At 67.7% G+C, this 54,590-nt stretch carries 58 protein-coding genes, 1 pseudogene and 1 riboswitch (1 of these 60 running past the window's edge); of the genes and pseudogenes, 35 read left to right on the top strand and 24 right to left on the bottom strand.

Going from position 1 to position 54,590, the window contains the following annotated elements:
- The 4 genes from LC066_RS16010 to LC066_RS15995 form a co-directional block, all read left to right on the top strand.
- Positions 1 to 234 carry the 3' portion of an AI-2E family transporter gene (locus LC066_RS16010; protein ID WP_224901055.1) on the top strand. Its footprint begins 864 nt before the window's first position, so only the last 234 of its 1,098 coding nucleotides appear in the window; its start codon lies off the left edge, out of view; it ends in the stop codon at positions 232 to 234.
- Between the two features lie 3 nt (positions 235 to 237).
- Entirely contained in the window at positions 238 to 936 is a 699-nt protein-coding gene (locus LC066_RS16005) for a DnaA ATPase domain-containing protein (RefSeq protein ID WP_224901053.1), read from the top strand.
- Positions 937 to 1,007: 71 nt separating this feature from the next.
- Positions 1,008 to 3,188: an RNA degradosome polyphosphate kinase gene (locus LC066_RS16000; RefSeq protein WP_224901051.1), complete on the top strand. Its 2,181-nt coding sequence runs from the start codon at positions 1,008 to 1,010 to the stop codon at positions 3,186 to 3,188.
- Between the two features lie 56 nt (positions 3,189 to 3,244).
- Entirely contained in the window at positions 3,245 to 4,798 is a 1,554-nt protein-coding gene (locus LC066_RS15995) for a Ppx/GppA family phosphatase (RefSeq protein ID WP_224901049.1), read from the top strand.
- Positions 4,799 to 4,870: 72 nt separating this feature from the next.
- Here LC066_RS15995 and LC066_RS15990 read toward each other — a convergent pair whose 3' ends face one another.
- The 3 genes from LC066_RS15990 to LC066_RS15980 form a co-directional block, all read right to left on the bottom strand.
- Positions 4,871 to 5,293, bottom strand: coding sequence for a hypothetical protein (locus tag LC066_RS15990; RefSeq protein ID WP_224901047.1), 423 nt, complete (start codon positions 5,291 to 5,293; stop codon positions 4,871 to 4,873).
- A 55-nt stretch (positions 5,294 to 5,348) separates the two neighbouring features.
- Positions 5,349 to 6,035 (bottom strand): molecular chaperone DjiA, encoded by a 687-nt coding sequence (locus LC066_RS15985; protein ID WP_085889394.1) that lies wholly within the window; start codon positions 6,033 to 6,035, stop codon positions 5,349 to 5,351.
- Positions 6,036 to 6,155: 120 nt separating this feature from the next.
- Positions 6,156 to 6,650, bottom strand: a complete 495-nt coding sequence (locus tag LC066_RS15980; protein ID WP_224901044.1) for a GNAT family N-acetyltransferase — start codon at positions 6,648 to 6,650, stop codon at positions 6,156 to 6,158.
- A gap of 208 nt (positions 6,651 to 6,858) precedes the next feature.
- Here LC066_RS15980 and LC066_RS15975 point away from each other — a divergent pair, with 208 nt between their 5' ends.
- Positions 6,859 to 7,308, top strand: coding sequence for a cupin domain-containing protein (locus tag LC066_RS15975; protein ID WP_224901042.1), 450 nt, complete (start codon positions 6,859 to 6,861; stop codon positions 7,306 to 7,308).
- Positions 7,309 to 7,323: 15 nt separating this feature from the next.
- Here the strand turns inward: LC066_RS15975 and LC066_RS15970 are convergent, their stop codons facing one another.
- From LC066_RS15970 to LC066_RS15930, 9 genes are all read right to left on the bottom strand, one after another.
- Entirely contained in the window at positions 7,324 to 7,863 is a 540-nt protein-coding gene (locus LC066_RS15970; protein ID WP_222479942.1) for an NADPH-dependent FMN reductase, read from the bottom strand.
- Positions 7,864 to 7,966: 103 nt separating this feature from the next.
- Positions 7,967 to 10,096 (bottom strand): methylmalonyl-CoA mutase, encoded by a 2,130-nt coding sequence (scpA, locus tag LC066_RS15965; protein ID WP_224901039.1) that lies wholly within the window; start codon positions 10,094 to 10,096, stop codon positions 7,967 to 7,969.
- Positions 10,059 to 11,084 (bottom strand): hypothetical protein, encoded by a 1,026-nt coding sequence (locus tag LC066_RS15960; protein ID WP_224901036.1) that lies wholly within the window; start codon positions 11,082 to 11,084, stop codon positions 10,059 to 10,061. The genes scpA and LC066_RS15960 overlap by 38 nt, the downstream gene beginning before the upstream one ends.
- Before the next feature lie 173 nt (positions 11,085 to 11,257).
- The gene (locus LC066_RS15955) at positions 11,258 to 13,303 is read right to left on the bottom strand and encodes an acetyl/propionyl/methylcrotonyl-CoA carboxylase subunit alpha (protein WP_224901033.1); all 2,046 of its coding nucleotides are present in this window, start codon (positions 13,301 to 13,303) and stop codon (positions 11,258 to 11,260) included.
- A gap of 164 nt (positions 13,304 to 13,467) precedes the next feature.
- Positions 13,468 to 13,674: a hypothetical protein gene (locus LC066_RS15950; RefSeq protein ID WP_222479934.1), complete on the bottom strand. Its 207-nt coding sequence runs from the start codon at positions 13,672 to 13,674 to the stop codon at positions 13,468 to 13,470.
- 388 nt (positions 13,675 to 14,062) lie between these two features.
- Entirely contained in the window at positions 14,063 to 14,422 is a 360-nt protein-coding gene (locus LC066_RS15945) for a hypothetical protein (RefSeq protein ID WP_222479932.1), read from the bottom strand.
- Between the two features lie 126 nt (positions 14,423 to 14,548).
- Entirely contained in the window at positions 14,549 to 14,692 is a 144-nt protein-coding gene (locus tag LC066_RS15940; protein ID WP_222479930.1) for a hypothetical protein, read from the bottom strand.
- A 309-nt stretch (positions 14,693 to 15,001) separates the two neighbouring features.
- Complete coding sequence (locus tag LC066_RS15935) at positions 15,002 to 15,358, bottom strand: hypothetical protein (RefSeq protein WP_224901030.1); 357 nt, start codon at positions 15,356 to 15,358, stop codon at positions 15,002 to 15,004.
- A 31-nt stretch (positions 15,359 to 15,389) separates the two neighbouring features.
- Positions 15,390 to 16,922, bottom strand: a complete 1,533-nt coding sequence (locus LC066_RS15930) for an acyl-CoA carboxylase subunit beta (protein ID WP_224901027.1) — start codon at positions 16,920 to 16,922, stop codon at positions 15,390 to 15,392.
- 262 nt (positions 16,923 to 17,184) lie between these two features.
- On the opposite strand from LC066_RS15930, the gene LC066_RS15925 reads away from it, so the two are divergent.
- Together LC066_RS15925 and LC066_RS15920 are read left to right on the top strand one after the other, a co-directional pair.
- Positions 17,185 to 18,402: a multidrug effflux MFS transporter gene (locus LC066_RS15925; RefSeq protein WP_224901025.1), complete on the top strand. Its 1,218-nt coding sequence runs from the start codon at positions 17,185 to 17,187 to the stop codon at positions 18,400 to 18,402.
- A 120-nt stretch (positions 18,403 to 18,522) separates the two neighbouring features.
- On the top strand, positions 18,523 to 19,923 hold the full coding sequence (locus LC066_RS15920; protein ID WP_222479923.1) for a helix-turn-helix domain-containing protein: 1,401 nt from the start codon (positions 18,523 to 18,525) through the stop codon (positions 19,921 to 19,923).
- 64 nt (positions 19,924 to 19,987) lie between these two features.
- On the opposite strand, the gene LC066_RS15915 is transcribed toward LC066_RS15920, so the two are convergent.
- The 3 genes from LC066_RS15915 to LC066_RS15905 form a co-directional block, all read right to left on the bottom strand.
- A complete protein-coding gene (locus LC066_RS15915; RefSeq protein ID WP_085889381.1) occupies positions 19,988 to 20,239 on the bottom strand; it encodes a YdcH family protein in 252 nt (83 codons plus the stop codon).
- Between the two features lie 138 nt (positions 20,240 to 20,377).
- Entirely contained in the window at positions 20,378 to 21,283 is a 906-nt protein-coding gene (locus LC066_RS15910) for a DMT family transporter (protein ID WP_224901022.1), read from the bottom strand.
- An 80-nt stretch (positions 21,284 to 21,363) separates the two neighbouring features.
- Positions 21,364 to 21,963, bottom strand: coding sequence for a LysE/ArgO family amino acid transporter (locus LC066_RS15905; protein WP_224901019.1), 600 nt, complete (start codon positions 21,961 to 21,963; stop codon positions 21,364 to 21,366).
- Between the two features lie 93 nt (positions 21,964 to 22,056).
- Here LC066_RS15905 and LC066_RS15900 point away from each other — a divergent pair, with 93 nt between their 5' ends.
- Positions 22,057 to 22,947 carry a LysR family transcriptional regulator ArgP gene (locus LC066_RS15900; RefSeq protein WP_224901016.1) on the top strand — a complete coding sequence of 297 codons (891 nt, stop codon included), beginning with the start codon at positions 22,057 to 22,059 and terminating at the stop codon, positions 22,945 to 22,947.
- A gap of 141 nt (positions 22,948 to 23,088) precedes the next feature.
- Here LC066_RS15900 and LC066_RS15895 read toward each other — a convergent pair whose 3' ends face one another.
- Entirely contained in the window at positions 23,089 to 23,952 is an 864-nt protein-coding gene (locus LC066_RS15895; protein WP_224901012.1) for a glycosyltransferase family 2 protein, read from the bottom strand.
- A gap of 128 nt (positions 23,953 to 24,080) precedes the next feature.
- On the opposite strand from LC066_RS15895, the gene miaB reads away from it, so the two are divergent.
- From miaB to trmB, 10 genes are all read left to right on the top strand, one after another.
- The gene (gene miaB, locus LC066_RS15890) at positions 24,081 to 25,406 is read left to right on the top strand and encodes a tRNA (N6-isopentenyl adenosine(37)-C2)-methylthiotransferase MiaB (RefSeq protein WP_224901009.1); all 1,326 of its coding nucleotides are present in this window, start codon (positions 24,081 to 24,083) and stop codon (positions 25,404 to 25,406) included.
- A gap of 345 nt (positions 25,407 to 25,751) precedes the next feature.
- Positions 25,752 to 26,246, top strand: coding sequence for an OmpA family protein (locus LC066_RS15885; protein ID WP_224901510.1), 495 nt, complete (start codon positions 25,752 to 25,754; stop codon positions 26,244 to 26,246).
- 14 nt (positions 26,247 to 26,260) lie between these two features.
- Positions 26,261 to 26,584 (top strand): hypothetical protein, encoded by a 324-nt coding sequence (locus LC066_RS15880; RefSeq protein ID WP_222479909.1) that lies wholly within the window; start codon positions 26,261 to 26,263, stop codon positions 26,582 to 26,584.
- A gap of 190 nt (positions 26,585 to 26,774) precedes the next feature.
- The gene (locus LC066_RS15875) at positions 26,775 to 27,809 is read left to right on the top strand and encodes a PhoH family protein (RefSeq protein WP_412103249.1); all 1,035 of its coding nucleotides are present in this window, start codon (positions 26,775 to 26,777) and stop codon (positions 27,807 to 27,809) included.
- A 62-nt stretch (positions 27,810 to 27,871) separates the two neighbouring features.
- Positions 27,872 to 28,414 (top strand): rRNA maturation RNase YbeY, encoded by a 543-nt coding sequence (gene ybeY, locus LC066_RS15870; protein WP_224901006.1) that lies wholly within the window; start codon positions 27,872 to 27,874, stop codon positions 28,412 to 28,414.
- Positions 28,415 to 28,681: 267 nt separating this feature from the next.
- The gene (locus tag LC066_RS15865; RefSeq protein ID WP_224900994.1) at positions 28,682 to 29,695 is read left to right on the top strand and encodes a hemolysin family protein; all 1,014 of its coding nucleotides are present in this window, start codon (positions 28,682 to 28,684) and stop codon (positions 29,693 to 29,695) included.
- Positions 29,696 to 29,791: 96 nt separating this feature from the next.
- The gene (gene lnt / locus LC066_RS15860; RefSeq protein ID WP_224900991.1) at positions 29,792 to 31,339 is read left to right on the top strand and encodes an apolipoprotein N-acyltransferase; all 1,548 of its coding nucleotides are present in this window, start codon (positions 29,792 to 29,794) and stop codon (positions 31,337 to 31,339) included.
- 36 nt (positions 31,340 to 31,375) lie between these two features.
- Positions 31,376 to 31,427: riboswitch (SAM-SAH riboswitch) on the top strand.
- Between the two features lie 7 nt (positions 31,428 to 31,434).
- Positions 31,435 to 32,616 (top strand): methionine adenosyltransferase, encoded by a 1,182-nt coding sequence (gene metK / locus LC066_RS15855; protein ID WP_222479900.1) that lies wholly within the window; start codon positions 31,435 to 31,437, stop codon positions 32,614 to 32,616.
- A gap of 148 nt (positions 32,617 to 32,764) precedes the next feature.
- Positions 32,765 to 33,223, top strand: a complete 459-nt coding sequence (queF, locus tag LC066_RS15850; RefSeq protein ID WP_224900988.1) for a preQ(1) synthase — start codon at positions 32,765 to 32,767, stop codon at positions 33,221 to 33,223.
- A gap of 85 nt (positions 33,224 to 33,308) precedes the next feature.
- Positions 33,309 to 34,031: a tRNA (guanine(46)-N(7))-methyltransferase TrmB gene (gene trmB, locus LC066_RS15845; RefSeq protein ID WP_224900986.1), complete on the top strand. Its 723-nt coding sequence runs from the start codon at positions 33,309 to 33,311 to the stop codon at positions 34,029 to 34,031.
- A gap of 252 nt (positions 34,032 to 34,283) precedes the next feature.
- Here the strand turns inward: trmB and LC066_RS15840 are convergent, their stop codons facing one another.
- From LC066_RS15840 to fabA, 3 genes are read right to left on the bottom strand one after another with little or no spacing between them, the layout of a single operon-like run.
- Positions 34,284 to 35,072, bottom strand: a complete 789-nt coding sequence (locus LC066_RS15840; protein WP_224900984.1) for an enoyl-ACP reductase — start codon at positions 35,070 to 35,072, stop codon at positions 34,284 to 34,286.
- Between the two features lie 7 nt (positions 35,073 to 35,079).
- Positions 35,080 to 36,309, bottom strand: coding sequence for a beta-ketoacyl-ACP synthase I (gene fabB, locus LC066_RS15835; protein WP_222479891.1), 1,230 nt, complete (start codon positions 36,307 to 36,309; stop codon positions 35,080 to 35,082).
- A 37-nt stretch (positions 36,310 to 36,346) separates the two neighbouring features.
- Complete coding sequence (fabA, locus tag LC066_RS15830; protein ID WP_085889367.1) at positions 36,347 to 36,856, bottom strand: bifunctional 3-hydroxydecanoyl-ACP dehydratase/trans-2-decenoyl-ACP isomerase; 510 nt, start codon at positions 36,854 to 36,856, stop codon at positions 36,347 to 36,349.
- A gap of 174 nt (positions 36,857 to 37,030) precedes the next feature.
- Between fabA and irrA the strand changes: the two genes are divergently transcribed.
- Positions 37,031 to 37,450: an iron response transcriptional regulator IrrA gene (gene irrA, locus LC066_RS15825; RefSeq protein ID WP_085889366.1), complete on the top strand. Its 420-nt coding sequence runs from the start codon at positions 37,031 to 37,033 to the stop codon at positions 37,448 to 37,450.
- Between the two features lie 91 nt (positions 37,451 to 37,541).
- Here the strand turns inward: irrA and LC066_RS15820 are convergent, their stop codons facing one another.
- Entirely contained in the window at positions 37,542 to 38,177 is a 636-nt protein-coding gene (locus LC066_RS15820) for a hypothetical protein (RefSeq protein ID WP_224900981.1), read from the bottom strand.
- A gap of 213 nt (positions 38,178 to 38,390) precedes the next feature.
- Complete coding sequence (locus LC066_RS15815) at positions 38,391 to 38,828, bottom strand: FKBP-type peptidyl-prolyl cis-trans isomerase (protein ID WP_222479885.1); 438 nt, start codon at positions 38,826 to 38,828, stop codon at positions 38,391 to 38,393.
- Between the two features lie 178 nt (positions 38,829 to 39,006).
- Between LC066_RS15815 and LC066_RS15810 the strand changes: the two genes are divergently transcribed.
- The 12 genes from LC066_RS15810 (at position 39,007) to LC066_RS15755 (ending at position 49,981) form a co-directional block, all read left to right on the top strand.
- Positions 39,007 to 39,690 (top strand): haloacid dehalogenase type II, encoded by a 684-nt coding sequence (locus LC066_RS15810; RefSeq protein WP_224900979.1) that lies wholly within the window; start codon positions 39,007 to 39,009, stop codon positions 39,688 to 39,690.
- Positions 39,690 to 40,511 carry an alpha/beta fold hydrolase gene (locus LC066_RS15805; RefSeq protein WP_224900977.1) on the top strand — a complete coding sequence of 274 codons (822 nt, stop codon included), beginning with the start codon at positions 39,690 to 39,692 and terminating at the stop codon, positions 40,509 to 40,511. Before LC066_RS15810 ends, LC066_RS15805 begins: the two co-directional genes overlap by 1 nt.
- 22 nt (positions 40,512 to 40,533) lie before the next feature.
- Positions 40,534 to 41,502: a threonine/serine dehydratase gene (locus tag LC066_RS15800; protein WP_224900975.1), complete on the top strand. Its 969-nt coding sequence runs from the start codon at positions 40,534 to 40,536 to the stop codon at positions 41,500 to 41,502.
- A gap of 247 nt (positions 41,503 to 41,749) precedes the next feature.
- The gene (gene pobA / locus LC066_RS15795; RefSeq protein WP_224900974.1) at positions 41,750 to 42,919 is read left to right on the top strand and encodes a 4-hydroxybenzoate 3-monooxygenase; all 1,170 of its coding nucleotides are present in this window, start codon (positions 41,750 to 41,752) and stop codon (positions 42,917 to 42,919) included.
- On the top strand, positions 42,919 to 43,710 hold the full coding sequence (gene pcaD / locus LC066_RS15790; RefSeq protein WP_085889359.1) for a 3-oxoadipate enol-lactonase: 792 nt from the start codon (positions 42,919 to 42,921) through the stop codon (positions 43,708 to 43,710). The genes pobA and pcaD overlap by 1 nt, the downstream gene beginning before the upstream one ends.
- Complete coding sequence (gene pcaC / locus LC066_RS15785) at positions 43,700 to 44,086, top strand: 4-carboxymuconolactone decarboxylase (RefSeq protein WP_224900972.1); 387 nt, start codon at positions 43,700 to 43,702, stop codon at positions 44,084 to 44,086. Before pcaD ends, pcaC begins: the two co-directional genes overlap by 11 nt.
- The gene (pcaH, locus tag LC066_RS15780) at positions 44,083 to 44,811 is read left to right on the top strand and encodes a protocatechuate 3,4-dioxygenase subunit beta (RefSeq protein ID WP_085889357.1); all 729 of its coding nucleotides are present in this window, start codon (positions 44,083 to 44,085) and stop codon (positions 44,809 to 44,811) included. The genes pcaC and pcaH overlap by 4 nt, the downstream gene beginning before the upstream one ends.
- Before the next feature lie 3 nt (positions 44,812 to 44,814).
- Positions 44,815 to 45,414 (top strand): protocatechuate 3,4-dioxygenase subunit alpha, encoded by a 600-nt coding sequence (gene pcaG / locus LC066_RS15775; protein ID WP_085889356.1) that lies wholly within the window; start codon positions 44,815 to 44,817, stop codon positions 45,412 to 45,414.
- 13 nt (positions 45,415 to 45,427) lie between these two features.
- Positions 45,428 to 46,135: an alpha/beta fold hydrolase gene (locus LC066_RS15770; protein ID WP_224900970.1), complete on the top strand. Its 708-nt coding sequence runs from the start codon at positions 45,428 to 45,430 to the stop codon at positions 46,133 to 46,135.
- Positions 46,135 to 47,463, top strand: coding sequence for a lyase family protein (locus LC066_RS15765; protein WP_224900967.1), 1,329 nt, complete (start codon positions 46,135 to 46,137; stop codon positions 47,461 to 47,463). Before LC066_RS15770 ends, LC066_RS15765 begins: the two co-directional genes overlap by 1 nt.
- A gap of 167 nt (positions 47,464 to 47,630) precedes the next feature.
- Positions 47,631 to 48,716 carry a Zn-dependent alcohol dehydrogenase gene (locus tag LC066_RS15760; protein WP_224900964.1) on the top strand — a complete coding sequence of 362 codons (1,086 nt, stop codon included), beginning with the start codon at positions 47,631 to 47,633 and terminating at the stop codon, positions 48,714 to 48,716.
- Positions 48,717 to 48,751: 35 nt separating this feature from the next.
- A complete protein-coding gene (locus tag LC066_RS15755; protein WP_224900961.1) occupies positions 48,752 to 49,981 on the top strand; it encodes a mandelate racemase/muconate lactonizing enzyme family protein in 1,230 nt (409 codons plus the stop codon).
- Here LC066_RS15755 and LC066_RS15750 read toward each other — a convergent pair.
- The gene (locus LC066_RS15750) at positions 49,978 to 50,961 is read right to left on the bottom strand and encodes an FUSC family protein (protein ID WP_224900958.1); all 984 of its coding nucleotides are present in this window, start codon (positions 50,959 to 50,961) and stop codon (positions 49,978 to 49,980) included. The two genes, LC066_RS15755 and LC066_RS15750, sit on opposite strands and share 4 nt — an antisense overlap.
- Before the next feature lie 192 nt (positions 50,962 to 51,153).
- Positions 51,154 to 51,360 carry a cold-shock protein gene (locus LC066_RS15745; protein WP_085889350.1) on the bottom strand — a complete coding sequence of 69 codons (207 nt, stop codon included), beginning with the start codon at positions 51,358 to 51,360 and terminating at the stop codon, positions 51,154 to 51,156.
- Between the two features lie 402 nt (positions 51,361 to 51,762).
- Between LC066_RS15745 and LC066_RS15740 the strand changes: the two genes are divergently transcribed.
- From LC066_RS15740 to LC066_RS15725, 4 genes are all read left to right on the top strand, one after another.
- A complete protein-coding gene (locus LC066_RS15740; RefSeq protein WP_224900956.1) occupies positions 51,763 to 52,236 on the top strand; it encodes a hypothetical protein in 474 nt (157 codons plus the stop codon).
- A 9-nt stretch (positions 52,237 to 52,245) separates the two neighbouring features.
- Positions 52,246 to 52,608 (top strand): hypothetical protein, encoded by a 363-nt coding sequence (locus LC066_RS15735; protein WP_224900953.1) that lies wholly within the window; start codon positions 52,246 to 52,248, stop codon positions 52,606 to 52,608.
- 174 nt (positions 52,609 to 52,782) lie between these two features.
- Positions 52,783 to 53,196, top strand: a complete 414-nt coding sequence (locus LC066_RS15730; RefSeq protein ID WP_224900950.1) for a DUF4168 domain-containing protein — start codon at positions 52,783 to 52,785, stop codon at positions 53,194 to 53,196.
- Between the two features lie 125 nt (positions 53,197 to 53,321).
- Positions 53,322 to 54,116: a helix-turn-helix transcriptional regulator gene (locus tag LC066_RS15725; RefSeq protein ID WP_224900947.1), complete on the top strand. Its 795-nt coding sequence runs from the start codon at positions 53,322 to 53,324 to the stop codon at positions 54,114 to 54,116.
- A gap of 368 nt (positions 54,117 to 54,484) precedes the next feature.
- On the opposite strand, the pseudogene LC066_RS15720 reads toward LC066_RS15725, so the two are convergent.
- A pseudogene (locus LC066_RS15720) lies at positions 54,485 to 54,590 on the bottom strand (IS5/IS1182 family transposase); the annotation flags it as partial.

Here is a 54,590-nt window from a genome sequence, read left to right as displayed (position 1 = left end):
CCGAAACTGGTGGGGTCTTCCGTCGGGCTGCACCCCGTATGGCTGATCTTCGCGCTGTCCGTCTTCGGCTCTCTCTTCGGTTTCGTCGGCATGCTGGCCGCCGTGCCTCTGGCCGCGGCCATCGGCGTCATCGCCCGTTTCGTCGTCGGCCAATACAAGCAGAGCAAGCTGTACAGAGGCGTCAACGAAGACCCCTGGGACACGGCGCCGGTCCGCGACACCACGCAGGACTGAGCGATGACCGATCACCAGAAGCCGCTGGACCTGCGAATCCCGCCAGGCCGGATGAGCCGCGAGGATTTCATCCTGGGCAGCCCCAACCAGATGGCCTTTGCCATGCTGGAAAGCTGGCCCGAGGGCTGGAGCGCGCGGAAGATGGCCCTGATCGGGCCGCGCGGATCAGGCAAGACCCATCTGACCCATATCTGGGCGACCCGGGCCGAGGCCACGCTGCTGAATGCTGCTGACCTGCCCCGGGCGGACGTGCCCGCCCTGGCCCGCGGGTCCGTCGCCGTGGAGGACGTGCCGAAGATCGCCGGGGACCGGGCGGCGGAGGAGGCGCTCTTTCACCTGCACAACCTCGTTCTGGCCGAGGGCAACACCCTGCTGGTGACCGCCGACACGGCCCCCGCCCGCTGGCCGCTGGTCATCCCCGACCTGGCCAGCCGCATGCAGGCCTGCCCGGCGGTGACCCTGGCCGCCCCCGATGATGCGCTTCTGGGCGCCTTGCTGGGCAAGTTCTTTGCCGACCGTCAGGTGATCCCCCACCCCGACGTCATCCCCTACCTGCTGCGCCGCATCGAACGCTCCTTCACCGCCGCGCAACGCATCGCCGCCGCGCTGGATGCGCAATCCCTGGCCGAGCAGCGCCCGGTCACGCGCGCCATGGCCGCCCGCGTACTGGAGCGTCTGGCGGAGGCGACCGATCGCGCCTAGACTGTGGCAGGAGACCCGATTTTTCCCGCGACCCGCGAAAAATCGTTACATTTGTACCCGATGCAGGTGCCATGATCGACGCAGACTTTTTGAACCAGCCCACCCCCGTCCCCGTTGCCATGCCAGAGCTCGACCCGACCGGCCCCGGCCGGTTCTACAACCGTGAGCTCAGCTGGCTGGGGTTCAACTGGCGGGTGCTGGAAGAGGCGGAAAACCCTTCGGTGCCGCTGCTGGAACGGCTGCGGTTCCTGTCGATCAGCGCCAACAACCTGGATGAATTCTACACCGTCCGCGTGGCCGGTCTGCGCGAACTGGCCAAGGCCGGCAACACCAACCCCGCCGCCGACGGGATGACCCCCGCCGAACAGCTGGTGAAGATCAACGAGGACGCCCGCAACCTGCTGGAACACCAGCAGACGGTGCTGCCGGATCTGCGCCGCCTGATGGCCGTGGAAGAGATGCACATCCTCAGCCGCGACGACCTGACCGATGCCGACCGGGACTACCTGGGCGACATCTTCCTGACCCGGATCTTTCCGGTGCTCTCGCCGCTGGCCATCGACCCGGCGCATCCCTTCCCCTTCATCCCCAACCTCGGCTTCTCCCTGGCCCTGCAGCTGGAGCGCAAGCGCGACCGCCGGCCCCTGCAGGCGCTGCTGCCGATTCCCCATCAGATCGACCGTTTCCTGCGCCTGCCCGCCCCTGAGGGCGCGCTGCGCTTCGTGCCGCTGGAAGAGGTGCTGCTGGTCTTCCTCGACCGGCTGTTCCCGGGTTACCGCGACACCGGCCACTGCACCTTCCGTGTGCTGCGCGACAGCGACCTGGAGATCGAGGAAGAGGCCGAGGATCTGGTGCGCGAGTTCGAGACGGCCCTGAAGCGCCGCCGCCGCGGCGAGGTGGTGCGGCTGAAGATGTCCGCCGGGGCGCCGGAGCAGCTGAAACGGGTCATCAAGCGCGAGCTGCGGGTGATCGAGGACGAGGTGATCGAGGTCGACGGGCTGATCGGCATCGCCTCCCTGTCCGAGCTGGTGATCGACGACCGGCCCGAACTGCTGTGGCCGAAGTTCACCCCGCGCGTGCCCGAACGGGTGCAGGACCACGACGGCGACATGTTCGCCGCGATCCGACAGAAGGACATGCTTCTGCACCACCCCTATGAGACCTTTGACATGGTGGTGCGTTTCCTCAAGCAGGCGGCGCAGGATCCGGACGTCGTGGCGATCAAGCAGACGCTCTATCGCACGTCAAAGAATTCGCCCATCACCGAGGCGCTCTGCGAGGCCGCAGAGGAGGGCAAGTCGGTCACCGCGCTGGTCGAGCTGAAGGCGCGCTTCGACGAGGCCGCCAACATCCAGCAGAGCCGCGTGCTGGAACGCGCCGGCGCCCATGTGGTCTACGGCTTCGTCGATTGGAAAACCCACGCCAAGATCTCCACCGTGGTCCGCCGCGAGGGGCAGGACCTGGTGACCTATTCCCACTACGGCACCGGCAACTATCACCCGATCACCGCGCGGATCTACACGGACCTGTCGTTCTTCACCTGTGACGCGGGCCTGGGGCGCGACGCGGCACGGGTGTTCAACTATCTCTCGGGCTATGCGCAGCCGGAGAAGCTTGAAAACCTGTCGATTTCGCCGCTGACCCTGAAATCCGACCTGATCCGCATGATCGGGGACGAGGCGGAACACGCGAAGGCCGGCCGGCCGGCGGCGATCTGGGCCAAGATGAACTCTCTGATCGAACCGGACGTGATCGACGCGCTCTACGCCGCAGGTCAGGCCGGGGTGAAGATCGACCTGGTGATCCGCGGCATCTGCGGGCTGCGTCCGGGCATCGAGGGGCTGTCGCCCAACATCCGGGTGAAATCCATCGTCGGGCGCTTCCTGGAACATTCGCGCATCGTCTGTTTCGGCAATGGCGGCGGCCTGCCGTCGGACGGGGCGCGGGTCTTCTTCTCCTCCGCCGACTGGATGGGACGCAACCTGAACCGCCGGGTGGAGACGCTGGTGGAATGCAAGACCCAGACCGTGAAGGACCAGATCGTGCGGCAGATCATGGCCGCCAACCTGCACGACACCGACCAGAGCTGGGTGATGCAGCCCGACGGCCGTTTCCTTCGGGCCGATCGTCCCGAAGATGGAACCGCCTTCAACTGCCACAGGTTCTTCATGGAGAACCCCTCGCTTTCGGGTCGTGGGTCTGCGGGGGCCTCCGACGTGCCGCATCTGACCCATGATCGATCCGCCGGTTGACCCGGGCCCGCAGCTTTGCGCATAACAGACCAGAAATACCCGGGAGTCCGCCAGTGATGGATGGGGATAACCAGCCAAGCGTTTCCGACTGGGGGCCCTTCGGGCGCCCGCTTTTCGACAACCCGGAGGCGCGCGCGCTCAGCCGGGTCGGCGTGGTCGACGTCGGCTCGAACTCTGTCCGCCTCGTGGTGTTCGACGGCGCGGCGCGCAGCCCGGCCTACTTCTACAACGAAAAGATCATGTGCGGCCTGGGCGCCGGCCTGTCCGAGACGGGGCGGCTGAACCCCGAGGGGCGCAAGCGCGCGCTGGCGGCGATCCATCGCTTCCAGCTGCTGGCGCAGGGCATGGATGCCACGCCGCTGTCGGCCGTGGCGACGGCGGCCGTCCGCGACGCCGAGGACGGACCCGATTTCGCCGCCCAGGTGGAACGCCAGACCGGCATCCGCCTGCATGTCATCGACGGCCAGGAAGAGGCGCGGCTGTCGGCGCAGGGCGTGTTGCTGGGCTGGCCCGGCTCCTATGGCCTCGTCTGCGACATCGGCGGATCGTCGATGGAACTGGCGCGGATCAACGACGGGCGCGTCGGCGACCGCGAGACCTCGCCCCTGGGTCCGCTGAAGCTGGCCGATGTGAAGGGCGGCAAGAAGGGGCGCCGCGCCTACATCAAGGCCGAGATCGACACGCTGACCGAGACGATCCCCGCCGACCGCAACCGCCTGTTCCTGGTGGGCGGGTCCTGGCGGGCCATCGCGCGGATCGACATGGAACGGCGCGGCTATCCGCTGCACGTGCTGCACGAATACCGCATGACCGCAAAGACGGTGCGCGACACCGTGGCCTGGATCGCCAAGCAGGACCCGGAGGCGCTGCGCAAGCGCTGTTCCCTGTCCTCCACCCGCATGGGGCTGGTGCCCATGGCCTCGGAAGTGCTGTTGGAGCTGGTGAAACGCTACAAGCCGCATGACATTGCGGTGTCGTCCTACGGGATTCGCGAGGGGCTGCTGTATGAACAGATGCCGCAGCACCTGCGCGACCGCGATCCACTGATCGAAAGCTGCCGCTTCGCGGAACAGAAGGACGCGCGCCTGCCGGGCTTTGGCCGCACGCTCTACACCTTCATCCAGCCGCTGTTCAAATCCGCCAAGCCCGAGCGGCTGCGCCTGGTAAAGGCCGCCTGCCTGCTGCACGACGTGACCTGGCGCGCCCATCCCGACTACCGCGCCGAGGTCTGTTTCGACAATGCCACCCGCGCGAACCTCGGCGGGCTTAAGCATGCCGAGCGGGTCTTCCTGGGCCTGGCGCTGCTGCACCGCTACCGCAACCGGCGCGAGGGCACGGCCTTCGAAGAGCTGTACGACCTGCTGACGGAAGAGGAACAGCAGCAAGCCGAGATCCTGGGCAAGGCCATGCGTTTCGGTGCCATGCTCTGGCCTGAGCGGGACGGAGAGATCGGCGAGCTGCGCTGGTTCCCGAAGAAGAAGGTGCTGGAGCTGAAGATGGCCGAGGCCCATTGGCCGTTGTTCGGGGAGGTGGCCGAGGCGCGCTTCCGCTCTCTGGCCTCCTCGCTGAAGGCCGAGGTGTCTCTGAAGCTGGGCCCGACGCGGAGCTGAGAGGCTGAGGGCTGTCGGCCCCGTCGCCACCGGACTTGACCGATGGATCGGGGACCGACGCGGCGCGCTGGATCAGAGGTCGATGGAGCCGTCGGGGTTTTCGCCGGGCACCGGCGGGGCGTAGCGGGGGGCATCGTCGCGGCGCTTGATCAGGATGTCGCCATTGGGCAGCACCGTAGGCGCCTCGTAGTTCGCCAGGTCGCCCACCTTCGACAGGGCATCTGCCATGGCAGGCCCCATGCGCATCACGAAATCGCGGATCTTCGGCGCGGCCTCCTCGGCCGCCTCGCCCATGTCGTCCAGCGTGTCGTCGAGGCCGCCGGAGAGCCCTTCCATCAGCAGTCGCAGGCCCTCGCGCATCAAGGCGCCGTTATCGCCGCCCTCCTCGGTCGCCGAGTCGTCGGATTGCGACCCGGGCGGCGCCTCCTGGGCGATCAGCGGCAGGGGGGCAGCCAGAGACAGGCAGATCAGCGGGGCAAGCAGCGTCTGTTTCATACCCCAGATATAGGGCAGCCGCGTGACATCTCAAAGACCGCCTGCGGCGCGGCGCTCAGTGGGCCGTATCCCGCGCCTGGATCTCCTCCCAGGCGGCGTTGATGTCGATCATCCGCTTTTCCGCCATCTTCACCGCCTCTTCGGGCACGCCGCGCGCCAGCATCCGGTCGGGGTGGCTTTCGCGCACCGCCTCGCGCCAGGCGGCGCGGGCCTGTTCGATGCTGGCATCGGGCGGCAGGCCCAGCACGGCGAAGGGATCGGGCCGGGCATCGGGCACGAAACGCGATCGGGCACGGCGGAACTGCCCCTCGCCGAGGCCGAAGATTTCGGCCACGCGTTTCAGGAAGGCATCCTCGGCCTCATGGTATTCGCCATCGGCCACGGCAATGGCAAAGAGGCCCTCCATCAGATCGCAAAGCACAGGGCTTTCGGGGCCGAACATGCGGGCGATGCGGGCGGCGTAATCCTCGAACCCCGCCACGTCCTGGCGCGCCATGTTGAAGACCCGCGCGGCGCCGGCCTCATCCTCGGGCGGGATGCGGAAGACCTCGCGGAAGGCCGTGACCTCGTTGCGGGTCACCAGGCCATCGGCCTTGGCCATCTTGGCGCCAAGGGCGATGACGGCGATGGTGAAGGCGACGGAGCGTTCGGGGGGCGTGCGCAGGCGATCGAAGACCGCCGACAGCGCTTCGCCCTTTGCCAGCGCCTGCAGCGCCTCCATTATGCGGGACCAGATGGACATGGACGCGATCCTAGCCTGCTTCGCCCCGATTGTCCCGAGGCCCCGCGGGGATTTGAAGGGTGTTACAGCGGGGCGTTCCGTCGCGCCCCCTTTGGTCGGTCCGCCTCCAGGAACAAGAGCTCAGAGGATCTTCTGCATCAGCACCAGGTCGTGCCACTGGTCGAACTTGCGGCCCACCTGGGGCATGCGGCCGGTGATCTCGAATCCCATGGCCTCGTGGAAGGCGATGCTGGCGGCGTTGTCGGCGGTGATCGCCCCCACCAGGACGTGCTGGCCGGCGGCACGGGCGTGATCCTCCAGCGCCTGCATCAGGGCCCGCCCGGCGCCGCGGCCCGCCGCCGCCGCGGTCAGCATGATCGTGTGTTCCATCGTGTGGCGGTAACCGTCGTTGGGCCGGAACTGATCATAGGTGGCATAGCCCAGCACCACGCCCCCCTCCTCGGCGACGAAGCTGCCCCGGCCAAGGGCGGCGCGGCCCTCGAAATAGCCGCCCATTGCGGCGGCGTCCTTTTCCACCGCGCTGAGAGAGACGGTGGTGTGGCGCACGTAGTGGCTGAATATCTCGGCCAGCGCGGCGTGGTCGCGCGGTTCGACAGGGCGAATGGTGAGGGACATGGGAGAGCTCCGGACAGGTCGTGGCGGAGTTGTCCCGCGCGCGGCCGGGGAAGGCAAGGGGCCGCCCCCCGCAGGGCCGCACCATGGCGGGGGCAGTGCCTGCGCGCTGATCACCTGCGCGAACCCGGATCGCGGATCACGCCCTGCCCTCTGGCCTTCGCCGCCGCGAATGGCGTTACTCGGCCCGGGCCGGCAGAAGGAGAGCAGGATGACCACCGCGGCAGAGCTGATCGAGACGCTGGGGCTGACACCCCATCCCGAGGGCGGATGGCACAGCGACACATGGCAGCCGGACTGGGGCGACGGGCGGCCCGGCATCTCGGCGATCTACTATCTGCTGGATGAGGGGCAGAGCTGCCACTGGCACCGGATCGACTGCGACGAGACCTGGTACTGGCACGCGGGCCATCCGCTGCGCTGTTCGGTTGCGGCGGGCGATCACGACAGGCCGGTGGACAGCTGGCTGGGGATCGACGTGAGCCGGGGCCAGCGGCCCAGCCATTTCATCCCGCGTCACGCCTGGCAGGCGGCCTTTGCCGACCAGGGCTGGGTGCTGGTGTCCTGCGTGGTCTCCCCCGCCTTCACCTTCGACGGGTGGGAGCTGGCGCCCGAAGGCTGGGCGCCGGGGCCCCAGGCAAGCGCCCTGCCCCGGAGCTGACCGGCCTGCCAACGATCAGTCGAGGGCGGCGGCGAAGCCGGCCATGAAATCGCCGACGCGGCGGCGCGTATCCTCGTCGGTCAGCTGACCCTTGTCGTCGAACTTGTCCTTCGCACGGCCAACCATCAGGCGCCCCTCGAACCAGGGTTGGGTGCCCAGGGTGCGCAGCACCGGCAGCCAGTGGTTCTGCGCCATGATCGCCCCCGTCGCCATGGGCGAGGCGCCCATCAGGGCAACCCACTTGCCCTTGAAGAGATCGGCACCGGGGCCAGAGGCCATCCAGTCGATGGCGTTCTTGAAGGGGCCGGGGATGCCATTGTTGTATTCGGGTGTGACCAGCAGCAGCGCATCCGCTGCCTCCAGCGCCGCGCGCAGATCCAGAACGGGCTGCGGCGTGCCCTCGGCCTCCAGGTCGGCATCGTAAAGAGGCACGCCGTGAATGCCCTGCACATCCACCTCAGTGCCCTCAGGCGCCAGCTCGGCGGCTGCGCGCAGCAGGCCGGCGTTGAAGGAGGCGCGGCGCAGCGAGCCGGAAATGCCGAGGATGCGGGTCATGGAAATCTCTCCTTGGAAACAGTTGCCCCAAGGATGGTGCGGCGACGGGCCCGATCAAGGCCCGTCACCGTCTTTTCACAACCGCGCGGCATGACGCCGGGCCTCAGCCCCGGGCGGCGCGGATCAGCTGCAGGATGTCCTGAGCGGCAGAGGGGATATTGGTGCCCGGGCCGAAGATCGCGGCGACGCCGGCATTCTTCAGGAAGTCGTAATCCTGCTGCGGAATCACGCCACCGCAGATCACGATGATATCGCCCGCATCCTTGTCCTTCAGCGCCTGGATCAGCTGCGGCGCCAGCGTCTTGTGCCCCGCCGCTTGGGAGCTGATGCCGACCACGTGCACGTCGTTGTCGATGGCATCCTGCGCCGCCTCTTCCGGCGTCTGGAACAGCGGGCCCACGTCAACGTCGAAGCCGATGTCCGCAAAGGCCGTGGCGATCACCTTGGCGCCGCGGTCGTGACCATCCTGGCCCATCTTCACCACCAGCATCCGGGGCCGACGGCCCTCCTCCTCGGCGAAGGCCTCGACCGATTTCTGGATCGCGGCAAAGCCCTCGTCGCCCTCGTAGGCGGCGCCGTAGACCCCCGCCAGCGTCTTCACCTCCGCCTGGTGGCGGCCGAACTCCTTCTCCATCGCCATGCTGATCTCTCCCACAGTGGCCCTGGCGCGGGCGGCCTCGACGGCGGCTTCCAGCAGGTTGCCGCCCTCCTTCGCGCGCCGCGTCAGCTCATCCAGCGCGGCGGTGCAGGCGGCCTCGTCGCGGCTTTCGCGGATGCGTTGCAGCGCGGCGATCTGGCTGTCGCGCACCTTGACGTTGTCGACGTCCAGGATGTCGATCGGGTCTTCCTTGTCCTTGCGGTACTTGTTGACCCCGACGATCACCTCCTTGCCGCGGTCGATGTCGGCCTGGCGCCGTGCCGCGCTTTCCTCGATGCGCAGCTTGGGCATGCCGGAGGCCACTGCCTTGGTCATGCCGCCCATCTCCTCGACCTCCTGCATCAGGGCCCAGGCCTTCTCGATCAGCTCCTCGGTCAGGCTTTCAATGTAATAGGAGCCCGCCAGGGGATCGACGACCTTGGTCACCCCGGTTTCCTCCTGCAGCACCAGCTGGGTGTTGCGGGCGATCCGGGCGGAGAAATCGGTGGGCAGGGCGATCGCCTCGTCCAGGGCGTTGGTGTGCAGCGACTGGGTGCCGCCCAGGACCGCCGACATCGCCTCGTAGGCCGTGCGGATGACGTTGTTGTAGGGGTCCTGTTCCTGCAGCGACACGCCGGAGGTCTGGCAGTGCGTCCGCAGCATCTTGGACCGGTCGTTCTTCGCCCCGAACTCCTCCATCACGCGATACCACAGGGTGCGCGCGGCGCGCAGCTTGGCGATCTCCATGAAGAAGTTCATGCCGATGGCAAAGAAGAAGGACAGCCGGCCCGCGAACTTGTCCACGTCCATCCCGGCCTCGATCGCCGCCTTCACGTATTCCCGGCCATCGGCCAGGGTATAGGCCAGCTCCTGCACCAGGTTCGCCCCGGCCTCCTGCATGTGGTAGCCGGAGATCGAGATCGAATTGAACTTGGGCATCTCGTTCGAGGTGTACTCGATGATGTCCGAGATGATCCGCATCGAGGGTTCGGGCGGATAGATGTAGGTGTTGCGGACCATGAACTCCTTCAGGATGTCGTTCTGGATGGTCCCCGAAAGTTGCGCGCGGTCGACGCCCTGCTCCTCGCCCGCGACGATGTAATTGGCCAGGATCGGGATCACCGCGCCGTTCATCGTCATGGACACCGACACCTGCTCCAGCGGGATGCCGTCGAAGAGGACCTTCATGTCCTCCACGCTGTCGATGGCGACACCGGCCTTGCCGACGTCGCCCACCACGCGGGGGTGGTCGCTGTCATAGCCGCGGTGCGTGGCCAGGTCGAAGGCGACCGAGACGCCCTGCTGCCCGGCGGCCAGGTTGCGGCGGTAGAAGGCATTGGATTCCTCCGCCGTGGAGAAGCCCGCATATTGCCGGATCGTCCAGGGGCGCCCGGCATACATGGTCGACCGCACGCCGCGGGTGAACGGCGCCTCCCCCGGCATCGTGTCCAGGTGCGGCAGATCCTTCACGTCCTCGGCCGTGTAGAGCGGCTGGATGTCGATCCCCTCCAGCGTATGCCAGGTCAGATCCTCCAGCGGCCGGCCGCGCAGTTCCTTTTCAGCGCGCTCGGCCCATGCGTCCTTCTTCGATGTCATCGCCTTGTCCTCTTCGCCTGAGGCGGGCGCGCGGGTCTATCCTGCCCGGCGGTGCCTCGCCATTTGGTTCCCTCTCCGGCGCCGGGGCGGGCGCCGCTCCTGTCTTGTCCATGCCGGCCCGCGCATCTTCGGGCCAGGGATCGGCGGCCAGCCGGGCCAGCCCGTCCGCCCCCGCCGTCAGCCAGAACAGATCGTCCTGGTAGCTCTCCGCCAGCGCAGCGCGCTGCGGCGCCGTGAAGGGCCGAAAGGCCCCCTCGCCCGGCGGCAAAGCCAGGCCCGGCGCCAGCGCCTTGCGCAGCGGCCCCAGGTCCGGAGACCGTCCCAGACACAGCCGCGCCCGGTCGCGGGGCAGGGCAAGATCCGGGGCAAGATCCGGCGCCGCCAGCATCCGTGCCAACCGCAGCTCCGGCAGGCCGGCAAATCTCTCGTGCGGCAGGACCAGCAGATCCGCGCCCGGCGCGGCCTCCGCCAGTTCGCCGATCAGCGCGCGCCAGCTGCGTGGCTGCGTCGCCAGCCGGTCCAGCCTGGTCCCATCGGGCAGCGGATGGCCCTGCAGCAGCGCCATGGCCCAGACCGAGGCCCAGTATCGCTCCGGCGCCCGGATGCTCAGCGCGACGCGGCTGATGCGCCCGCCAAAGGCCGCCAAGACCCGCGCCAGACGCGCGCCGGCCCCGGGGTAGATGCGCCCCGCCCGCAGGCTGGCCCCGGGCGCGCCAAGCACAGAGGGCGCAACGATCAGCACCCGGGCCACCCCCCGCCGGTCCAGCGTCGCGAGGTGCAGCGCGATGCGTCCCTCGGCGCGGGCCAATTGGCGTGCCGCCGACAGCGGCCCCGGCCCGGGGATCACCCCGGCCAGGAGGCTGCGCGCCTTTTCCGGCCCCCAAACCACCAATCCCATTTCGGCCAACGCCGGGGCATTGTCCTCCAGGTAGGCCAGGAACGAGCGGGTGGCGCAGCGATGCGCGCCGGGATGCAGGATGATCTCCATGGGCGGGGCAGCCTTTCAGCAGGGGCAGACCCGCCCCCACTAGCCCGAGGAGCCTTCCGAACCGCTTAACACCCTCCGGCACGCGGGGGCGCATCGGAGACGGCCAACCGCGGCGGCGCAGGACGCCCCCCGGCCCGATGCTCCCGATGCCCTCCGCGCACAGCCTCATGACGTCATTCGAACTCCATGATGATCTCGTCGACGGCCAGGCTGTCGCCCGGGCCCGCGTTGATCTTCGACACCACGGCCTTCTTCTCGGCGCGCAGGATGTTTTCCATCTTCATCGCCTCGATGGTGCACAGTGCCTGGCCCTCCTGCACTTCCTGGCCCTCTTCCACGTCGACCTTCACCACCAGGCCCGGCATCGGGCACAGCAGCAGTTTCGAGGTGTCGGGCGGCAGTTTCTCCGGCATCAGCTTGGCCAGTTCCGCCTGGCGCGGGTTGCGCACATGCACCTTCAGATCGGCGCCGCGATTGCGGATGCGGAACCCGCCGGAGATCTTGTCGACCTTCAGAACCAGCGGGCGGCCGTCCACGGTCATCCGCGCCAGGGTGTCGCCCGGCGTCCAGCTGCCTTCGACCCGCAGCGCGGTGCCATCGGCGAAGGTTACATCGGCGCCCGCGGGATCGGCGGCGATGCTGACGGGGTATTCATGGCCCTGCAGCGTCGCGACCCAGTCGGTGCCCACCACGCGTTCATGGTTGCTCATCCGGCCCGAGATACGGGCCCGACGGATCTCGCCCACCCGGTGCATGGCGGCGCAGGCGGCGGCGATGCGGCGCAGCTCTCCCTCGGCCAGTTCCACACCGTCGAAGCCCTCGGGGTACTGCTCGGCGATGAAGGCGGTGGTCATCTCGCCGTTGACGAAAATCTCGTGGTCCATCACCGCCGACAGGAACGGCAGGTTGTGCCCGATCCCCTCCACCTCGAAGCTGTCCAGCGCCACGCGCATCGCCTCGATCGCCTCGGCCCGGGTCGGCGCCCAGGTGCACAGCTTGGCGATCATCGGGTCGTAGTACATCGAGATCTCGCCACCGTCGAAGACGCCGGTGTCGTTGCGCACCGCATGGGGGCCGGACGGCGCCTCGCCCTGCCACTTGTCGTTTTCCAGCAGCGGCCCGGCGGCCACCTCAGCGGGCGGGTTGTAGCGGGTCAGCCGCCCGATGGAGGGCAGGAAGTTGCGATAGGGGTCCTCGGCATAGAGACGGTTCTCAATGGCCCAGCCGGTCAGTTTCACGTCGTCCTGGGTCAGGGTCAGCGGCTCGCCATTGGCCACGCGGATCATCTGCTCCACCAGATCGACGCCGGTGATCAGCTCGGTCACAGGGTGTTCCACCTGCAAGCGGGTGTTCATTTCCAGGAAGTAAAAGTTCTTCGCCCCGTCGACGATGAATTCCACCGTGCCCGCGCTGGCGTAGCCCACGGCCTTGGCCAGGGCCACGGCCTGTTCGCCCATGGCACGGCGGGTTTCCTCATCGAGGAAGGGGCTGGGCGCCTCTTCGACGACCTTCTGGTTGCGGCGCTGGATCGAGCATTCCCGCTCTCCCAGGTAGATGCCGTTGCCGTGGGCATCACAGAGCACCTGGATCTCGATGTGCCGGGGCTGGGTGACGAACTTCTCGATGAAGATCCGGTCGTCGCCAAAGCTGTTGGCGGCCTCGTTCTTCGAGCTCTGGAAGCCCTCGCGCGCCTCCTCGTCGGTCCAGGCGATGCGCATGCCCTTGCCGCCGCCGCCGGCAGAGGCCTTGATCATCACCGGGTAGCCGATCTCGGACGAGATCTTCACCGCCTCGTCGGCATCCTCGATCAGGCCCATGTAGCCGGGCACGGTGCTGACCCCGGCCTCCTGGGCGATCTTCTTCGAGGTGATCTTGTCGCCCATGGCCTCGATCGCGCCGACGGGCGGGCCGATGAAGGCCACGCCGGCATCCGCCAGGGCCTGGGCGAACTTCGGGTTTTCGCTGAGGAAGCCATAGCCCGGGTGGACGGCCTGGGCGCCGGTGTCCTTGATCGCCTGCATGATCTTGTCGATCACGATGTAGGACTGGTTCGCGGGCGGCGGGCCGATGTGCACGGCCTCGTCCGCCATGGCGACATGCAGCGCGTGCTTGTCGGCATCCGAATAGACGGCGACGGTGGCGATACCCATCTTGCGCGCGGTCTTGATGACGCGGCAGGCGATCTCGCCCCGGTTGGCAATCAGGATCTTCTGGAACATGTCTGGCCCTTCCCCGAGGTCATTGTACTGTGCCGGCCGCCCCTGAAGCGGGGGCAGCGCATGCAAAACCCCCCCGGCCGCGGGACACCGCAGCCGAGGGGCGAATGGTTCTGGATATCAGGCGTGCGCCGGAACGAGCCCCGGTGCGACGCGCAGGCGTTGCCTTAGCGGCAGGCGCCCGGGTTTGCCTGGCAGTAGGCGACGTTGCCAGCTGCGCCGACCAGCGCGCCGGTGCCTGCGTTGCCGCCGGTGACAGCTGCTGCGCCCACGCCGGCCGCGCCGCCGACCAGGGCCTGTTCGCCCATCGTGTCACCACATGCCGCGAGGCCAGCACAAAGGACGCCGGCGATGATCCAGGATTTCTTGAACATGAGTTTTTACCTTCGATTGAAACGTTCCTGCGGAACCTAACGCAGGAAAAGAAGAAAGGTTCCCCCTGGTCGGTGTCAATACCGCACCGATCCGACGGAGCCGGGTCGGCAGCAGGCGAGCGCCACGCCTGGCGCGGCAATACCGCCTGGGTTCGCCGTTCACACGAGGCAAGTCCGGAACCGGAAAAAGCGGGCGACCGAGGATTGGGGACAAACGGCCGCCCGCGAGGGGAAGGGTAACGGTATTGACACGCTGCCGCTTCGATCTTGGGGGCCGAGGCGACAACAGATCGGATGCTGCCCTTGAATCCAAGCGGCGCAAAGCCCCCTGCGCAGGCCTGCGCAGGCTGGGCCGAAACCCGCTGAATTCCGAAGGGCAGCGGCAAGATCACGCCCAGTCCTCCTCCTCGAACGCGCCGGGGAAAGAGGCACGCGCGGCCTCCTCGTCGATGACCAGCAGCGCGTCGTAGCTCTCGGGGTCGAAGGGCTCCTCGGCGGGCAGCACCTCGCGCCCGAACAGCCAGCTCAGCCGGCCGGCATCAAGGTTGCCCCGCTCGAAGGGTTGATCGCCGAAATGCTCCCACAGGGCGCGCAGGAATGCCTCGTCGGCGCGCCGATCAGGCGCCCGGCGGTCGCGATAGCGTTCGCGCCGGGTGATCGGCGTCACGCCCTTGGGATTGGCGCGGCGGATGGTGAACTGGAAATCGGTGCCGGGAAGACGTCCCGGGAAGCCGCGATGCTTCAGCATGCGAAAGCCCTCCTGTCAGTGGTGGCGCGACCCGCGCGGCCCACCAGGCCAGGGAGGGGGACGGCGCGGGGCGCGCCGAATGCGCGGAGGGCGAGGCGAACCCGCCCCCCGGTGCCCGCGAAGGGCTTACTTGTACTTGCCCGTGTAGACCGGCTCGGCCGAGATGGGCTCGGGCTCGACAACGACGTATTCTTCGCTTGCCGGCTTGGAGCAGGCGGCCAGGCCAGCGACGAAGCTGGCGGCCAGGATGAACTGGATGCTCTTGGACATGGGTAACTCCTGTCTTGCCTCATGGGTCCGCGGGGATCAGGCGATCCCGGGCGGACGGACCCGGATGCTGCGGCCGCGGGATTGCGGCCTTGAGGAATTGTAGCCCGAGCGGGGCGAATTTCATATCTGGATGCGGTCACGGGCCTTCCCTGTGCTCTGAAAAGCTCAGGCTGATACGCCCGGCGCGGCACCGCCGCAACATCTTGTGCGGCAAGGGTCCCGAACCCAAGATCCGGCGTGTTCCCAGACACTTGCGCGCGCAGGCGGAAAGCCTTTCCTGGGGCCGTCAGAGGCAGGGATCGGCGGGAATCAGCCATGCTCGCGCCTCGTGGCATGGGCCAGCCAACGGGTCCGGTGGCTGGGGCTCTCCAGCAGCTCCGACAGCGCGTCGCGGGCCTTGTCCGGCAGCGCGCCCTCGACCGCGCCGCCAGCCCGAACGACCAGCTGTCCGTCGCCCTGCGTCACGCGGACGGCAGGGCTGAAACCGCGCAGCCCCTGCAAACGCCGCCACATGTCCTGGCGGACCTGATGCGCCACGCGGGTCAGGCTGACAGGTCCCGACACGGGAAGGGTCGCCTCGACCGAAAGATCGAAGCGCACGGGCAGGCGACGCGCGATGGTGACCGCGTCCTCCTCCCTCAACCTGTGCCAGCCGTCCTTTGCCATGTCCCCTCCTCCGGGCATCACGACACCCCGCTTAGAGCGGGATGTTGTCGTGTTTCTTCCAGGGATTTTGCAGCTTCTTGCCCCGCAGGCTCGCGAAGGCCCGCGCCACACGGCGCCGGGTGGAGCGCGGCTGGATCACCTCGTCGATGAAGCCCCGTTCGGCGGCGACGAAGGGATTGGCGAAGCGGTCTTCGTAATCCTTGGTGTGCTGGGCAATCTTCTCGTCATTGCCCAGGTCGCCCCGGTGGATGATCTCGGTCGCGCCCTTGGCGCCCATCACCGCGATCTCGGCCGTGGGCCAGGCATAGCTGAAATCGCCGCGCAGGTGTTTCGAGGCCATCACGTCATAGGCGCCGCCATAGGCCTTGCGGGTGATCACCGTGACCTTGGGCACCGTGGCCTCGCCATAGGCAAACAACAGTTTCGCACCGTGCTTGATGACCCCGCCGTATTCCTGGCCGGTCCCCGGCAGGAAGCCCGGCACGTCGACGAAGGTCAGGATCGGGATCTCGAAGGCATCGCAGAAGCGCACAAAGCGCGCGGCCTTGCGCGAGCTGTCGATGTCCAGGCAGCCGGCCAGCACCATCGGCTGGTTGGCCACCACGCCCACGGTCTGCCCTTCCAGGCGGATGAACCCGGTCAGGATGTTCTTGGCGAAATCTTCCTGGATCTCGTAGAAATCGCCCTCGTCGGCGACCTTCACGATCAGCTCCTTCATGTCGTAGGGGCTGTTGGCATTGTCGGGGATCAGCGTGTCGAGGCTGGCCTCGATCCGGTCCACGTCGTCGAAGAAGGGCCGCACGGGCGGCTTCTCGCGGTTGTTCAGCGGCAGGAAGTCGACCAGGCGGCGGACCTCGGCCAGGGCCTCGACATCGTTTTCAAAGGCGCCATCGGCGACGCTGGATTTCTTGGTATGGGTGCTGGCGCCGCCCAGCTCCTCGGCGGTGACCACCTCGTTGGTGACTGTCTTCACCACGTCGGGGCCGGTGACGAACATGTAGGAGCTGTCCTTCACCATGAAGATGAAGTCGGTCATGGCGGGGCTGTAGACCGCCCCCCCGGCGCAGGGCCCCATGATGACGGAGATCTGCGGCACCACGCCCGAGGCCATGATGTTGCGCTGGAACACGTCGGCATAGCCCGCGAGGCTGGCGACGCCCTCCTGGATCCGCGCGCCGCCCGAATCGTTCAGCCCGATCACCGGGGCGCCGTTCTGCACCGCCATATCCATGATCTTGCAGATCTTCTGGGCATGGGTTTCCGACAGCGACCCGCCGAAGACGGTGAAGTCCTGGCTGAAGACATAGACCATGCGGCCGTTGATAGTGCCCCAGCCGGTGACCACGCCGTCGCCATAGGGCCGCTGCTGTTCCATGCCGAAATCGGTGCAGCGATGCGCGACGAACATGTCGAATTCCTCGAAACTGTCCGCATCCAGCAGCAGTTCGATCCGCTCGCGCGCCGTCAGCTTGCCCTTGGCATGCTGCGCGTCGATCCGGCGCTGGCCGCCGCCCAGGCGCGCGGTCTCCCGGCGCTCGTTCAGCTCTTGCAGGATGTCCTTCATCGCGATCTCCTTCCCTCACGGGCCCCGGGGGTTGCGACCCGCCCGGCGGCGCCATTGTGCCCTGATCCGGCCGCGCGCCGTATCGGCATCACGGCGCCACGCGGGGCAGCCTCTCGGGGACCATAGAACCCGGAAGGCCCTGCAAAAAGGAAAAAGGGGCAAATTTGCAAAGTCTTGCCAAAGGCTTCACTGCAAATTGCAAATCCGCAAAGAGCATGCAATGCGCATGGACATGACGCCAACACGCGACTAGCAGAAACTCATGACATCGCAACAACCGCGCCGGTTCCTCGACCGGACCACGCCGCCAAACATGACGACGCTGATCCTGCTGGCCGGGATCGGCGCGATGACGATGAACGTCTTCCTGCCCTCGCTGCCGCGTATCGCAGACCATTTCGGCATCGATTACAAGCTGGTGCAGCTGTCGGTGGCCGGCTACCTCGGGGTCAGCGGCTTCCTGCAGATCTTCATCGGACCGCTCGCCGACCGCTACGGGCGGCGGCCGCTGCTGCTCTGGGGGCTGGGGATCTTCCTCGTGGCGACGCTGGGTTGCCTTCTGGCGCCGAACTTCACCGTCTTCATGATTTTCCGTCTGCTGCAGGCGACGGTTGCCGGGGGCATGGTGCTGTCGCGCGCCATCGTGCGGGACGTGAACACCCCCGACCGCGCCGCGGCGGCCATGGGCTATGTCACCATGGGCATGTCGATGGTGCCGATGTTCGCCCCCGTCCTGGGCGGCGTCCTGGATGAGCTGTTCGGCTGGAAATCCTCCTTCTGGCTGCTCTTCTCCTGCGGTTTCGCCATCCTGATCCTGACCTGGTACGATCTGGGCGAGACCGCGAAACCGTCGGACCTGTCGGTGTTGCGCCAGTTTGCCGAATACCCGGAGCTGCTGAAATCGCCGCGCTTCTGGGGGTATTCGATGGCGGCGGCGACCTGTTCGGGCGCCTTCTTCGCCTATATCGGCGGCGCGCCCTTCGTGGCGACCTCGGTCTACGGGCTGACACCGACGCAGTTCGGCATCTTCAACGCCACCTCCGGCGTGGGCTACTTCCTCGGCAACTGGTTCACCGGCCAACAGGCCGCGCGCATCGGCACCAACCGCATGATCATGTCCGGCTGCCTGATCGTGTCGGGCGGGATGCTGTTCTCGCTGCTCTGTGCCTACGCGGGGATCGGCGGCGAATACGTCTTCTTCGGCGCCATGGCCTTCGTCGGCTTCGGCAGCGGCATGACCATCCCCTGCGCCAACGCCGGCATGCTGTCGGTGCGACCGCATCTGGCGGGTACGGCCTCGGGCCTGGGCGGGGCGATGATGATCGGCGGGGGCGCGGCGCTGTCGGCACTGGCCGGCTCCCTGCTGGGACCAGGCACAGGGGCCTTCCCGCTGATCTGGCTGATGCTGGCCTGCGGCGTCACCTCCATCGGGTTCATCACGATGGTCATGCGGCGCGAGAAACGCATCGGCATCGCCTGACCGCAGCCATCCCATCAGCCTCGCCTTACGGCTTGTTAACCACCCTTTGCAAAGTTAGCCTCCTCCAGAGGCAAAACTGCAAAGCCGCGCATCGCGCGCGTGCTGCGAGGGGGAGTGGGGATGTCCGCACAGAAGCTCTACGCCGGGGCGAAGCTCCGGGAAACGCGGCAGAAGCTGGGTCTGACGCAGAAGGATTTCGCGGCCAAGCTGGGCATCTCGCTGCCCTACCTGAACCAGATGGAGAACAACAACCGCCCGGTTTCGACCTCGGTGGTGCTGTCGCTGGCGCAGGAATTCGGCTTCGACGTGACGGAACTGTCCACGGGGGACAGCGAACGGCTGGTGTCGGACATGCGCGAGGCGATGGCCGACCCGGTGCTGGCCGACCTGGCCCCGCCGCTGGCCGACCTGCGGCTTACGGCGGCCAACGCCCCGGCGCTGGCGCGCGCCTTCCTGCATCTGCATCGAGCCTACCGGCAGACCCACGAACGCCTCGCCTCGCTAGACGAGGCCCTGGGCCGCGACGACACCCGCGCCACGCCGTCGCCCTGGGACGAGGTGCGCGACTTCTTCCATTACTGCGACAACTACATAGACGCCGTGGACCGGGCCGCCGAACGTTTCGCCACGCCGGTGCGGAATGAAAACAACATCCGCGTGCGCGCCGTCTCGGCCCTGGGCAACCTCGGCATCCGGGTGAAGTTCGAGGACGTGGCAGAGCTGCGCCGCTACGACCCCGAGCGCAAGGAGCTGACCCTGTCGCTGCGCGCCGATCCGGAAACCCAGACCTTCCAGCTGCTGTTGCAGGTCGCCTTGCTGGAACAGGACAAGCTGCTGGAGGCGACGCTGGACCTGGCCCGCTTCCAGACCCCCACGGCCCGCTCCATCGCAAAGATCGGCCTGGCTAACTATTTTGCCGGGGCGGCGCAGATGCCCTATGGCCGCTTCCTCGCCGCCGCGCAGGAGACGCGGCACGACCTGGAGATCCTCGGCATGCGGTTCGGTGCCTCCATCGAGCAGGTGGCGCACCGGCTGTCGACCCTGCAACGCCCCGGCGCCAAGGGCATCCCCTTCTTCTTCGTCCGGGTCGACCAGGCCGGCACGATCACCAAGCGCCATTCGGCCACGCGCCTGCAGTTCGCCCGCTACGGCGGCGCCTGCCCGCTGTGGAACGTCCACCGCGCCTTCGAGACGCCGGGCCAGTTCCTGCGCCAGCTGGCGGAAACGCCGGACGGGGTGCGCTATGTCTCGCTGTCTCGGGACGTGTCGAAATCGGGCGGTCGCTGGGGCGCGCCGCGGCGGCGCTATGCCATTTCGCTGGGCTGCGAGGTCGCCCATGCGGACAAGCTGGTCTATGCGGACGGGCTGGACATCGGCAGCCCCCAGGCGTTTGAGCCGATCGGCATCTCCTGCCGGATCTGCGAGCGGGAGAATTGCCATCAGCGCTCCGTGCCGCCGCTGGAACGGCGCCTGACCATCGACGCCAACCATCGCGGCACCCTGCCCTACGACGTGGGCTGAGGCGCGCAGATGAAAACGGGCGCCCCGGGGCGCCCGTCTGTCTCGATCCGATCAGCGAAACGGCTTAGGCGGTCGTCTGCGCGGCCTTCAGTGCGGCAAAGATCTCATCCTTCAGCAGGCCGCGTTTCTTGCGCGCCTCGACGATGGCCAGATCCTCGGCCGGTTCGACGTTGGTCTCCATCCGGTGCACCTGGCGGTTCACCTCGTGGTAATCCTCCGCCAGCTTGGCGAAATGCGGGTCAGACGCCTTCAGCGCGTCGATGGTTTCCACGAACTCCGGGAACTCCTGATCGAGCGTGTGAGGGGTATGCGACATGTGGGCGATCCTTTCGCTTCGTTTCCTGGAGGACAGGTCTATTGATGATTCACCGCCTCGACTTTGACAGGGATCAAACCGGCGCACTTTCCCCTACGCTGCCGTAGTGCCCGAAGGCGGACCATGGGGCGGAGGTCATCAGAGCTTCGTCGCCTCGACCGGCGGCGTGATCCGGCGCCGCTTCAGCTGCGCCTCGCGCCAGGTGATGAAACTGACCGCAGCGATGATCAGCGCGCCGCCCAGCATCACCCAGGGGTCCGGCGGCTCCCCGAAGGCGACCGCGCCCAGGATGACCGCCCAGAGCAATTGCAGGAAGGTCACCGGCTGGGTCACCGTCATCGGCGCCACCTGGAAGGCCCGCGTCATGCAGTAGTGCCCCGCCGTCGCCGCCAGGGCCACGCCCATCAGAAGGCCCAGCTGGCCCAGGCTAGGCGTCACCCAGACCGGCAGTGCCAGCGGCGCCAGCCCGATCGAAACGGTCACCGACATCAGCGCCACCACCAGCACCGGCTCGATCCGGTCGGTCAGCCGCTTGCTGATCAGGTAGGAGCCCGCGAAGAAGCTCGCCGTGCCCAGCATGGCCAGATGGCCAGTGCTGATCTCGCGCAGGCCCGGGCGAAGGATGATGATCGCCCCCAACAGCGCCACCAGCACGGCGGCGATGCGGCGGAAGGCCAGGGTTTCGCCGAGGAACAGCGCCGCGCCCAGGGTGATGAGGATCGGGTTGAGGTAGTTCAGCGCGGTCACATCCGCGATCGGGATGCGCGCCATGGCGAAGAACCACAGGGCCACGCCGCCGCTGTGCAGCAGCCCGCGCAGCGCCACCAGCCCCCAGGTGGCCTGGTCCAGGCGCAGGCGGAACAGCCGCGGCAGCACCGGCGCCATCAGCACCAGCCCCAGCAGGAACCGCAGGAAGGCCCCTTCGGCCGCCGGGATCGACGGGCCCAGGGTCTTCACCAGCGCGGTGACCGACACGAAGAGAACCCCGGTGATCAGCATCCAGCCGACGGCCACCACGGGACGGGAATTGCGTGCTTCTGTCATGCTTTCGGGATAGGGGGCCGAACCCGGGCTGGCAAGCCCTCACAGGCGCGCGCAACGCCGAGGTCAGCGGCCGCGACGGATCAGCCCACCAGCAGCTTGGCGGCGACACTCCACATGATCACCGCCACGCCCAGATCCAGCAGCCGCCAGGCGCCCGGCCGGCGAAACAGGGGCGCCAGCAGTCGCGCGCCGTAGCCCAGCAGGAAAAAGAACAGGAAGGAGGCACTGACCGCGCCCTCGGCGAAACTGGCGCGATCCGCGAAGCCGGAGGCCACGGCCCCCATCAGGACGACGGTATCGAGGTAGACATGGGGATTGCCCCAGGTCAGCGCCGCGCAGATCCCGAGGCAGCGCCAGAGGGACGGAGACGGCGCCTCCTCGGCGCGCAAACCGCCACCGCCGCGCCAGGCCTTGCGCAAGGCCAGGGCGCCGTAAACCAACAGGAAGGCCGCGCCGGCGTAGCGCAGACCTTCCGTTGCCCAGGGTGCCGTCGCGCCCAACGTGCCGAACCCGTACACACCAGCAACAATCAGAACCGCATCGGAAACGGCACAGAACACGACGACCGGCAGAACGTGCTGCCGTAGTATACCCTGGCGCAAGACGAAGGCGTTCTGGGCCCCGATCGCCACGATAAGTGACAGTCCAAGCCCGAAACCCGCCCAGTAAGCAGCGCCCATCAGTTCCCCCACAACTGACACACACCCTATTGGACTAGGGCCCTCATTAGGGTAAGTCCAATAAATGAATTTGCTTATGCATTAGGAGTTCTTATGCAGCTGGATCGCGCACAGCTGGCCACCCTCTCCGCCATCCTGCGCCGCGGGTCGTTTGAACAGGCGGCGATGGACCTGGGCATCACCCAGTCCGCGGTGTCGCAGCGCCTGCGCGCGCTGGAGGAACGCATCGGCGCGGTCCTGGTGCAGCGGGGGCCGCCGGTCACGGCGACCGACACCGGCGCCCAGCTTGCCCGCCATGCCGAGGAGGTCGGGCAGCTGGAGGCACTGACCCTGCGCCGCCTCGGGCTGGAGCCGACATCGGCGCGCGTGCGGATCGCGGTCAACGCCGACAGCCTGGCCACCTGGCTGCCGCCGGCGCTGGCCCGCGCCCAGGAGGCCATGCCCGGCACGCTCTTCTCCATCGACGTCGACGATCAGGACCATTCCGGCGAGTGGCTGCGCCGCGGCCAGGTCTCGGCCGCGCTGACCTCCGACGGGACCGCCCTGCGCGGCTGCGAGGCGCATCCCATGGGCGCGCTCAGCTACGTCCCTGTCGCCAGCCCCGCTTTCATCGCGCGCCACTTCGCCCATGGGGTCACCGCCAAGGCCCTGGCCCGGGCCCCCACGTTGATCTTCAACGAAAAGGATACGCTGGCGGCCAGCTGGCTGCGGCGCTTCGCGGGTCCCGGCCCGCTGCCCCCGGCGCACCGCCTGCCCTCGGCCGAAGGGTTCACCCTGGCGATCCGGGAAGGGCTGGGCTGGGGGCTGAACCCCCGCGCCCTGCTGGAGCGGGACCTGGAGGCCGGTACCCTGGTCGAGCTGATCCCGAACGCCACCCTCGACACGCCGCTGTACTGGCAGGTCAGTCGAGTGATGGCCGAGGCGCTGGCGCCGCTGACCCAGGCCCTGCGCCAGACCGCCCGAGACCACCTTCTGGCCCCCTGAGCATCCAGGCCTGCCCGCGCCGCGCGCCTTCGTCCCATACGTTGGCCGCAAATACTCCGGGGGTGAATTGCGCCCCCGGCGCAAGAGGGGGCAGCGCCCCCCTCCCCGCTCACCCAAGCAAGGCGCCCGCACCCGGAGGCGTCAGAACCACTGCCCCGGCTCCATCAGGCCGAGGTCCAGAAGCTGCCGGGAATGCCATTCGAACCTCGCCGAATTGTGCCAGGTGAACCCACCGATATCGAAGCGCGAGCCGGGGTTCGACTTCAGCGCCTTGGCGGTGCGGAAGGAACAGATGCAGGCGGTCAGGTTGTGGTGCCAGGGGCAGGCGTAGGTGTTGTACTCGGGATCGTTGAACAGATAGTCCTCGCCCATCACCAGCCCCGGCCGGGCGCGGAACAGCGACACCCGGTCGATCTTGCGGCGCCCCTCCGGGATATGCTCCTCGTAGCGCCAGCGCAGTCCCCCGTAGAAATTCAGCTGCCGCGCCAGCTCATTCCCCCAGGCGTCAGGCCGCGCCAGCGCGTAGTAGCCGGCCCGGTCCAGATGCGCCCGCTCGATCGAGACGGCCAGGGGATGCGCCTCCAGGTCGTCGGCATAGAGGTCGATGACGTAGCTCAGCATCGCGTCGCGCCGTTCCTCGGCGTGGAAGGTCAGCAGCTCCCCCACCGTCCGGGTCTCGCAGAAGGGATAGAAGAGGTACTCGGCGTTGTAGCAGTAGTAGAGCCAGGTGCCCGCCGGCGCCGCCTCGATCACCGCGTTGACAGCGCGGCTCAGGGCATTGTCTGCGACCATGCTGTAGGCGATCCGCGGCAGGTCCTTCAGGTCGTCGGGCACGGTGAAGGCGTCGGGGGCGAACAGCAGCACCTGGGCAAAGCCCGCGTCGCGATGGTGGCGCAGGGTGGTGTCCAGCTCCACCTCGTCCTCGGCAAAGATCATCGCCACCGGCCCCTTGGCCAGCAGGTCCCTGCCGTTGCGCAGGAACTCCTCAAACGTGCTGAAATACATCCGCCGCGCCCTTCCCGGCCCTGCTGTCGTTGCGGCCCAAGCAAGCCCGATCGCCCCCCGGATTGCAAGCCCACCCGCATCTGGTGTAGGGACACGCCCTGATCCCGTTCCCGCAAAGGTCCGTGCCCATGTCCAGCCCCAAGAAGCTCTTCATCAAGACCTACGGCTGCCAGATGAACGTCTACGACAGCGAGCGCATGGCCGAGGCCCTGGGCCCGGCGGGCTATACCGAGGTCAGCTCGCCCGACGAGGCGGACATGATCCTGCTGAACACCTGCCACATCCGCGAGAAGGCGGCCGAGAAGGTCTATTCCGAGCTGGGCCGGTTCAAGGGGCTGAAGGCCGCCAAGCCGGATCTGAAAATCGGCGTCGCCGGCTGCGTCGCCCAGGCAGAGGGCCGTGAGATCATGGAGCGTCAGCCCATGGTCGACATGGTCGTCGGCCCGCAAAGCTATCACCGCCTGCCGGAGATGGAGGCGAAGGCCGGGCGCGGCACGCGCGTCGTCGACACCGACATGCCCGAGGAAGACAAGTTCGAGAAGCTGAAGGGCCGTCCCCGCGCCAAGCGTGGCCCGACCGCCTTCCTGACCGTGCAGGAAGGCTGCGACAAGTTCTGCGCCTTCTGTGTCGTGCCCTATACCCGGGGCGCCGAGGTCAGCCGCCCTGTGGATCGCGTGCTGAGCGAGGCGCGCGATCTGGTCAGCCGCGGCGTGCGCGAGATCACCCTGCTGGGCCAGAACGTCAACGCCTACCACGGCGAAGGACCCGAGGGCCGCGACTGGGGCCTCGCCCGGCTGATCCGCACCCTGGCCGAGATCGACGGGCTGGAGCGTATCCGCTTCACCACCAGCCACCCCAACGACATGGAAGACGACCTGATCGCCGCCCATGGCGACTGCGAGAAGCTGATGCCCTACCTGCACCTGCCGGTGCAATCGGGCAGCGACCGCATCCTGAAGCGGATGAACCGCAGCCATACCCGCGACAGCTACATGCGGCTGATCGACCGCATCCGCGAGGCCCGACCCGACCTGGCGCTGTCGGGGGATTTCATCGTCGGCTTCCCGGAAGAGACCGATGAGGACTTCCGCGACACCATGGATCTGGTGGAGCAGGTCAACTACGCTTCCTGCTTCTCGTTCAAGTATTCCTCCCGCCCGGGCACGCCTGCGGCGGACCGCAAGGGCCAGGTCGATCCCTCCGTGTCCTCGGACCGGCTGATCGAGCTGCAGGCGCTTCTGAACCGTCAGCAGCAGGCCTTCATGCAGGACATGGTGGGCCGCGAGGTCGGCGTGCTGTTCGAGAAGGCGGGCCGGCATCCGGGCCAGATGGTGGGCAAGTCCGACCACCTGCATGCCGTCCATGTCGAAGCCGAGGGGCTGCAACCGGGCGACCTGCGCCGGGTGAAGATCACCTCCGCCGGGGCCAACTCGCTGGCCGGTACGCTGGTCTGAGACCTTCGGGCGGGCGACTGCGTGCCCTGCGCCCCGCAACTGTGCGAACCTCGGGCATTGCCCACGCAGAGCCCCGCAGAGGTCAAGCTGCGGCATCAAAACCATAATATGCCCGAAACGCCCCCGCCGCGCCGGTGAACACCCTTCACAAGCGCAGGCTTCTGCTGCAATGTGAAAGCGCATTTCATTGCCGATCCGCAGGCTTCCGGGACAAGAAGCGGGCGCGGATCGCCCCGGGGGACGGAAAGGATATTTGTTGTGGTAGAGACTTTCGCGCATTTCGCCCGGCGCGGCCTGGCTGCCTTTTCGGCAGCGGCGCTCGGGCTGGCCGTGTTGGCGACCGGGATGACCGGCACCGCACAGGCCCAGGGCAAGGGGTGGAACGAACCCTATGTGCCGACGATCTGGGTGGACCCGGACGGCTGTGAACACTGGGTGATGGATGACGGCGCCGAGGGCTACATGACGCCCCACGTCACCCGCCAGGGCATTCCGGTCTGCCGCCGCCAGAACGTCTGCGGCGTGCTGCCCACCGACCAGTTCTTCGCCACGGACAAATATGCGATCAGCGCCGCCAACCGGCAGCGCCTGCAGCAGTTCTTCACCTCGACGGGCGCGACCTCCTACATCATCGTCGGTCACACCGACAGCCGCGCCTCCGACGCCTATAACCTGAAGCTGTCGATGAACCGCGCCAATGCCGTGGCCCAGGTCGCGGCCTCGGTCGGCGCGCGGATCGCGGATGTGCGCGGCTACGGCGAACGCTATCCCGCCCAGCCCAACACCACCGCCACCGGCATGGCCGCCAACCGGCGCGTCGAAATCATCTGCATCCGCTGAAGGGGACCAGCCACATGCATATCGTGAAAGCCGCCTCGGGCGTTCTTCTGCTGGCCTCTCTGGCCGCCTGCGGTCACCCGGGCAACGTGCCCGGCGACAAGAGCGTCGACTACGGCATCAATTCGCACCACCTGTCCACGCTGAAGGCCGGCATCTGGGTCGATCCCAACGGCTGTGACCACTGGATCATCGACGACGGCCTCGAAGGCTACCTGTCGCAGCGCCTGGACAAGTACGGCAAGCCTGTCTGCTCGGGCACCGCACCGCCCAACACCGCCACCGGCGGCTTCAAGCGCGGCTCGGGCATTCCCGACCCGACGCAGGCCCCCGGAACCTGAGCGGGAGCCGTGGCCTTGCGCCGCCCCGCGCAGATACCCACATCAGAATGCCGCAAGCCTTCGCTTGCGGCATTTTTCGTCCCGTGCGACCGGCAAATGCAATCCCCTCTTGCCCCTCGCCCCGCCCCCTGCCACGCTATCCCCATGGCACGCCGGTGCCGCGCACCGGCCCGATCTGAAGGAGCGCCACTTGGCCACAAGCCTGCTGACCCCGAATACGTCCCCCGACACGGATGACACCGGAATTTCCGAAGCCTCGGTCGAGTTTCCCGATAACCTGCTGCTGATCGAACTCTGCGGCGAATACGACCGGAACCTGGCCTACCTGGAACAGCAGCTCGGCACGCAGATCCTCAGACGCGGCAACCACCTGGTCGCCCATGGCGAGGCGCCCGCGCCCCAGCAGACCGTCGGCGTGCTCCGCGCCCTCTATGCCCGGCTGGAAGCCGACCGCGAGGTCACCCAGGCCGACATCGACCGCGAGCTTCGCATGGGAGAGCCCGGCGCCGACAGCACCGTCTCTCCCACCGAAGGCGGCGACCAGCTGGAGATGTTCCGCGGCGGCGAGGTGGAGATCAAGACCCGCCGCAAGATGGTCGAGCCGCGCACCGCGGCGCAGAAGGAATACGTCCAGAACCTCTACAAGCACGAGCTGGCCTTCGGCATCGGCCCGGCCGGCACCGGCAAGACCTACCTGGCCGTGGCTGTCGCGGTGAACCATTTCATCGAAGGCCACGTCGACAAGATCATCCTGACCCGCCCCGCCGTCGAGGCCGGCGAACGCCTGGGCTTCCTGCCCGGCACGCAGGAGGAAAAGGTCGATCCCTACATGCAGCCGCTTTATGACGCGCTGAACGATTTCCTCGGCGCCAAGGACGTGGGCAAACTGCGCGAGGCCCGCAAGATCGAGATCGCGCCGCTGGCCTTCATGCGCGGCCGGACCCTGGCGAATGCCTTCGTGGTGCTGGACGAGGCGCAGAACGCCACGACCATGCAGATGAAGATGTTCCTGACCCGCCTGGGCGAGAACTCCCGCATGGTGATCACCGGCGACCGCAGCCAGGTGGACCTGCCGCGCGGGGTGCAATCGGGCCTGCGCGATGCTGAACGTCTGCTGGGCGCGATCCCCGACATCAGCTTCAACTACTTCACCGCCAAGGACGTGGTGCGCCACCCGCTGGTGGCGAAGATCATCGAGGCCTACGAGGCCGACGAGGAAAGCTGAGGCATCGCCGAGCCCCGCCGAGAGGCATTGGCGGGGCCGCTTCGGTGCTGTATGGGGCGCCCATGACCGACCAAGCCCCCTCCGCCCCTGCCCTCGTCGATTGCGTGATCGAGGATCCCCGCTGGGATGATGCGGATCTGCCTGCGCTGTCCGAAACCGCCGCCCGGGCGGTACTGACCCGTCTCGGGATCGGCCCGGCCGGCTACGAGATCTGCGTCATGGGCTGCGACGACGCGCGCATCGCCACGCTGAACACCGAGTTCCGGGGCAAGCCCACACCGACCAACGTCCTGTCCTGGCCGGCGGAGGAGCTGGCCCCCGAGAACGAGGGCGGCACCCCGGATCTGCCCGAGGAGGCCCCGGATGGCCCCGAGGCGGAGATCTTCGGCCCGGTCGAACTGGGCGACATCGCGATTTCCTGGGACACCTGCGCCCGCGAAGCGGCAGAGGCGGACAAGTCTTTTTCCGACCACGTGACACATCTCGTCGTTCACGGAATCCTTCATCTTTTGGGCTATGACCACGTCCGCGACGGCGATGCGGAGCTGATGGAAGGGCTGGAGACGGAAATACTTGGCAAACTGGGTATCGCTGACCCATATTAATTCCCATATAGCATTTTGGCTGACTGACAGGCCGGCAACCGGAAAGGAACAATGGGCGACAGCATAGACGGGTCTTCTAACGCGGCGCAGCGCGCGCGTTCCATGACCCCAGACCCCGCAGCACCGCATCCCGCGATGCGCCTGGTCGAAACCGAGGGACCCGTGTCCCGCGTCGCCGGCTCTGCCGCGGCCCCTTCCGTGATCGATGCGGCTGATGCCGTGGCGTCCGGAAGCCTCGTCAACGGATCCCGTGAGGCCAGCCCTGCCATGACCGGCACGGACGGCATCCCTCTGGCTCATGCCACGGATGGTCTGCACCTTGCCTCCTCCCCCGAGGGCGGCAATGGACCTGCGCGGCCCAACGGGACCCCGCCTGCGGCCCCCCATGCCCCCAGCGTCGCGTCCAGTGCCACCCCCGGTGTCGCGCCCGCCGCCGCCCCGGCCAATGCGAACCCGCGGCAACGTCCCGGTTTCTTCGGTCGCCTGCTGGGCAACCGCAGCAGCGCCGCAACCCGCACCCCGGAAAGCAGCGCCAGCGCGCAACCCGCCAGCCCGCCGCAACGGCGCCATTCCCTGCTGAACCTGCGCAACATGCGGGTCGAGGATGTGGCGATCCCCAAGGTGGAGATCGTGGCGGTTCCCAACAGCATCAGCCAGGACGATCTGGTCGGCATCTTCCGCGAAAGCGGCATGACCCGCCTGCCCGTCTACGACGAGACGCTGGACAGCCCCAAGGGCTTCGTCCACCTGAAGGACTTCGCGCTGAAGCACGGCTGGGATGCGACCTCTGACTTCCAGATGGAGGAGCTGCTGCGCCCGCTTCTGTTCGTGCCGCCCTCGATGCCCATCGGGGTGCTGCTGCAGAAGATGCAGACCGAACGGCGCCACATGGCCCTGGTGATCGACGAATACGGCGGCGTTGATGGCCTCGTGACGATCGAGGACCTGATCGAACAGGTGATCGGCGAGATCGAGGACGAACACGACGTTGACGAGGACGCGCTGTGGACGCGCGAGGCATCCGGCAGCTACCTGGCTCTGGCCAAGGCGCCCCTGGAGGACTTCGAGGCGGCCACGGGCCTGTCGCTGACCGATGACGACAGCGTCGACGAGGAAGAGATCGACACGCTGGGCGGCCTGGTCTTCATGCTGGCGGGCCGCGTGCCCGCGCGCGGCGAGGTCGTGGTGCACCCGGCGGGGCATGAATTCGAGGTGGTCGAGGCCGACCCCCGCCGGATCAAGCGCCTGCGCGTCCGCCTGAAACCCGTCGACGCGGAATGACCCCGGCGCGCGCCCTGCCCCGGGCCGGCGCGCGCCACACAGCGCAGGGCGGGCCGTCCGCTTGCCCGCTCCTCTTTTTCCGGACTTGACCCGATCATGACGTCCCGCCTGTCGTGCCTCTCGCCGCGCCGCCTGGCCCCGCTCTGGCCCGTCGCCGCCGGCGCCCTGGCCGCCACCGGGCAGGCGCCCCTGTCGCTCTGGCCCGCCGCCATCCTGGGGTTCGCCCTGCTGACCCTCGCGGTCCTGCGCGCCGAGCGCCCTGCGCGGGCGGCCCGGGCCGGGTGGCTCTTCGGCGCAGGTTATTTCGCGCTGGCCCTGGCCTGGATCGTCGAACCTTTCATGGTGGACATCGCCCGGCACGGATGGATGGCACCCTTCGCGCTGGTGCTGATGGCCGGCGGGCTGGCGCTGTTCTGGGGCGGGGCTGCCGCGCTGGCCAAGCGGGTCGCGCCCGCCGGCCTGCCCGCCGCGCTGGCCCTGGCCGCCACGCTGACCCTGGCCGAGGCCCTGCGCGGCTGGATCTTCACCGGCTTCCCCTGGGCGCTGATCGGCCACGCGCTGATCCCGTCACCGCTGCTGCCGCTGGCCGCCTGGGGCGGGCCGCATGCCCTTTCGCTGCTGCTGCTGTGGCCCGCGACCCTGCTGGGCGCCGCCCTGTCCCACCCGGGCCGGAGCCGGATCGCCCCCGCCCTGCTGGCGCTGGCCGGCTTCGCCGCCCCCCTGGCCCTGGCCCTGTCTTTGCCCCCCCGTGCCCTGCCCGCAGGGGCCGAGGCCCCGGTCCTGCGCCTGGTGCAACCCAATGCCCCGCAGCGCGAGAAATGGCTGCCTGACCGCATCCCCGTCTTCTTCAACCGGCTGCAGCAATTGACGACCGAAGAGGGCACCGATGGCCAGCGCCCTGACCTGGTGATCTGGCCGGAAACGGCGGTGCCCTACCTGTTGAACGAAGGCGCCGCGCTGACCGATCTGCTGGCCGAATCCGCCCGGGGCAGCGCCCTGGCCTTCGGCGTGCAGCGCCGCGACGGGGCCGATTACTACAACTCCCTCGCCCTTCTGGACGCAAATGGCGAAATTTCGGGCACTTATGACAAGCACCACCTTGTCCCGTTCGGGGAATACCTGCCACTCGCCGACCTCATGGCTGATGTGGGCATCGGCGCGCTCGCCTCGCGCTTCGGCGGCGGCTACACGCCCGGCCCCGGCGCCCGCCTGATGGAGCTACCAGGCATCGGCCGCGCCCTGCCATTGATCTGCTACGAAGCCGTTTTTCCACGCGACATCCGTGCCGCGCCGGCCCGCCCCGATCTGCTTCTGCAAGTGACAAATGACGCCTGGTTCGGAAGTTTTTCCGGGCCTTATCAGCACCTTGCACAGGCACGTCTGCGTGCCGTGGAACAGGGGCTACCGCTGGTGCGGGCCGCCAACACCGGGGTCTCGGCGCTGATCTCCGCCGATGGTGAACTGCTGGCCAGCCTGCCGCTGAACACCACCGGCCATCTCGACGTCACGCTGCCGCCGCCCTCGGCGCCCACGCCCTACAGCCGGCACGGCGACTGGCCGGCACTGCTCGTCGCTTTTGCGCTCTTTTGTGTCGCTGCTGCGGGATTTGTTCACCATGTGTTCAGGTCTTCGCCAGAAAGTTGATTGACCCCAAGGTTCTAGCGGCCTACCCAATACTACGCGCCGCCCCAACGGCTTCCTGACGGGGCAGGTCTGAACTTTTACCGGAGCACTTCCAAATGACACGCCAGAACTACATCTTCACCTCTGAATCCGTTTCAGAGGGCCACCCCGACAAGGTCTGCGATCGCATTTCCGATGCCATCCTGGACGCCCTCATCGCCGAGGAACCGGAGGCGCGCGTCGCCTGCGAGACCTTCGCCACCACCAACCGAGTAGTCATCGGGGGTGAAGTCGGTCTGGCTGATCAGGACAAACTTCACGACTACATGCAGCATGTCGACGGCATCGTCCGCAACTGCATCAAGGACATCGGTTACGAGCAGGACAAGTTCCACCACGAGACCGTGGAGATCACCAACCTGCTGCACGAACAGTCGGCCCACATCGCCCAGGGCGTGGACGCCTCGAACGATAAGGACGAGGGCGCGGGCGACCAGGGCATCATGTTCGGTTTCGCCACCAATGAAACCCCGGAGCTGATGCCGGCGCCGATCCACTACGCGCACAAGATCCTGCAGCGCCTCGCCGAGGTCCGCAAGAACGGCACCGAGCCGACCCTGCGCCCCGACGCCAAGTCGCAGCTGTCGCTGAAGTACGAGAACGGCAAGCCCGTGGGCGTGACCCAGCTGGTGCTCTCCACGCAACACGCGGACGACGCCCAGACCTCGGCCCACATCCGCGAGATCGTGGAGCCCTATATCCGCGAAGTGCTGCCCGAAGACTGGCTGACCGATGAAACCGAATGGTGGGTCAACCCGACCGGCAAGTTCGTCATCGGCGGCCCCGACGGCGACGCCGGCCTGACGGGCCGCAAGATCATCGTCGACACCTACGGCGGGGCGGCCCCGCACGGCGGCGGCGCCTTCTCCGGCAAGGATCCGACGAAGGTGGACCGGTCCGCGGCCTATGCCTCGCGCTACCTCGCGAAGAACATCGTCGCGGCCGGCCTGGCGGACAAATGCTGCCTGCAGCTGTCCTATGCCATCGGCATCGCCAAGCCGCTGTCGATCTACGTCGACACCTACGGCACCAACAAGGTCGACGAGGCCGAGATCGAGGCAGCCGTGGCCAAGTCCATGGACCTGACCCCGCGCGGGATCCGTACGCACCTGGACCTGAACAAGCCGATCTACCAGCGCACCGCGGCCTACGGCCACTTCGGCCGCGCGCCCGATGCCGACGGCGGCTTCTCCTGGGAGAAGACCGACCTGGTCGAGGCGATCAAGTCCAACCTCTGAGCGCGCTCTGAGGCCTAGAGAGTGGGCCCCGATAATTGGCCCATGAACACGCCCTGCTCCGCCCGTCGGAGCAGGGCTTTTCGCTGCCCACTGGCCCGGGACCGCAAGCCATGCTAGGACGCCGCCTTCCGCAGCCAGGAGCAAGATCATGACGGATACCACGGGCCTGACCCAACTGGGCCAGTCCACCGGCCTGCCCACCTCGCCGGAGGCCGCCGTGCTGGAACGCGTCCCCCAGCCCACGCCGGGCGAACGCTACAACGTGCGTTTCACCGCGCCCGAGTTCACCTCGCTCTGCCCGATGACCGGCCAGCCGGATTTCGCGCATATCATGATCGACTACGTCCCCCGCGACTGGCTGGTCGAAAGCAAGTCGCTGAAGCTCTTCCTGGGGTCCTTCCGCAACCACGGCGCCTTCCACGAAGAATGCACGGTGATGATCGGCCGCCGCCTGGCTGACCTGCTGGCGCCCGAATGGCTGCGCATCGGCGCCTACTGGTATCCGCGCGGCGGCATCCCGATCGACGTCTTCTGGGCCACCGGCCCCGCCCCCGAAGACCTCTGGATCCCCGATCAGGGTGTGCCGCCCTATCGCGGTCGCGGCTGACCGCTTGACGCCCGCCCCGGCGCCTTGGCACAAGCGCCCCGACCCCTGGCGCACCAGGGACAGCCCGACTGGCAGAGATAGAAACATGACCGACAATCGCCCCGACACCCACCCCTCCGGCGCGCCCTGGCGCAACTTCTACGGCCGCTTCAAGGGCAAGGGTCTGCGCCCCAGCCAGGAAGCCTACCTGGACGAGGACCTGGGCAAGCTGTCGCCCAGCAAGGTCAGTTGGGAGGACAACCCAGACCGCACCCCAATCGACCTCGACGCGCTTTTCGGCGGCAAGGATGTCTGGCTGGAGATCGGCTTCGGCGGCGGGGAGCACCTGGTGCACCAGGCCGCCGGCAATCCCGACATCGGCATCATCGGGGCGGAACCCTACATCAACGGCGTGGCGATGCTCCTAGGCAAGATCCGCGAGGCTGGCGTGGAAAACCTGGCGGTGCACCCGGGCGATGTGCGCGACCTCTTCGACGTGCTGCCCGATGCCTCGATCTCCCGCGCCTTCCTGCTCTACCCCGACCCCTGGCCGAAGAAACGCCACCACCGGCGCCGTTTCGTCACGCCGGAACACCTGGAGCCGCTGAACCGGGTGCTGAAGCCCGGCGCGATCTTCCGCGTCGCGACCGACATTCCCGACTACGTGCGCCAGACCCTGCAACAGGTGCCGCGTCACGGCTTCGACTGGCTGGCCGAAAGCCCGACAGACTGGCGCCAGTCCTGGGACGACTGGATCTCGACCCGCTATGAGCAGAAGGCCCTACGCGAGGGCCGAACGCCGCACTACCTGACCTTCCGCAAACGGTGAGGGCGATTTCGGGCCGCAAGACGGCCCGAAGCCTCCGGCGGGAGTATTTTGGGCTGTCGGATAAAGAAGAACCTCTCGCCCGAACCAACGTGACGAGAGGCCCATCCTTCTAGCACGGTCATCGGGTCTCCACCCTGTACCGCCGCTCGATGCTGCCCGCGCAGGGTTAAGCAATCGCTAATATTATCCGACAGCTAGAAATACTCCCGCCGGAGGCGTCGGCCCGCCCGCAAGGGGCGCGCCGGGCATGCTTCAGAGGTTTTCCGGCTGCGGCATGCCCAGCACGTGGTAGCCGCCATCGACGTGGATGATCTCGCCGCTGGTGCAGGCACCGGCGTCGGAGGCCAGGTAGACCGCCGTCCCGCCCACGGCCTCCAGCGTCGCGTTGGCGCGCAGGGGGGCGTTGGTTTCGGTCTGGCGGAAGGTCTTGCGCGCACCGGAGATCGCCGCACCGGCCAGGGTCTTCATCGGGCCGGGGGAGATCGCGTTGACGCGGATCCCGTCGGGGCCGAGGTCGTTGGCCAGGTAGCGCACGGCGCTTTCCAGCGCCGCCTTGGCCACGCCCATGACGTTGTAATAGGGCGTCACCTTGTTCGACCCCTGGTAGGTCAGGGTCAGGATCGCGCCGCCCTCGGTCATCATCGGCGCGGCGCGGCGCGCCACGTCGATCAGCGAGTAGCAGGAGATGTCCAGCGAATGCTTGAAGTTGTTGCGGCTGGTGTTGATGAACCGGCCCGACAGCTCTGCCTTGTCGGAATAGGCGATGGCATGGACGACGAAATCGAGCGTCCCCCATTTCGCCTTCAGGTCGGCGAAGGCCGCATCCATCGAGGCATCGTCGCTGACATCCACGTCCAGCAGGTAATCCACACCCACCGAGGCGGCCAGGGGCGCCACGCGCTTGCCGAAGTTCTCTCCCTGGTAGGAAAAGGCCATCTCGGCCCCGGCCTCGTGAAGAGCCTTGGCGATCCCCCAGGCAATGGAGCGATCATTGGCCACGCCCATCACCAGGCCGCGTTTCCCCTGCATCTGTCCTGTCATAACCCTGTCACCCGGTATAGCGCGAGAGCAGCATCGAACCGTTCGTGCCGCCGAAACCAAAGGAATTCGTCATCACCGTGTCCAGGCCCGCCTTTTCGACCAGCGACCGGGCGATCTCGCCGGGGTTGATCGCCTCGTCGAGGGTCTGGATGTTGATCGACGGCGTGATGAAATCCTTGGCCAGCATGATCAGGCAGAAGATCGCCTCCAGCGCGCCCGCGGCGCCCTGGGCATGGCCGGTCATGGATTTCGTCGAGGAGATCAGCGGGGTCGCGCCTTCGCCGAAGACGCGGCGCACGGCCTCGACCTCGCCCACGTCGCCGACGGGGGTCGAGGTGCCATGGGCGTTGATGTAGCCCACCTTGCGGTCCTCGGGCAGCGTCTGCAGCGCCAGGCGCATCGCCCGCTCGCCACCCTCGCCCGAGGGCGCGACCATGTCGTGCCCATCCGAGGTGGCGGCAAAGCCGGTGACCTCGGCGTAGATCTTGGCGCCCCGTGCCTTGGCGTGTTCGAGGTCTTCCAGCACCAGCATGCCACCGCCGCCGGAAATGACGAAGCCGTCCCGGTCCGCGTCGAAGGCGCGCGAGGCCAGTTCCGGCGTGTCGTTGTATTTCGAGGACATGGCACCCATGGCATCGAAGAGGCAGGACAGGGTCCAGTCGAGCTCCTCGCCGCCGCCGGCGAACATCACGTCCTGCTTGCCCATCATGATCTGTTCAGCCGCATTGCCGATGCAGTGCAGCGAGGTCGAGCAAGCCGAGGTGATCGAGTAGTTGATGCCCTTGATCTTGAAGGCCGTCGCGAGGTTGGCCGAGATCGTCGACGACATGCACTTCGGCACGGCGAACGGGCCGATCCGCTTGGTCCCGCCGGATTTCAGCACCGTCTGGTGCGCCTGGAACATGGCGGAGGTCGACGGCCCGCCCGAGCCCGCGACAAGGCCGGTGCGCTCGTTCACGACGTCGCTGTCCTCAAGGCCAGCATCGGCGATCGCCTGCTGCATGGCGATATGGGCATAGGCGGCGCCCGGGCCCATGAAGCGCAGGGTGCGCTTGTCCACATGCTCGGCCGGGTCGATCTTCAGCGTCCCGGCAACCTGGCTGCGGAAGCCATGCTCGGCCATCTCCGGGGATCCTTCGATCCCGGATTTGCCCGCTTTCAGAGAGGCCTCGACCTCTTCGGCGTTGTTCCCGATAGAGGAGACGATCCCCAATCCGGTGACCACGACTCGACGCATGGTGTCCTCCTTCCGTGGAGAGATAGGTGTCGATGGATCAGCTCTCGGAGAGAGCGACCTTCATGTCCTTGACCTGGTAGATGACCTCACCGTCGGCTTCGACGATGCCGTCCGCCACGCCCATGGTCAGGCGGCGGGTCTGCACGGCCTTGGTGAAGTCGATCTTGTAGGTCAGCATCTTGCGGTCAGGCCGCACCATGCCGGTCAGCTTCACCTCGCCAACGCCAAGCGCATAGCCGCGCCCCTGCCAGCCGCGCCAGCCCAGGTTGAAGCCGGTCAGCTGCCACAGGCCGTCCAGGCCGAGGCAGCCCGGCATGATCGGGTTGCCGGGGAAGTGGCATTCGAAGAACCACAGGTCCGGGTTGATGTCGAACTCGGCCAGAACGTGGCCCTTGCCGTGCGCGCCGCCATCGGCGGAGATGTCGGTGATCCGGTCCATCATCAGCATCGGCGGTTCCGGCAACTGGGCGTTGCCGGGGCCGAACAGCTCTCCGCGCGCGCATTTCAGAAGGTCTTCCCGGTCGAAACTGCTGGGATAATCAGCCATTCAGGCGCGCCCCTTTCCGTGTCATCTTTTTCATCCCGACCCCTCTATCACCGCGCGCGCGAACCATGCAAGGTGCTGGCAAAGGCGCTCCGTCGCGGCGATTTGCCGGAACGGTTGCGTTTCGGGGCCCTTTTTTCCTATATTGTCTGGCGAACTGAAGGATACAAGAACGGCATGACCCCAACGGCAACCGAACGCGGCGCGGACTGGCTGGCAAAGGCCGACCTGCGACCGACCCGGCAGCGGATCGGCCTCGCCTCCCTTCTCGTGGGGGATGGGCAGGACCGGCATGTGACCGCCGAGAGCCTTTTCGCCGCCGCCAAGGACAGCGGCCAGCCCGTCTCGCTGGCCACCGTCTACAACACCCTGCGCGCTTTCTGCGACGCGGGCCTGATGCGTGAGATCACCGTCGACGGCTCGCGCAGCTACTTCGACACGAACATGCACGACCACCCGCATTTCTTCTGGGAAGACGACGGGTCGCTCAGCGATGCGCCCTCCGAGGAGCTTGAGCTGGCGCGTGTGCCGCGTGCCCCCGACGGGGCCGAGATTTCCAAGGTCGACGTGGTGATCCGCCTGCGCCGCAAGGGCTGAGGCCACGGCGCCACAACACGGACGATGAAAAGAGCCGCGCCCCCGGGACGCGGCTTTTTCATGTCTGGCAGCGAGGCGTCGCGGCGCGCGATCAGTTGGCCTCGTCCTGCGACCGGCAGTGATCGCAGCCCTGCGCGGCACAGTTCAGCGCCTTCATCCGCGCGCGCGAGGCCTCCCACTCGGCGCGGAAGTTCTCGCCGTCCCCATAGTCGGCGAAATGAGCATAGTGGGGGTGGGGACCGCGCGTCTTCATCGCGTGCTTGATCGGGCACCAGAAGGCCTCCGTCCGGCCGGCGACCTCGCGCACCCAGGCCACGACGCCGTTGCAGTAGCCGCAATAGACGCAGTTCAGTTTCTGGATGCCGTTCAGGTAGGCCAGCTGATGACGGTCGATGCGGATGTAGTCGCGCATCGGCACCTTGGGGATTCGGTAGGCGGGAAAGCAGATCGCCTGGTAGATCCACACCCACAGGTGCAGGATCGCGAAGGGCACGATCAGCGAATAGATCACCGGCGCGGTCATGGTGTGGCGGATCGGGCTGGCCGCCAGGAAGCCCGGCACATGCTGGCGCAGCTCCTTGTGGCGGCGCCGCATGCCCTCTTCCCAGACAACCCGACCGTTCTCGATCCGGTCCCAGAAGCGGCTGCGCCGCTCGGCCAGTTCCTGTTCCAGCTGATCCTGAAGTGCCGCGATGCGCGCGCGCAGCTCGTCGATCCTGTCCTGCATGCCTGTCCGCTCCTGTGGTCTGCCGGGGCAGGACAAGGTCTAGCGGCGCGGGCCGCAGCGGGGAAGCGTGACGTGCCGGGGCACGGACAGCAGCGGGCGTTGCGATGTCGGGGGAAGGCCGCGTCGGGTGGGGGCGCCCACCCCGGCGCGGCTGGCCGGGGCGGGCGGTGGCCCCGCGCCCCTGGGGGCGAAGGGCCTGAAATCAGGGCCGGATCAGGCCGCCGGAACGATCTCGACCATCTCGATGTCGAACACCAGGTCCTTGCCCGCCAGCATGTGGTTGGCATCCAGGGTGACGTTCTCGTCGGTGATTTCGACCACGGTCACCGGGATCGCCTGGCCCTGAGGCGTCTGCATCTGCAGCTGCAGACCCATTTCCAGCGGGATCTCGGCGGGGATCGCGTCGCGCGGGACCTGCTGCAGCGCGTCGGGGTTATGCGCGCCATAGGCCTCTTCGCTGGGGATCTCGACCTTCTGGGTTTCGCCCACGGCCATGCCGGGGATCGCCTTGTCGAGGCCGGGGATGATCTGGCCGGAGCCCACGGTGAACTCCAGCGGCTCGCGGCCGGCGGAGCTGTCGAAGGTGGTGCCGTCGGTCAGGGTGCCGGTGTAGTGGATGCGTACGGTATCGCCCGATTTTGCGGTGCTCATGGAATGTCCAATCTTGTCGGGGTGGGTTTGGAGGGCCGGGTCCTGCCCGGGTGCCTTCTCTCTCCTCCAACTTAACGCAGGCGCGCGCGGATCGCAAACCGGCCTTCCCACCCCCGCCGCCCCATGGCAGGTTGCCTCCGAAGGCGCCGGGAGGGCGGCGCCCGGAGGAGGATCTGCCATGCCCGTCACCACCTGCATCTTCGACGCCTACGGCACGCTGTTCGACGTCAACGCCGCCGCCCGCACAGCCGCCGAGGCTCCCGGCGCCGGCGCCCTGGACGAAAGCTGGTCGCGCGTGGCCGCCCAGTGGCGCGCCAAGCAGCTGGAATACTCCTGGCACCGGGCCATCCGCGGGCTGCACACGGATTTCTGGCAGGTCACCAAGGACGCCCTGGACTGGACGCTGGAGGCGGAGGGGCTGGACGATCCGGTGCTGCGCGAGGATCTGCTGGCCCTCTACTGGGAACTGCCGGCCTACCGCGAGGTGCCCAAGGTGTTGGCAACGCTGAAGGCGCGCGGGTTGGCCACGGGGATTTTGTCCAATGGATCCCCCGACATGCTGGAAGGGGCCGTGGCCTCCGCCGGGGTGGAAACCCTGCTGGACGCGGTGCTGTCGGTGGAACGGGTCGGCGTCTTCAAGCCGGCGGCGCCGGTCTACGATCTGGTCGGCGGGCGCTTCGGCTGCGACCCCGAAGAGGTGCTCTTCGTGTCATCGAATGGCTGGGACGTTTCGGCGGCGGCGGCCTACGGGTTCGCCACCGCCTGGGTAAACCGCGCCGGCCTGCCGCTGGACCGGCTGCCCGGCACGCCGGAGCATATCCTGACGGACCTGTCCGCCGTGCCCGATTTGGAGGTCTTCTGATGCCCCGTTTCACCGCCCCCGACGGCGCCGCGATCTACTACGAGGAGGCGGGCGAGGGCCTGCCGGTCCTGTGCTTGTCGGGGCTGACCCGCAACGGGCGCGATTTCGACATCGTGGCGCCGCATCTGCCGGGCGTCCGGCTGATCCGGATGGATTACCGCGGCCGCGCGCGGTCGGACTGGACCGGGCCGGCCACCTACACGTTGCCCACCGAATCACAGGATGCGCTGGCGCTGCTGGATCACCTGGGGATCGACAGCGCGGCGATCCTGGGCACATCGCGCGGCGGGCTGATTGCCATGGGGCTGGCCCTGCATGCCCCTGACCGCCTGCGGGGCGCGGCGCTGAACGACGTCGGGCCCGAGCTGAACACCGACGGCCTGGGCGCCATCGCGGGCTACCTCGGTCAGAACCCGCCCTTCGCCACGCTGGACGAAGCCGCCACCGCCCGTGTCGGCGATCCGGCCTTCCCGGACGTCTCCGTTGACCGCTGGCGACAGATGATCGGCAACACCACCCGCGAAACGTCCGACGGGCTGGTCATCGACTATGACCCGGCCCTGCGCGAGGCCGTCTTCGGCAGGCCGCCACCCGATCCCGCCCCCGACCTCTGGCCGCTCTTCGATGCGCTGGCGGCGAAACCCCTGGCGCTGATCTGGGGCGAGAACTCTGATCTGCTGAGCGAAGAGACGGTGACCCGAATGCAGGCCCGTGCGCCTGGCATGATCCTTGCGAGGGTCCCGAACCGGGGGCATACCCCTTTCCTTGACGAGCCGGAGGCGCTCGCCGCCCTGGCGACCTGGCTTGAGGCCCTGAGATAAGGCCCAGAAAGAAAGCTCCGAAATGAACATCGAGATGATCGAGGCCGCCGCCGCGCGGCTGGCGGGACACGCCCGCCGCACGCCCCTTCTGTCCTCGCCCTTCCTGGACGAGATCGCGGGCCGCCGCGTTCTGGTGAAACCCGAATGCCTGCAACTGACCGGCAGCTTCAAGTTCCGCGGCGCCTGGTCGGCAATCTCGGCGCTGGACCCGGCAGTGCGGGCGCGCGGCGTCATCGCGTTTTCGTCGGGCAACCATGCCCAGGGCGTGGCGCTGGCGGCGAAGATGCACGGGGTGCCCTCGGTCATCATCATGCCCGCCGACGCGCCGCAGCTGAAACTGGCCAACACCAGGGCCTTCGGCGCGGAGGTGGTGACCTATGACCGTGCCAACGAGGACCGCGACGAGATCGGCGCGCGTCTGTCCGCAGAACGCGGCCTGACCCTGATCAAACCCTTCGACGAGCCGCAGGTGATCGCGGGCCAGGGCACCGCCGGGCTGGAGATCGCCGAGGACCTGCTGGAGATGGGCATTTCCGAGGCCGAGATGCTGGTCTGCTGCGGCGGCGGCGGGCTGACCTCGGGCGTGGCGCTGGCCTGCGCCGACCGTGCCCCCGGTCTGCGTGTGCGCCCCGTGGAACCGGAAGGCTTCGACGATGTGACCCGCTCGCTCGCCGCCGGTGAGATCCAGCGCAACGCCTCCATGTCGGGGGGGATCTGCGACGCCATCGTCACGCCCCAGCCCGGCAACCTGACTTTCCCGATCATGTCCGAGCTCTGCGGCCCCGGCCTGGTGGTCACCGACGAGGAGGCCCTGCAGGCCATGGCCCAGGCCTTCCTGCGGCTGAAGGTGGTAGCCGAACCCGGCGGCGCCGTGGCCCTGGCCGCTGCGCTGACCCGCGCAGATTCGCTGCAGGGCGACACGGTGGTCGCGATGATCTCCGGCGGTAACGTCGACCCGGCGATGTTCGCCCGGGCGCTCGCCACGCTCTGATCCGCCGATCACCCTTTGCACGTGACGCCCGTCCGGCCCCGCGCCAGGCGGGCGTTTTGACGTGAAACCCGCAGCTCGGCTGCAAAATTCAGGGCGAGAGCCGGGTGCAGGTCGCTCCGGAGGCCCTCTTCGCCACCCGCCCCGGGCGCGGCGGCGCGGCGAGGGCGAGGGGGTGATTTAGAGTAATTTTAGTTGACGCAGTTAATTATGTTTGCCAATCCTCTTCCTGCGAACGGGAGGAATTTGCATGAAAACTCAAGTTGCCATCATTGGCGGCGGCCCCTCCGGGCTGCTGCTGTCCCAGCTTCTGGACAAGGCCGGCATCTCGTCCATCGTGCTGGAACGGAAGACGAAGGAGTACGTGCTGGGCCGCATCCGCGCCGGTGTCCTGGAACAGGGCTTCGTCGGGTTGATGCGCAAGGCCGGTGTCTCCGACCGGATGGACGCCGAGGGCTACACCCACGACGGCACGGTGATTTCCAATGGCGACGAGATCATCCCGATCAACTTTTCCGAGCTGACTGGCACGCCGGTCGTGGTCTACGGCCAGACGGAAGTGACCCGCGATCTCTACGAGGCCCGCGAGAAGGCCGGCGGCCAGATCGAGTTCGAGGTCGAGGATGTGGTGATCAACGACGCCAAGACCGATGCCCCCTACCTGACCTACACCGTCCACGGCGAAGAGCGGCGGATCGACTGTGATTTCGTCGCTGGCTGCGACGGCTTCCACGGGGTCAGCCGCCAGACCATCCCCGAGGACGTGCGCACCGAGTACGAAAAGGTCTATCCCTTCGGCTGGCTGGGCATCCTGTCGGAAACGCCCCCGGTGCATGACGAGCTGATCTACTGCAACTCACCCCGTGGCTTCGCCCTGTGCTCGATGCGCAATGCCAACCTGTCGCGCTACTACGTGCAGGTGCCGCTGACCGACAAGGTCGAGGAGTGGTCGGACGCGCGGTTCTGGGACGAGTTCAAATCCCGCATTCCCGCCGAGATGGCTGAAAAACTGGTCACCGGCCCGACCATCGAGAAAAGCATCGCGCCGCTGCGCAGCTTCGTCACCGAACCGATGAGATGGGGCAACCTGTTCCTGTGCGGCGATGCGGCCCATATCGTGCCGCCCACGGGCGCCAAGGGGCTGAACACCGCCGCCTCGGACATCCACTACCTCTACGAGGGTTTGAAGGCGCATTACCTTGACGGCGACAGCGAAGGGCTCGACACCTACTCGGAGAAAGCCCTCCTGCGCATCTGGAAGGCCGAGCGGTTCTCCTGGTGGATGACCAACCTCCTGCACCAGTTCCCCGACCAGCCGGCGTTCGACGTCAAGATGCAGCAGGCCGAACTGAACTTCCTGCGCGACAACACCGAAGCGCAAAAGGTGTTGGCGCAGAACTATGTTGGACTGCCCTACTGATGAAAATCGCCGACCTTGACCGACTGAAGATCCACTACACCGACGAGGGGGACCCCGACGGCGCCCCCATCGTCTTTGCCAACTCGCTTGGCACGGATCTGCGCCTTTGGGACAAGCTGGTGCCGCTGCTGCCTGCCGGCCTGCGCATCATCCGCTATGACAAGCGCGGCCATGGGTTGAGCGAAGGCACGCCCGCGCCCTATTCCATGGGCACGCTGATTTCCGACGTGGAGGCGCTGCTGGATCACCTGGGCGTCAAGGATGCGCTGTTCGTCGGCCTGTCCATCGGCGGCATGATCGGCCAGGGCCTGGCGGTCAAACGTCTGGACCTGGTGCGGGCGCTGGTCATCTCCAACTCGGCTGCCAAGATGGGCACCGCCGAGATGTGGCACGACCGGATCGCCAAGTGCCGGGCCGAGGGCGTCGGGTCCATCGCGGCCCCCACGATGGAACGCTGGTTCGGCAAGAAATTCCGCGCCACGCCGGAACTTGCCGCGTGGCAGACCATGCTGGCCCGCCAGGATCTGGAGGGCTACACCGGCTGCTGCGCCGCCATCGCCGGCACCGATTTCTACACGCCCACCTCGGGCCTGCGCCTGCCCTGTCTGGGCATCGCGGGCACCGAGGACGGCGCCAGCCCGCCCGACCTGGTACGCGAGACCGTGGACCTGGTGCCGGGCTCGCGGCTGGAGTTGATCCGCGGCGCGGGCCACCTGCCCTGCGTCGAGACCCCCGAGGAATACGCCCGTATCCTCAGTGATTTCATCAAGGAGACCGGCCATGTCCAATGACCGTTTCACAAAAGGGATGGAGGTCCGCCGTTCGGTCCTGGGTGATGCCCATGTCGACCGCGCCGAGGCCGCCAAGACCGACTTCGACCTGCCCTTCCAGACCCTGATCACCGAAGGGGCCTGGGGCAATGTCTGGGCCAGTGACGGCATCAGCAAGCGCGAGCGGTCGATGCTAACCCTGGCGCTGCTGGCCGCCACCGGCAACTTCGAGGAGATTCCGATGCACATCCGGGCCACCGCCCGCACCGGTGCGTCGAAACAGGATGTGCAGGAAGCCTTCCAGCACGTCGCCATCTACGCGGGCGTTCCGCGCGCAAACCACGCGCTGAAGCTGGCGAAACAAACCTACGCCGAAATGGAGGAGCAAGACCAATGACCGATCTCGGCCCGCTGATCCCGCGAAATCGCGAGATCCATCCCGTGCCCTACGACCCGGGCTACAAGACCAGCATCACGCGCTCGCCGAACCTGCCGCTGCTGTCGATGGAATCCACCCCGTCCGAGGAAACCGGCCCCCGTTTCGGCCACAACCTGCTGGGCGAGCTGGACAACAACCTGATCCTGAACTGGACCAAGGGCGCCGCGCCGGCCGTGGGCGAACGCATCCTGGTGCACGGTCGCGTCCTGGACGAGAACGGCCGCCCGGTGCCGCACACCCTGGTCGAGATCTGGCAGGCCAACGCGGGCGGGCGCTACCGCCACGTGAAGGACACCTACTTTGCCCCGCTCGACCCGAACTTCGGCGGCTGTGGTCGTACGATCACGGATGAGAACGGCTACTACGAGTTCCTGACCATCCGCCCCGGCGCCTACCCCTGGCCGAACCGTGGCAATGACTGGCGCCCGATGCACATCCACATGTCGGTCTTCGGCCACAGCTTCGGCCAGCGCCTGATCACCCAGCTCTACTTCGAGGGTGACCCGCTGATCGACCGCTGCCCGATCGCGGCCACGATCAAGTCGCGCAGCCAGCTGGACCGCCTGGTCGCTCCGCTGGACATGGCCAAGGCCCGTCCGATGGACTTCCTGGCCTACAAGTTCGACGTCGTCCTGCGCGGCCGCCGTCAGACCATGTTCGAAAACAAGCTCGAGGGGATGTAATCCATGACCCAGCAACTCGACATCCTGCAGGAAACCCCGTCCCAGACGGCGGGCCCCTACGTCCACATCGGCTGCGTTCCGACCTTCGCGGGCCTGGAAGGCATCTATCCCGAAGACCTGGCCCTGTCGCCCATCGAAGACGGCGCCAAGGGCGAGATCATCGAGATCACCGGCTCCGTCTACGATGGCACCGGCTGGGCGATGCGCGACGCGATGATGGAAAGCTGGCAGGCGGATGCCGCCGGTATCTTCCCCGGCAGCGAGGGTGCGGATCCCAAGGTCTCCGGCTTCTGCCGCTTCACCGCGGACAAGGAAACCGGCATCTTCACCCTGCGCACCGTCAAGCCCGGCGCAACCAAGGGCCGTGGCGGCGTGATTCAGGCGCCGCACATCTCGGTTTGGGTCGTCGCCCGCGGCATCAACATCGGCCTGCAGACGCGCATCTACTTCGAGGACGAGGACAACAGCGCCGACCCGCTGCTGGCCCGGATCGAACAGCGTCCGCGCGTCGACACGCTGATCGCGAAGAAGACCGCCGAGGGCAAGTACACCTTCGACATCCGCCTGCAAGGCGAGGGCGAGACGGTCTTCCTCGACATCTGATGGCCCACATCTGATGGCCCGTTTCGTGCTGATCCACGGCGCCTGCCATACCGGCTGGTGCTGGCACCAAGTGGTCCCCGAGCTTCTGGCTCGGGGACATCACGTGACCGCCCCCGACCTGCCCGGTCGCGGCGGCGATCCCCGCCCCCATGACAGCCTGACCCTGGACGATTACGCGCGCTGCGTGCTCGACCATGCCGAGCAACCCTCGGTGCTGGTCGGCCATTCCGCGGGCGGCTTCCCGATCTCCCGCGCAGCGGAGCTGGACCCGCGGCGGGTCACGCGGCTGATCTACCTCTGCGCCTTCCTGCCCCGCGACGGCGCCTCCCTGCTGGAGATGGCGAACGCCATGCCCGAGCCACCGCTGAAGGGCCTGGCCCGCCGGCAGGGGGAGGACTACGCGATGAACGACGGCGCGGACGACACCCGCTTCTACCACGGCCTGCCCGAGGCCCTGCGCGCCGAGGCCCGCAGCCGGCTCTGCCCCGAGCCGATGGCCCCGCACAGTGAGAAAATCCGCCTGGGCCCGAACTGGCAGAGCCGCCCGCGATCCTATATCCGTTGCACCGAAGACCTGACCATATCGCCTGACGCCCAGGCCGAGATGGCGCTCTCCTGTGACCCGAAGGACAGATACGACATGCCCACCGGACATTCCCCCTTCCTTTCCGACCCCGAGGGCCTCGCCGCCCTGCTGTCTCGCATCGCGGAGGACCTGTGATGGCGGGTTCGGTCCACGACGGTCAGATCTATTCCAAGCTGTTCAACGCGGGCGAGGCCGCGCGGCTTTTCACCGACAGCGCCGAGGTCCGCTCGATGCTGATCGTCGAAGGCGCGCTGGCCAAGGCCCAAGGCGGGCTCGGCATGATCCCGGAGGTCTCCGCCGCCTTCATCCATCGCGCCTCGATGGAGCTGGCCATTGACCCCGGCGCCTTGCAGGCCGGCGCGGGCAAGAACGGCGTGGCCGTGCCCTCGCTGGTGGCCGAGTTCCGCAAGGAGATGCAGGCGCCGGAACATGCGCAATACGTGCATTGGGGCGCCACCTCGCAGGACATCGCGGACACCGGGCAGATGCTGCGCCTGCGCCAGCTGCTGACGCTCTGCGAAGACGGGCTGAAGGACCTGCTGGGCACGCTGGCGCGGCTGGCCTCCGACCATGCCGAACTGCCCATGGCGGGCCGCACCTACGGCCAGTTCGCCACGCCCGTCAGCTTCGGCAGCCATGTCGCCGCCTGGGGCTGGCCCCTGCTGGATCTGCTGAAGGAGCTTCCCGCCCTGCGCGAGGCATCGCTTTGGGTCTCTCTGTCCGGCGCCGCCGGCACGGGGGCGGAGTTCGCCGGACAGGGCGCCGCGCTGCGCGCCAAGCTGGCCGAAGGGCTGGGCCTGGGCGATCCGGGCCGCAGTTGGCACGCCGATCGCGGGCCCGTGCTGCGCATCGCGTCCTGGCTGGCGCGCATGGCGCAGGTGCTGGGCAAGATGGGCGATGACCTGATCCTGATGGCCCAAAGCTCGGTGTCGGAGATCACGCTCTCGGCCTCCGGCGGCTCCTCCACCATGCCGCAGAAACAGAACCCGGTGCAGCCTTCGGTCCTGCTGGCCTCGGCGCGTCAGGTGCTGGGGCTGAAGGCGATCCTCGATGGTGCGGGCATGCCGCGGCAGGAACGCGACGGGGCGGCCTGGTTCACCGAATGGCTGACCCTGCCGCAGCTGTGCCTTTCGGCCGCTGCCGCCCTGCAGACCGCGCGCGACATGGCGCCGGGCCTCACCCCCAAGGCCGAGGAGATGCACGCCGTCTTCAGCGACAGCCTGGGCCTGCTGCATGCCGAGGCGCTGTCCTTCCGCCTGGCGGGTGCCATGCCCCGCCCCGAAGCACAGGCGAAGGTGAAGGAGCTGGCGCAGGAGGTGCTGGCGTCGGGTCGTCCGCTGGGTGAGCTGGCCCGCGAGGCCTTCCCCGCGCTGGACCTGTCGGGCCTCTTCTCCCCCGAGACCCAGATGGGCGACGCCCCCGCCAATGCCCGCGCCTTCGCGGCGGCGGTCTCCGCGCTCTGATCCCGGCGCGCGCGCCTTGTCCGGGCGCGCGCCTGTCCGGCTCGCGATGCGGCAATCTTTTCCCTATCGGTCGGCGGCCACAGTCGCTAATTTCGACATGAGGAAATATATTTCGCAGAATGCGGCAGGTCGCCCGAAGGGCGGTCGCGGCAAACGGGAGGGATCACATGCAGACCATAAAGGCGGCGCTCTGCCGCGAGTTCAACGCGCCGATGACCATCGAAGACGTGCAGTTGCGCGCGCCCGAAATGGGCGAGGTCGAGGTGGAACTGGAAGCGGTGGCGATCTGCCATTCCGACATTTCCTATTGGCAGGGCGGCTTCGGCGGGCAGGTGCCGGCGGTCTTCGGGCATGAGGCGGCGGGGCGGATCACCGCGCTCGGGCAAGGGGTGCACGGGCTGAAGGTGGGCGACCCGGTCTGCGTCACCCTGATCCGTGCCTGCGGCCATTGCGACTGCTGCGGCTCGGGCCAGCCCACGATCTGCGAAACGCCGTTTGATGCCGTGACGCAAAGCCCGATCAGCCTGCCCGACGGCACGCCGGTGATGCAGGCGATGGCCTCCGGCGCCTTCGCCGAGAAGATGGTGGTGGACCAGAGCCAGGTTGTCGCCATCCCCGACAGCATCCCGATGGATGCAGCCAGCCTGATTTCCTGCGGGGTGATCACCGGGGTGGGCGCCGCCGTCTACGCCAGCGAGATCCGCGCGGGCGACGACGTGGTGGTGATCGGCGCGGGCGGTGTCGGCCTGAACGCCATCCAGGGCGCGCGCATCGCGGGCGCCCGGCGCATCGTGGCGGTCGACCTGGTCCCGGAGAAGCTGGAGGCGGCGAAGGAGTTCGGCGCCACCGACGTGGTCAGCGCCGAGGGCAAGCCCTGGAAAGAGGTGAAGCAGGTGCTGGGTCGGGGCGCCGACGCGGTGCTGGTCACCGTGGGCGTGGCGCCGGTCTACGACATGGCGCCGCGCTATCTTGCACGGGGCGGCAGGATCGTCATGGTGGGGATGCCCCATGGCGACAAGACCGCGTCCTATTCGCCGCTGATCATGGCGGACGCGGGCCAGGGCATCGTCGGGTCCAAGATGGGCAACGTGGTGGTGAAACGCGACATTCCCTGGATGGTCGACATGTACCAGCAGGGACGGCTGAAACTGGACGAGCTGATCTCGGGCCGCTGGACGCTGGACCAGATCAACGAGGCCATCGCCGACACGCTGGCCGGCCAGGCCCGGCGGAACGTGATCATGATGAAATAGGCCGTGGGCGCGCGGCCGGTTGAAGGAGGCCCCCCGTGCATCTGTCCGACCTCGACATCATCATCACCGCCCCGCCCAGCCCCGGCTGGGGCGGGCGCTACTGGATCCTGGTGAAGCTGACGACCGCCTGCGGGATCACCGGCTGGGGCGAGGTCTACGCCGCCTCGGTCGGGCCCGAGGCGATGACGGCGGTGATCCGCGATGTCTTCGACCGGCACATGGCCGGCGAAAACCCCGAGCAGATCGAGCTGATGGCCCGCCGCGCCTATTCGGCAGGCTTCACCCAGCGGCCCGATCTGACGGTCATGGGCGCCTTTTCGGGGCTCGAAATCGCCTGCTGGGACATCCTGGGCAAGGCCCGCGACCGGCCCGTTCATGCCCTGCTGGGCGGCAGGATCAACGACCGGATCCGTTGCTATTCCTACCTCTACCCCCTGCCGCACCACGACGTGTCGGCCTTCTGGACCAGCCCCGAGATGGCCGCAGACAGCGCGCGCGATCTGGTGGCGCGGGGCTATACGGCGGTGAAGTTCGACCCCGCCGGCCCCTACACGATCCGCGGCGGCCACATGCCGGCGCGATCGGACCTGACCCTGTCGGCACAGGTCTGCGAGGCGGTGCATGGGGCCGTGGGCGATCACGCGGATCTGCTCTTCGGCACCCATGGCCAGTTCACCGCCACCGGCGCCCTGCGCATGGCCCGCGCCATCACCCCTTACGACCCCGCCTGGTTCGAGGAACCCGTGCCGCCCGACGACCTGACCGGCCTGGCCGAGGTCTGTCGCGCCTCCGGCCTGCCGGTGGCCACGGGCGAGCGGCTGACCACCCTGGCCGAATTCCGCGCCGCGCTGGAGGCCGGCGCGGCGATCCTGCAACCCGCGACAGGCCGGGCGGGCGGGATCTGGGAGACCCGCAAAATCGCCGCCCTGGCCCAGGCCTTCGGCGCACAGGTGGCGCCGCACCTCTACGCCGGGCCGGTGGAATGGGCCGCCAACCTGCACCTGGCCACGACGATCCCCAACCTGATGATGGCCGAGACCATCGAGACCCCGTTCCATGACGCGCTGATCGGCGGTGCAATCCGGGTGGAGGCAGGTCATGTCACCCTGTCCGACGCCCCCGGGCTGGGGATCGAGGTGGACGAGGCGCTGGCGCGGGCGCATCCCTACACGGGCGATGCCCTGCACCTGACGATGCAGGAAGACCCCTGCCGCTATGACCGGGCGAATGCCTTTCAGGGGGGCGCGCCGCGCGACGAGGCCTAGGCCAGATGCGCAGGCAGCAGGCGGCGGTGCACGGCCGTCACCAGCAGCGTGCCACAGACCAGCGCCAGGCCGCCTGCGGCCTCCTGCGCCAGCCCGTGACCGATGGCGCCGACCTCCGCCGTCAGCAGGAAGCACATGTTGCTGTCCAGCCCGAAGGGCGCCATTCGTGGGTGCGCGCGAAGCAGCGCCCCGGCCCCGATGAAGACCACGCCCAGCAGGTAGAGGCCCGGATCCCCCAGGCCCAACCAATGCCCCAGCCCGCGATAGGCCACCGCCGCCACCACGCCAAGCGCCGCGGCCGGCGGCAGGTAGCGGATCAGCGGACGGGGATCGGGCATCGACCCCATGATCGAGGCGAAGACCGTCAGCGCCAGCGCCCCCGCCACGATCCAGAACTGGCCGATCAGCAAGAGCAGGACCAGCCCGCCCCCGGCAATCAGCCCCGCCACCGCCCCATGGCGCAGCCCCCGGCCCAACCCATGGTCGAGCCGCAGCCGCTGTGCCTCGTCCCGGCGCGGGGTGAAGGGGAAGGTGAAAAGCGTGACCGAGGCCACGCCGATCAGCGTGCACCAGACCCGACCCAGGGCCAGGTCCCAGGGATCTCCCGCCGTCGCCACGCCGGGCAGCACCACCACGCCCAGGGTGATCGCCGCCATCAACGCCCCGTAGGAATAGATCGTGCCGATCCAGAAGGCCGCGAATGTGCCTGCGCCGACCCCAAGGACGTAAAGCGCGACCAGCGCCACCGGCTCTTGGACATGGGCCAGCATCACCAGGCCCAGGCCGGCCCCCAGCATCGTGCCCAGGATGCGCAGCACGCCCCGGATCACCAGGTCCTCCCGCCAGGACTGGCTGACCACCCAGACCGGCATGGCCGCCCAGAAGGGATTGGTGATGCCCAGCCCCCAGGCGACCCCAAGCGCGACCGAGGCCGCGAGGAAGAGTTGCAGGGCGCGAAAGGTCCAGTGATCCCGGGACATCGGGCGGCTCCAAATATGATTGTCGGCGTCAATTACCTAGCCGGGAACGGGGGGTGATGAAAAGCGTCTTGCGACGATCCAAGGCCGCTGCGGCCCGCGCGCCCCATGGAACGCATGAAAAAGGGCCGCCCCCGCGGGACGGCCCTTTCGAAATCTCTCAGGCGGGACGCGCGACGCGCGGCCCCGGCGCGATCAGAGCAGTTCCAGGTTGGTCGCTGCTTCGCGGCCATTGCGGCCGGTTTCGATCTCGAAGCTGATCTTGGCGCCATCCTGCAGGCCGGTCAGGCCCGAACGCTCAACGGCGGAAATGTGGACGAAAACGTCCTTGCTGCCGCCTTCGGGTGCGATGAAGCCGTAGCCTTTGGTGGTGTTGAACCATTTCACGGTGCCAGTGGCCATGTCGTGAACTCCTGTTTTCTTGTGCCGCACGCGGAAGTGCTGCGGCCCGGCGTAGGTCGTCTGATCGAGACTGTCGCCGGTAGCATAACAGGGGGTCGATAGAGGTCGCGTAGCGGGTCCCTCTATCGCAGGTTTCGCGAGTCGGGGGAAGAAAAATAACGCGACGCGCCCGGCAGATGCGCCAGACAGGCTTGGCCGCTGGCGGTGTCCCGCAGGTCGGGACGGGGCTGCTGCCAGGCGGGACAGAAACAACTCAGCCGGGAAGTCAGGTATTCCCCACTCGCCACCGATGCCATTTCGCATCAACCTGTAGATACTTTCTCAGACTTCTCCGCATTTCAGACGTTCACGCTTTTCGGACAGAGCGTGGCCCGACCCGGTCACGCCAGCATGGAGAACATCATGTTTCAGAATGAACGCTTCGGGCGCGGTCGGCACCTGGTCGGCGGGCGGAACCCGCTCTCGCGCAGCACACCCTTCGCCCTGATCGCGCTGCTGATCCTTCTCGGCCCCACACGGCTGCAGGCCGAACCAATCGGCGGCGCCCTGATCCTTGAAGACGGCGCCAGCGCACAGATCCTGTCGGCGCCCCCAACGGGCCTCTTCAACCTGCCCGGCAAATCGGTGGCCACGGCAGAGCCCGGGACGGCCTTCGTGATCACCGGCGACGTGCAGACGCAGAAGTTCTTCGGCACCACGCAATGGGTCGAGGTCGCCCCGCTGGGCGAGGAACAGAGCACCGGCTGGATCGACCTGAACAGGTTGTCGGCCGGCGACTACCGGATCCTGCGTCCGGAAGAGGTGGCACGGGGCGACCTGTCGGCCGAGATGACCGACACCCTCATCGGCGGCCTGTCCGGCGGCAGCAGCAACTAGGAGAGCACCATGGAGAACCTCGTCTACATCCTGCCGATGCTCGCCAGCGCGGGCACGCCGCTGGTCTTCTTCTTCATCGGCGTCGCGATCAGCCTTGTGTTGCGCCTGCACGGCGACACCCCCAAGGGTCATATCTGGTGCATGAGCCTGCCCGTGGCGATGCTCTGCGCTGGCATGATGCTGAACGCCAATTCGGTGACCCAACCCGGCGAAAACGGCACCGTCATCATCTTCACCTTCATGACCGGGGTCGGGAAATTCCTGAACTTCGGCGGCATGATGATGTTGCTGGGCACCATGGTGCCGCAGCTGTTCAAGTCCGCCCGAGATCGGGTGATGACAAGAGCCCAGGGACAGATCGCCGGGGAGTAACCCCTGCCCCGGCGGGACACACCGGCGGGGGCACGCGCACATCCGGGCGGCAATCCGGCGGCAGAACGCCGAGATCGACACAGGCGGTTGTACCCCGCCGACCGGAGGCACAGGTCTTTGGCAGCGGGCCGGAAGGCCCCGAACGACCATGGACCACGAGCAGGAGGATCCAAGATGACCAAGATGACCCTGACCGGCAAGTTTGCCGCCGCCGCAACCGCCCTCGGCCTGACCCTGGCCCCCGCCGCCCTGGTGGCGCAGGAGGCAACCAGCCCCGAGGCCCCGCAGGAAGCCCCCGCGGCCAGCTTCTCCGACGAACAGCTGAACGGCTTCGTCGATGCCGCGATGGAAGTGGCCGAGATCCGCGACACCTACATGCCGCAGCTGCAGGCGGCCGAGAGCGAGGCCGATGCCCAGGCGCTGCAGACCGAAGCCCGGGACGAGATGGTCGCCGCCATCGAGGCGACCGAGAACATGGATGTGCAGACCTACACCCAGATCGGGGAAAGCGCCCAGACCGACGAGGCCCTGCAGGCCCGGCTGAACACGATGATCCAGGATCGCGTGACCGAGCAAGGCGAGGGCTGAGCCCGCCCCCGGCCAGGACGACCTGACGAGATGACCATGCGCCGCCCCACCCCGGGGCGGCGCTTTCGTTTGCTCGGGTCCGCGAACCCTTCCCCGAACCGCCCTCGCCTCCTATACCGGATGTCATGACCGATACGGACGTGACAGCCCCTCTCGACGAGGCCGTCTTCGGCATGTGGGATCGTCTGGCGGATTTCCGGGCCTCCGACATTGCCGGCGCGCGGCATTTCTTCCTTGAAACGCTCTGCTACCTGCTGGACGCGCAGAACGCCGCCTGGGTCGGCGCCGTGCGGATGGACCGCCACGATCCCGACGACCCGCTGCACGGCTGGCGCCCGCGCAAGTTCGACCGGCTGCACCATACCAGGGACAGCAAGGCCCTGGTGCGCGCCAAGGCACGGCAGCTGGAGGACGGCAAGCCCGACATCGTCACCATCCGCCGCGTGGCCCTGGCCGGGCAGTTCCGCGTGCACCGGCTGGACGACCTGGCGCCCGAGGGCTGGCGCGACGGCGACTTCTTCCGCGGCTACTACCACGAGGCCGGCATCGTCGACACGATGTGGGCCGGCATCCCCGTCAACGCCGATACCGAGCTGTACCTCGGCCTCTACCGCACCCGCGGCCACGCGCTCTTCCGGCCCGAAGACTGCGACCGGATGGCCTTCGCCCTGCGCGGGCTGCGCTGGTTCCACCGCCACCTGATGCTGGCCGAGGGCATTGGCGTCGCCTCCAGCCCCGTCACGCCCGCCGAACAGCGCGTGCTGTCGGGTCTGCTGCACGGCAACAGCGAACAGGCGATCGCCGAGGACAACGGCCAGAGCGTGCACACGACCCATGACCATGTGAAACGTTTGTTCCGGAAATACGGCGTCGGCAGCCGCGCCGAGCTGATGGCCCTGTGGCTCGGCAAGGCCGTGTGAGACGCGGTCCCTGCGCAGCAGGGCAGACCCTCCGGGGGAGCGGCTTGAGCGTCGAAGGGTCGTAGCTCAGGTGGAAGCTGCTTCCTAGCCGCCGGAGACCAGCGGCGAAGCCTCAGGGTGGAGGTCGGCGCCCGACCCTGGGTGGGCGCATGTGCGCCCTGAGTTTAGCGTGGGCGCCTTCAAGCCGAAGTGTCGGGCGTTCTGCTTAGGACATCGCCAATGCGCCCTCCCGGGGGGAGGGTCGGGCGCCGCCCGGCAGTGCCGGTAGAGGCAAACCTCAAGACGCCGAACCATGATTTCCTCCCTGAATTCCGGCGCGTTCTCCGTCTGCATCGCGTCCCCCACAACGCGAACACTAGGGTCAGGACTCATAGCCAGTAAATAACGAGGGCTGCGAGGGCGATGGCTGACAGGAAGACTTTCGGGCATCTGTCGTATCGGGTCGCCACACGCCGCCAATCCTTCAGCCTGCCG

Source organism: Pseudooceanicola marinus (assembly GCF_020177265.1).
Classification (GTDB): domain Bacteria; phylum Pseudomonadota; class Alphaproteobacteria; order Rhodobacterales; family Rhodobacteraceae; genus Pseudooceanicola; species Pseudooceanicola marinus_A.
The sequence above is the reverse complement of the archived record's forward strand: the minus strand, read 5'-3'. Positions and strand labels throughout refer to the sequence as shown.

Excerpts from the sequence above, each read along its gene's own strand:
- LC066_RS16005 (WP_224901053.1), top strand. The coding sequence starts at position 238 with ATGACCGATCACCAGAAGCCGCTGGACCTGCGAATCCCGCCAGGCCGG.
- LC066_RS16000 (WP_224901051.1), top strand. The coding sequence starts at position 1,008 with ATGATCGACGCAGACTTTTTGAACCAGCCCACCCCCGTCCCCGTTGCC.
- LC066_RS15995 (WP_224901049.1), top strand. The coding sequence starts at position 3,245 with ATGGATGGGGATAACCAGCCAAGCGTTTCCGACTGGGGGCCCTTCGGG.
- LC066_RS15990 (WP_224901047.1), bottom strand. The coding sequence starts at position 5,293 with ATGAAACAGACGCTGCTTGCCCCGCTGATCTGCCTGTCTCTGGCTGCC.
- LC066_RS15985 (WP_085889394.1), bottom strand. The coding sequence starts at position 6,035 with ATGTCCATCTGGTCCCGCATAATGGAGGCGCTGCAGGCGCTGGCAAAG.
- LC066_RS15980 (WP_224901044.1), bottom strand. The coding sequence starts at position 6,650 with ATGTCCCTCACCATTCGCCCTGTCGAACCGCGCGACCACGCCGCGCTG.
- LC066_RS15975 (WP_224901042.1), top strand. The coding sequence starts at position 6,859 with ATGACCACCGCGGCAGAGCTGATCGAGACGCTGGGGCTGACACCCCAT.
- LC066_RS15970 (WP_222479942.1), bottom strand. The coding sequence starts at position 7,863 with ATGACCCGCATCCTCGGCATTTCCGGCTCGCTGCGCCGCGCCTCCTTC.
- scpA (WP_224901039.1), bottom strand. The coding sequence starts at position 10,096 with ATGACATCGAAGAAGGACGCATGGGCCGAGCGCGCTGAAAAGGAACTG.
- LC066_RS15960 (WP_224901036.1), bottom strand. The coding sequence starts at position 11,084 with ATGGAGATCATCCTGCATCCCGGCGCGCATCGCTGCGCCACCCGCTCG.
- LC066_RS15955 (WP_224901033.1), bottom strand. The coding sequence starts at position 13,303 with ATGTTCCAGAAGATCCTGATTGCCAACCGGGGCGAGATCGCCTGCCGC.
- LC066_RS15950 (WP_222479934.1), bottom strand. The coding sequence starts at position 13,674 with ATGTTCAAGAAATCCTGGATCATCGCCGGCGTCCTTTGTGCTGGCCTC.
- LC066_RS15945 (WP_222479932.1), bottom strand. The coding sequence starts at position 14,422 with ATGCTGAAGCATCGCGGCTTCCCGGGACGTCTTCCCGGCACCGATTTC.
- LC066_RS15940 (WP_222479930.1), bottom strand. The coding sequence starts at position 14,692 with ATGTCCAAGAGCATCCAGTTCATCCTGGCCGCCAGCTTCGTCGCTGGC.
- LC066_RS15935 (WP_224901030.1), bottom strand. The coding sequence starts at position 15,358 with ATGGCAAAGGACGGCTGGCACAGGTTGAGGGAGGAGGACGCGGTCACC.
- LC066_RS15930 (WP_224901027.1), bottom strand. The coding sequence starts at position 16,922 with ATGAAGGACATCCTGCAAGAGCTGAACGAGCGCCGGGAGACCGCGCGC.
- LC066_RS15925 (WP_224901025.1), top strand. The coding sequence starts at position 17,185 with ATGACATCGCAACAACCGCGCCGGTTCCTCGACCGGACCACGCCGCCA.
- LC066_RS15920 (WP_222479923.1), top strand. The coding sequence starts at position 18,523 with ATGTCCGCACAGAAGCTCTACGCCGGGGCGAAGCTCCGGGAAACGCGG.
- LC066_RS15915 (WP_085889381.1), bottom strand. The coding sequence starts at position 20,239 with ATGTCGCATACCCCTCACACGCTCGATCAGGAGTTCCCGGAGTTCGTG.
- LC066_RS15910 (WP_224901022.1), bottom strand. The coding sequence starts at position 21,283 with ATGACAGAAGCACGCAATTCCCGTCCCGTGGTGGCCGTCGGCTGGATG.
- LC066_RS15905 (WP_224901019.1), bottom strand. The coding sequence starts at position 21,963 with ATGGGCGCTGCTTACTGGGCGGGTTTCGGGCTTGGACTGTCACTTATC.
- LC066_RS15900 (WP_224901016.1), top strand. The coding sequence starts at position 22,057 with ATGCAGCTGGATCGCGCACAGCTGGCCACCCTCTCCGCCATCCTGCGC.
- LC066_RS15895 (WP_224901012.1), bottom strand. The coding sequence starts at position 23,952 with ATGTATTTCAGCACGTTTGAGGAGTTCCTGCGCAACGGCAGGGACCTG.
- miaB (WP_224901009.1), top strand. The coding sequence starts at position 24,081 with ATGTCCAGCCCCAAGAAGCTCTTCATCAAGACCTACGGCTGCCAGATG.
- LC066_RS15885 (WP_224901510.1), top strand. The coding sequence starts at position 25,752 with ATGACCGGCACCGCACAGGCCCAGGGCAAGGGGTGGAACGAACCCTAT.
- LC066_RS15880 (WP_222479909.1), top strand. The coding sequence starts at position 26,261 with ATGCATATCGTGAAAGCCGCCTCGGGCGTTCTTCTGCTGGCCTCTCTG.
- ybeY (WP_224901006.1), top strand. The coding sequence starts at position 27,872 with ATGACCGACCAAGCCCCCTCCGCCCCTGCCCTCGTCGATTGCGTGATC.
- LC066_RS15865 (WP_224900994.1), top strand. The coding sequence starts at position 28,682 with ATGACCGGCACGGACGGCATCCCTCTGGCTCATGCCACGGATGGTCTG.
- lnt (WP_224900991.1), top strand. The coding sequence starts at position 29,792 with ATGACGTCCCGCCTGTCGTGCCTCTCGCCGCGCCGCCTGGCCCCGCTC.
- metK (WP_222479900.1), top strand. The coding sequence starts at position 31,435 with ATGACACGCCAGAACTACATCTTCACCTCTGAATCCGTTTCAGAGGGC.
- queF (WP_224900988.1), top strand. The coding sequence starts at position 32,765 with ATGACGGATACCACGGGCCTGACCCAACTGGGCCAGTCCACCGGCCTG.
- trmB (WP_224900986.1), top strand. The coding sequence starts at position 33,309 with ATGACCGACAATCGCCCCGACACCCACCCCTCCGGCGCGCCCTGGCGC.
- LC066_RS15840 (WP_224900984.1), bottom strand. The coding sequence starts at position 35,072 with ATGACAGGACAGATGCAGGGGAAACGCGGCCTGGTGATGGGCGTGGCC.
- fabB (WP_222479891.1), bottom strand. The coding sequence starts at position 36,309 with ATGCGTCGAGTCGTGGTCACCGGATTGGGGATCGTCTCCTCTATCGGG.
- fabA (WP_085889367.1), bottom strand. The coding sequence starts at position 36,856 with ATGGCTGATTATCCCAGCAGTTTCGACCGGGAAGACCTTCTGAAATGC.
- irrA (WP_085889366.1), top strand. The coding sequence starts at position 37,031 with ATGACCCCAACGGCAACCGAACGCGGCGCGGACTGGCTGGCAAAGGCC.
- LC066_RS15820 (WP_224900981.1), bottom strand. The coding sequence starts at position 38,177 with ATGCAGGACAGGATCGACGAGCTGCGCGCGCGCATCGCGGCACTTCAG.
- LC066_RS15815 (WP_222479885.1), bottom strand. The coding sequence starts at position 38,828 with ATGAGCACCGCAAAATCGGGCGATACCGTACGCATCCACTACACCGGC.
- LC066_RS15810 (WP_224900979.1), top strand. The coding sequence starts at position 39,007 with ATGCCCGTCACCACCTGCATCTTCGACGCCTACGGCACGCTGTTCGAC.
- LC066_RS15805 (WP_224900977.1), top strand. The coding sequence starts at position 39,690 with ATGCCCCGTTTCACCGCCCCCGACGGCGCCGCGATCTACTACGAGGAG.
- LC066_RS15800 (WP_224900975.1), top strand. The coding sequence starts at position 40,534 with ATGAACATCGAGATGATCGAGGCCGCCGCCGCGCGGCTGGCGGGACAC.
- pobA (WP_224900974.1), top strand. The coding sequence starts at position 41,750 with ATGAAAACTCAAGTTGCCATCATTGGCGGCGGCCCCTCCGGGCTGCTG.
- pcaD (WP_085889359.1), top strand. The coding sequence starts at position 42,919 with ATGAAAATCGCCGACCTTGACCGACTGAAGATCCACTACACCGACGAG.
- pcaC (WP_224900972.1), top strand. The coding sequence starts at position 43,700 with ATGTCCAATGACCGTTTCACAAAAGGGATGGAGGTCCGCCGTTCGGTC.
- pcaH (WP_085889357.1), top strand. The coding sequence starts at position 44,083 with ATGACCGATCTCGGCCCGCTGATCCCGCGAAATCGCGAGATCCATCCC.
- pcaG (WP_085889356.1), top strand. The coding sequence starts at position 44,815 with ATGACCCAGCAACTCGACATCCTGCAGGAAACCCCGTCCCAGACGGCG.
- LC066_RS15770 (WP_224900970.1), top strand. The coding sequence starts at position 45,428 with ATGGCCCGTTTCGTGCTGATCCACGGCGCCTGCCATACCGGCTGGTGC.
- LC066_RS15765 (WP_224900967.1), top strand. The coding sequence starts at position 46,135 with ATGGCGGGTTCGGTCCACGACGGTCAGATCTATTCCAAGCTGTTCAAC.
- LC066_RS15760 (WP_224900964.1), top strand. The coding sequence starts at position 47,631 with ATGCAGACCATAAAGGCGGCGCTCTGCCGCGAGTTCAACGCGCCGATG.
- LC066_RS15750 (WP_224900958.1), bottom strand. The coding sequence starts at position 50,961 with ATGTCCCGGGATCACTGGACCTTTCGCGCCCTGCAACTCTTCCTCGCG.
- LC066_RS15745 (WP_085889350.1), bottom strand. The coding sequence starts at position 51,360 with ATGGCCACTGGCACCGTGAAATGGTTCAACACCACCAAAGGCTACGGC.
- LC066_RS15740 (WP_224900956.1), top strand. The coding sequence starts at position 51,763 with ATGTTTCAGAATGAACGCTTCGGGCGCGGTCGGCACCTGGTCGGCGGG.
- LC066_RS15735 (WP_224900953.1), top strand. The coding sequence starts at position 52,246 with ATGGAGAACCTCGTCTACATCCTGCCGATGCTCGCCAGCGCGGGCACG.
- LC066_RS15730 (WP_224900950.1), top strand. The coding sequence starts at position 52,783 with ATGACCAAGATGACCCTGACCGGCAAGTTTGCCGCCGCCGCAACCGCC.
- LC066_RS15725 (WP_224900947.1), top strand. The coding sequence starts at position 53,322 with ATGACCGATACGGACGTGACAGCCCCTCTCGACGAGGCCGTCTTCGGC.